This window comes from Spectribacter acetivorans (assembly GCF_031846305.1).
Lineage (GTDB): Bacteria > Pseudomonadota > Gammaproteobacteria > Nevskiales > Salinisphaeraceae > Spectribacter > Spectribacter acetivorans.
On record NZ_JAVRHY010000001.1, the window covers coordinates 114,275 to 170,590 of the forward strand.

Below are 56,316 nucleotides of genomic sequence, written 5' to 3' on the forward strand. Positions count from 1 at the left end.
CATGCTTGAAGGCTGGATCTCCGTGGGTTCCGCGCGTCTGGCCGTGGCCTTCGGGGTGCTGTTCATCGCCGTGCTCATTATCGGGGCGGTATTCAATCACCTGATGGCCGGGCTGGTCGACCGAACCGGGTTTGCCGGCACCGATCGCGGCCTGGGCGGTCTGTTCGGGGTGCTGCGCGGGGCTGCGTTGCTGGTGTTGCTGGTGCTCATTGCCGGGCTCACGCCGGTGCCCCGGGACGACTGGTGGGATCAGTCGCTGTTCGTCGGGCATCTGGAGCGGGGCGCCGTCTGGCTTCGGGACTGGCTGCCGGAAGAACTGGCCTCGGAAATCCGCTTCGATCCGACGGTGCCTACCGACGAGTCGGTCCCAACCAACGACACGGGAGACAACGCCTAACCATGTGTGGAATTGCCGGAATGGTCGCCCAGGGGCCGGTCAATCAGGACATCTACGATGCACTGACCGTCCTGCAGCACCGCGGGCAGGATGCCGCCGGCATCATTACCACCCAGGACGGCCGTCTGCATCTGCGCAAGGACAATGGGCTGGTGCGGGATGTCTTCCGTACCGAGCACATGGTGCGCCTGCAGGGTAATGCCGGGGTCGGCCATGTGCGCTATCCCACGGCGGGGGTGGAATCCTCGGCCGAGGCCCAGCCGTTCTACGTGAACACCCCCTACGGCATCTGCCTGTCGCACAATGGCAACCTCACCAATGCCGGCGAGCTGAGCGAGGCCCTGTTCCGCGCCGACCGTCGCCATCTGAATACCGATTCCGACAGCGAGATCCTGCTCAACGCGTTCGCCCACGAACTGATGCTTCGCGGCGGGCTGACGCTCAACGAGAACGATGTATTCGAGTCGGTGGCGGCCCTGCACCGTCGCTGCCGCGGCGCCTACGCGGCAGTGGCCATGATCACCGGCTACGGGCTGGTGGCCTTCCGTGACCCGAACGGCATCCGGCCGGTGGTCTACGGCAAGCGTACCGGGCTGACGGGCACCGATTACATGGTGGCCTCGGAAAGCGTGGCGCTGGATGCGCTAGGGTTCGAACTGATCGGCGATATCCAGCCGGGCGAGGCGGTGGTGATTACCCTCGACGGCCAGCTCCACGTGCGCCAGTGCGCCGAAAAGCCGGTGGTGTCGCCCTGCATCTTCGAATATGTCTACCTGGCCCGGCCGGATTCGGTGATCGACAACGTGTACGTGTACAAGTCGCGGTTGCGCATGGGCACCTATCTGGCCGACAAGATAAGGCGGGAATGGGCGGACCACGATATCGATGTGGTGATCCCGATCCCCTCGACCTCCCGTACCGCCGCGGTGGAACTGGCGGCCCAGCTGGACGTGAAGTACCGCGAGGGCTTCATCAAGAATCGCTACATCGGGCGTACCTTCATCATGCCGGGGCAGCAGCAGCGCAAGAAATCCGTGCGCCAGAAGCTCAACCCCATCGACCTGGAGTTCGCCGGCAAGAACGTGCTGCTGGTGGACGACTCCATCGTACGCGGCACCACCTCGCAGCAGATCATCCAGATGGCCCGCGAAGCGGGCGCCAACAAGGTTTACTTCGCCTCCGCCGCGCCCCCGGTGCGCTATCCCAACGTCTACGGCATCGATATGCCCTCGGCCAGTGAACTGGTGGCGCATGGCTACGACGAGGACGAAATCTGCCGCATCATCGGCGCCGACCGTCTGATCTACCAGGACATGGACGACCTGCGCCGGGCGGTGCAGAAGGGCAATCCGCATATCCAGCGGTTCGAGGATTCGGTATTCACCGGCGATTACGTCACCGCCGATATCAACGATGACTACCTGTCGCAACTGGAGCTGTTCCGCTCCGATTCGGCCAAGGAGCAGCGCCGCAGCGCCCCGGGCGCGGTGATCGAACTGCATAACGCGCGCTGAACCCGATCCGCATCAACTTGACCCGGCTGCCGGGGCAGGGCTAGTCTTTACTAGCGAAGTGCGCCGATTTGTGACCAGCTTGCGGGCGCGTAATAAATACTGCTAAATCGGGCATGACCCGCTTCGCACGCGGGTTTTTTTGTGCCCGCAGACAATGTCTTATCGTGTTGTAACGGGTGATCGAAATGAATGAGAACGACCAACCCACCTGGGGCACCGCCACCCGCGGCGTGCGGGCCGGCCATAGTCGCACGCCCGAAGGTGAGCACAGCGAACCCATCTTCGCCACGTCCAGTTTCGTGTTCGATTCGGCCGACCAGGCTGCCGCACGGTTCGCCGGCGACGAGCCGGGCAACATCTACTCGCGCTTCACCAATCCCACCGTCCGCGCCTTCGGTGAACGGCTGGCGGCGATGGAAGGTGGCGAGTGCTGCGTGGCCACGTCGTCAGGCATGTCCGCGATCCTGTCCACCTGCCTCGGACTGCTGGAGCAAGGCGATCACATCGTGGCCGCCAACACCCTGTTCGGCTCCACCATCAGCCTGTTCAACAACTACCTGGGCAAGCTGGGCATCCGCACCAGTTACGTGGCTACCACGGATGTCGACGCCTGGCGCGAGGCGGTCACGCCCGACACGCGGATGCTGTTCGTGGAGACCCCGTCGAATCCGCTCACCGAGGTGGTGGATATCGCCGCGCTGGCCCAGATCGCCCGTGAGCACGACTGCTGGCTGGTGGTAGACAACTGCTTCTGCACCCCGGCGCTGCAGAAACCGTTCGATTTCGGCGCCGATATCGTCATTCATTCCGCCACCAAGTTCCTGGACGGCCAGGGCCGGGCGCTGGGCGGCGCGGTGATCGGGGACGCCGAGACCGTGGGCGAGAAGGTGTTCGGCTTCCTGCGCACGGCCGGGCCGGCGATGAGCCCGTTCAATGCCTGGATTTTCCACAAGGCGCTGGAAACCCTGGAAGTGCGCATGCGTGCCCACAGCGAGAACGCCCAGACGCTGGCGACCTGGCTGGAGGCGCAACCGGGCGTCACACGGGTGCATTACCCCGGGCTGGCGTCGCATCCCCAGCACGAGCTGGCGAGCCGTCAGCAGACCGGCTTCGGGGGCATTCTGGCATTCGAGGTGGCCGGCGGCCGTGCCGGGGCCTGGCGGGTGATCAACGGCACCCGCATGCTGTCGATCACGGCCAATCTGGGCGATACCCGGACCACCATCGTGCACCCGGCCAGTACTACCCATTCGCGGATTTCCGCCGAGGAACGCGCTCGCGCCGGCATCGGCGATGGGCTGGTGCGGATTTCGGCCGGTCTGGAAAACGTCGAGGACATCATCGCCGATCTCGAACCGGGGCTGGCCGCTCTTGACGCGTGACGACATCCATTCGGCCCTGATGGCCGTCGACCCGGCGGACAAGTGTCGCCGGGTCGATGAACTGGCGGCCGAGGATGCCGGCATGCTGGCCGACGAAACCGGCGAATCGCCGGCCATTCCGGTCCCCGGGCAGCCGTCCCGCCCGCTGCTGGTGCACCCGGCGAAACTGCCGCGGCGGGGTCTGGGCACGGTCGAGGGCCGGGCCGCGCTGGTCCACGCCATCGCCCACATCGAGTTCAATGCCATCAACCTGGGACTGGACGCCGCCTGGCGTTTCACCGGCATGCCGCCGGATTTCTACCGCGACTGGCTGCGGGTCGCCGCCGACGAGACGCGGCACTTCCGCCTGCTGAACGAACGGTTGGGCGAGCTTGGCTTCGCCTACGGCGATTTCGACGCCCACAACGGATTGTGGGAAGCCGCGGTAAAAACAGCTCACGACGTACTGGTGCGCATGGCGCTGGTCCCGCGCGTGCTGGAGGCCCGCGGGCTGGATGTCACACCCGGGATGATCAAGCGCCTCACCGGCGCCGGCGACCGGGAAACGGTGGCCATCCTGGAAATCATCCTGGAAGAGGAGGTGCCGCACGTGGCTATCGGCACCCGCTGGTTCCGGCACTACTGCGAGCAGCGTGGCGAGGATCCGGATGCGCTGTTTCCGCACCTGCTCGAGACCTACATGAACGGCGGGCCGCCCGGCCCGTATAACTTTCCGGATCGTCGCCGTGCGGGTTTTGCGGAGCCGGAGCTGGATTATCTGCGTGCCCGCGACGGCGGGTAAGACCTGGTGAAGAGCACGGCGGCGTTATTCCCAGGGCTTGCCGTTATCCCCGGCCAGGTCTCTGGCGCCATGGATGACCGTTAGTATCCGAACCACTTCACCTGGCTCTAACCGGTAAATTATCCGGTAGTCTCGAAACAACAGTTCGCGGACTTCGCCGGTAGCGTCTGTGGCTTCCGGAACCTCTCGGCCCAGTCGCGGAAAATCGGCAAGCTGCGCCCCGGCATCGAAGATACGGCTGATGAACTGGTAGGCATAGACGGTGGAATCCCGACCGATATGGTCGCTCAGCCGGGTCAGGTCATCCAGCGCTGGTTCCGTCCATTCAAGGCGCATTCTTCAGTAGACGGCGTTTGGCTTCCTCATGCGAGACCACGCGCCCATCCCGGACTGCCTGCAGCCCCGCCTCGATCTTCTGCTTCACGTACAGCTCGTACATGATGTCATCCCAGGTGGCCTGATCCGGCAGATGCTCGATGATCTGGCGGGCGGCTTCTTTCGCGGTGGTGGCCATGGCGATGGGCTCCTGGCGAGCGGTCCACCGCGTGATAGCTCGGCAGATCGCTGTCGATTACGTCTGTTTCCGCAGTCTAGGTGATGTGCGGTGCCCGTGACAGGGGCGCCGGTCGGTGCGCTGGCGTTCAGTCCAGGGCGTGGCGTTGCCAGCCGGTCCGATCCAGTACCAGCACCTCCCCCCGATTCTTCCGCCAGTCGGCCAGCACCAGCCGATGAGCGTTTTCGCCATCGACCGTAAGCTCATGATCGGCGGGGCGGTGGGTGTGGCCGTGGATCAGCAGCCGGGTTTCCCGTTCGGCCATGAAGGCCCGCACCGTGTGCCGGTTGACGTCCATGATTTCCGGATCGCTGCGGCGGCCGCGCAGACGGCTGCGCCAGCGGGCATAGCGAGCAATCCACTGTCGCTGCCACAGAGGCAGCGCCAGCATCCGGTTCAGCCAGGCCGGGTCGGTGTAGCGGGCGCGGAAACGCTGGTGGGCGAGGTCGTCGGTGCACAGGCGGTCCCCGTGCGACAGCACCACTTGGCGACCGTCGAAATCCAGGGTGGCCGGATCCTCGAGCAGGGTGAGTCCGGCAGCCTCCGCGAAGGCGTCGCCCACCGCAAAGTCCCGATTGCCGCGCATGAAATAGACCGGCACGCCGTGATCGGCCAGCCGCCGGATGCCGGCCACGGTGTCGGAATGGGTGCGCAGTCCGCCGTCATCACCGACCCAGTATTCGAACAGGTCGCCGAGGATGTAGAGCGCCTCGGCCTCACGCGCCGGGCCGGCAAGGTAGCGCTGCATGACGCCGTTAAGGCCCGGTCGCCGCGGCTCCAGGTGCAGATCGGCAATGAAATGCAGCGCCACGCTGCCGGGGTCCGCGTCAGGGCTCGATAACGGCCGCCGATTCGATCAGCGCGGTTTCCTGCGGGGCGTCCTGTCGGAACGGGCCGGCGGCGCCGGTGGGCAGGGCGGCGATCTTGTCCACCACGTCCATGCCCGCGACCACACGCCCGAACACGGCGTAGCCGGCGTTGCCGGGGCCTTGATCGAGCGGCTTGTTGTCGTTGAGATTGACGAAGAACTGGGAGGTGGCCGAGTTCGGATCGCTGGTGCGCGCCATCGACAGGGTCCCGCGTTCGTTGTCCAGCCCGTTGTCGGCCTCGTTGCGGATCGGATCGCGAGTGGCCTTGCGATCGAACTCGGCGGTGAAGCCGCCGCCCTGGATCACGAAGCCCGGGATCACCCGATGAAAGATGGTGCCGTCGTAGAACCCGTCGCGTACATACGTCAGGAAATTGTCGACCGTTTTCGGGGCCTGGTCGGCGAACAGCTCGATGCGGATCTCGCCGAGGCTGGTATCCATTCGGACCATCGGGTTGGTCTCCTGGGCATGGGTGGACAGGGACGCGACGACGGCCAGCAGGCCGGCACCGAGCCGGGACAGGGTGCGCATCAGGCGACCTCCGCGGTGGATTGTTCGGGGACCTCGGCCAGCGCCGCCAGCAGCGTATCGATGCCGGCGCCGGGACGATGGGCCTGTTCGCTCAGCAGCCGCCGCCAGCGCCGCCCGCCCGGGCAGCCGTGAAACAGCCCCAGCAGATGGCGGGTGACATGCTTGAGTTCGGCGTCATCATGCATGGCGCGCTCGATGTAGGGCAACAACGCCCGGATCGCGTCGTGGCGGGTGACCGGTTCGTCACGTTCGCCGAACAGCTGCCGATCGACCCCGGCCAGCAGCCACGGGCGCTGATAGGCGGCCCGGCCGATCATGACGCCATCCACCTGCTTGAGCGCTATGGCTGCCTGGTCGAGTGTGTTGATGCCGCCATTGAGCACCACCCGCAGGGCCGGAAAATCCCGTTTGAGGCGGTAGACCCGCTCGTAATCCAGCGGCGGCACCTCGCGATTGGCCTTGGGCGACAGGCCGGACAGCCAGGCCTTGCGGGCGTGCACGATCAGCACCTCGCAGCCGGCGTCCGCCACCTGACCGGCAAACGCGTGCAGAAATGCGTAATCGTCCCGGTGATCGATGCCGATGCGGGTTTTCACCGTCACCGGCAACGGCGCCGCCGCCCGCATCGCTGACACGCAATCGGCCACGCGCGCCGGCTCGGCCATCAGGCAGGCGCCGAATGCCCCGTGCTGGACCCGGTCCGAGGGGCAGCCCACGTTGATGTTGATTTCGGCATAGCCGTAATCCGCGGCCACCCGGGCGGCCAGTGCCATGTCCGCCGGGTCGCAGCCGCCGACCTGCAGCGCCACCGGCTGCTCGGCGGCATCGAATGCCAGCAGCCGGTCACGATCCCCGTGCCGGATCGCCCCGGTGGTCACCATTTCGGTATACAGCCGCGCGTGCCGCGTCAGCTGCCGGTGAAACACCCGGCAATGGCGATCCGTCCACGCCATCATCGGCGCGACACAGAGGCGATGTTCGCGATTGTCGACGGGTGGGTGCGTCATGGTTGAGTTGGTCAACGAGCCCCGCGCTCGGCCGGGACGCGGCTACGGCAGCAGCCTCGGCTGAATGAAATCGGCCCGGGTGTCGGCGCCGGTGGCGCTGAACGAAAGCTCCTGCCGGTCAGCGACAGGCGCCCCCGGCGGCGTCGCGTCTAGGCTTCGCTTTCCTCGACTACCGGCGGCGCTTCCGGCGTGACCGACTTGAGCTGCGGTCCCGGCGTTTCCACCGTGGTTTCCAGCACGAAGAAGGTGCCGGCGGCCATCACGGCCACGCCCAGCACCATCAGAATGGCGTCGATACGCATTGTTGTTTGTCCTGCGTCTGGTTTGCCGCCGATGTTAAACCGGCGGGGCGCCCCTGTCATCCGGATGAATCGCGGGCGTCGGGCATAATGCGCGCATGTATCGACTGGCCCGCAGCGCGCTGTTCGCGCTGGACCCCGAAAAAGCCCATGCCCTGACGCTGACGAGTCTGGCGCGGACTGCCTCGCTCAACGCGCAGTTGTTCGGCCGGCGGGTGCCGGCGTCGCCGCGCCGGGTGATGGGGCTGGATTTTCCCAACCCGGTGGGGCTGGCGGCCGGCCTGGACAAAGATGGCCGCTGTGTCGACGGCCTGGGGGCGCTGGGTTTCGGTTTTCTGGAAATCGGCACGGTGACGCCGCACCCGCAGCCTGGCAACCCCCGGCCGCGAGTATTCCGGCTGCCCGAGGCCGGGGCACTGATCAACCGGCTGGGCTTCAACAACGACGGCGTCGAGGCGCTGCTCGAACGGCTGGCCGGGCGCCGTTATCGCGGCATTCTGGGCATCAATATCGGCAAGAACGCGACCACGCCGCTGGAACGGGCTGCCGATGATTACCTGTGGGCGCTGGAACGGGTTTACCCGCAGGCCGATTACGTGACGGTCAACATATCCTCGCCGAACACCGTGGGCCTGCGTGATCTGCAGGCGGGCGAAGCGCTCGAGGCGCTGCTGGCCGACCTGAAAGCCGCGCAACAGCGGCTGGCGGATCAGGACGGCCGCTACGTGCCGCTGGCGGTCAAGGTGGCGCCGGACCTGGACGCGGCCGCGCTGCAGACGATGGCCGACAGTTTCCGCCGCGCCGGGGTGGATGCGGTGATTGCCACCAACACCACCCTCAGTCGACCGGGTGTCGCTGGGCATCCCCTGGCGGCGGAGCAGGGCGGGCTGAGTGGCGCGTCGATGGCCGCGATGGCCAACGAGGTGATCGCGGCGCTGGCCGGCGCGCTGGCTGGGGAAATCCCGATTATCGGCGTGGGGGGTATTGATAGCGGCGAGGCGGCGCGCGCCAAGCTCGCGGCAGGCGCGAGCCTGGTGCAGATGTACACCGGCCTGATCTACCGCGGCCCGGGTCTGGTGGCGGAATGCGCCCGGGCGCTGCGGGAACCGGTCAGCCCAGCGAACGCAACAACGCGCTGAACTGCTGGCCGATGAAATCCAGGCTGTCGACCAGGCGATGGCCGTCGTCGAGCAGATGCAGGGGGCATCCACGGGATTCGGCGAACCGGATGGCATTGGCTGGCGGCACGATGTCGTCCTGCCAGCCATGCACCACCACCGTCGCCGATGGGCAATCATCGGGCTCGCCCGGATAGCCGGGCAGATACAGCGCCGGCGCCAGCAGAAACAGCCCGTGGGGTTGCAGCCGCTGGCAGGCCATGGCGCTGACGTAGCCGCCCATGCTCGAGCCGCACAACACCAGCCGCTCGGCGTCGCGTGGCCGGGCCAGCAGCTGTTCCAGCCGGTCGGCGGGATCGTCCAGGCCACTGTAATCCGGGCTTTCCACCGCCCAGCCCTCGGCCACCGCCAGATCCGCGAGATACCGGATCTTGGTGCCCCAGGGGCCGCTTTCCTTGCCGTGCGCGAAGACCACCTGTCTGCCGGACATGAGAGGGTTTGCCCTGTCGAAAACGTCGGTGCCCATGCTACGCCGGTGGTCAGCACCGGGGCGAGTAGGGGATACTCGTGCCATGACTCGTGGCGCAACAGGAACCTGACCGCCGTGGCCGGCAGCGGCGAACGTCGTGGCCGTCGGCGCAAGCCGCTGCGCGTGGAGGTCAGTCTGGTGGTCCGAACCGGTCCGGAACCCGAGGACCGGTTGACCATACTCGACGATGCGCCGGTGCCGATGGTGGGCAGCGTGTTCGAGTACCGCAATCGCATCGTGCGCTTCTTCGCGGCCACCCTGGTGCAGGTGGCGATGCGCAGTCCGGCTTTCTATCGCGAGATCGCCCCCGGTCTGCTGACGTATCTGGACGCGCTGCGAGGACGCGGCGGGTCGCGTTGAGAGCGGTTCAGTTCGTCAACTGGGTGATACTGCTGGGCAGCGCCAGCGTGGCCATCGTGTCCGGTGTGGTGGCGCTGATGCTGGCGGTGCATGCCGACCTGGGAGCCCGGATCGGCGCTGAAATCGGCCCGGTCCTGCAACGTACAGGGCTGGTGGCCCTGCCGGCCGTGATCGCGCCGCTGGCCATCGATGGCATCCGTCGCCGCCGACCCTGGCGCTGGCCGCTCGAGGTGATACTGCTGGTCGTCAGTGTCGTGGTCACGCTGCTGGCGGCGCCGGCATGACCGATCCATCGGCCCGCATGCGCTCCCAGCCCCGCTGGTTCTGGCCGGCGCTGCTTCCGGTGGTGGCCGGGCTGTTCTGGCTGGCCGTGGGCTGGCGCGCGGGTCTGATTGCCGGGCTGGTGATGAGCCCGTCCGGCGCCCTGATGCTTGCCCCCGGGCTGGCGCTGCTGCTGTTCCCCGGCGACCGCCAGATTTCCCATTACCTGGCATTCGGGGCGCTGACCGGCATGCTGTTATCCGCCGGGTTATGGCCGTTTCTGGGCGTTTTCCCCGTGCTGGGACTGGCACTGCTGGCGTTGCTGTGCTTCTTCGTGGCCGGCTATACGGCAGTGTTCCAGGCCGCCGCCGGTGCCGATGTGCCGGTGCCCCGGCTGGACTGGCGTCTGGCCGGCAAGGCCGCCTGGGACGAGGCGATCCTGGCCTATTTCGTGGGGACCGCCCGGGTGCCCACCGGCCAACAGGTGGCGGGGGACGCGCTGGAACTGGCGCGTCTGCGGGACCTGGGTGAACAGCGTGGCTGGCTGGCCGAACCGGACCGGCTGCATCCGGCGCCGCCTGCGCCGGCGAAGCCGGCCCTGGGCCATCGTTACGCGGCCGGGCAGGGCTTCCTGCTGCTGCGTTTCGACAGCGGCTACCGCCCCGATCCGGCCCTGCCGGGGGCCGAACGCTGGCAGGCGCAGGCGGCCAATCAGCGCATGGCGGTGCGGGTGTTCCGGCATCCGGGTCCGCCGCGACCCTGGCTGCTGTGCATCCACGGCTACCGCATGGGGCGCCCGGCAATCGATTTCAGCCTGTTCCAGGTCGAGCGGTTGCACCGGGACCTGGGTTACAACCTCCTGATGCCCATTCTGCCCCTGCACGGCGAACGCAAGGTTCACGCGCGCAGCGGAAGCGGCTTTCTGGACGGGCACATGGCGGACATATTTCACGCGGAATCTCAGGCACTCTGGGATCTGCGGCGGACGCTGGCCTGGCTGCGCCGAAACGAACCGGAGGCGGATGTCGGCGTCCTCGGCTACAGCCTGGGCGGGTACAACGCGGCCCTGTTGTCGGCGCTGGATCGGGACCTGCGATGCGTGATTGCCGGCATCCCGCTGGCCGACATGGCCGATGTGGTGTGGCGCCACCTGCCGATCCTGCATCTGCGCTATATCGAGGCCGCCGGCGTGACCCCGGCGCTGGCACGGGCCGCACTTGCCCCGGTATCGCCACTGATGCTGCCCTGCCGGGTGGGGGCGGATCGCCGCTTCGTGTTCGCCGCCACCGGCGATCAACTGGTGCCCCCGGGTCAGGCCACGCGGCTGGCCGATCACTGGGGCGGGGCGCCGATTCACTGGTATCACGGCTCGCATCTGAGTGCCCGGCGCGAAGCCTCGGTCCAGACATTCATTGAACAGTGCCTGGACCAGAGCGGGCTCGCGCCGCCGACGCCCGACGCTGGCGGTTGTTTGCGGCCGGCGCAGACGTGAGAATAGCGCGGCGGTGCAACTGGCCCGCGGCATGGCGAATGGAGACAGCGTGACGAAAGCGGTGATTACCGGAACGGGGCTGTACACCCCGCCGGATGCGATTTCCAACGATGAGCTGGTGGCGTCGTTCAACCAGTACGTGTCGGAGTACAACGACGCCCATGCCGCGGAGATCGCCGCCGGCGACCGGGAACCCCTGGTGCCCTCGAGCAGCGAGTTCATCGTCAAGGCCTCGGGAATCGAAAGCCGCTATTCGGTGGACAAGGCCGGGGTGCTGGACCCGTCCTGCATGCGCCCGCGCATCCGCACCCGCAGCAATGACGAGCCCTCGCTGATGTGCGAGATGTCGATCAGCGCGGCACGGGAATGCCTCGACCGCGCCGGTCGCGAGCCCGGCGAGGTGGATGCCGTACTTGTGGCCTGTTCCAACCTGCCGCGGGCATACCCGGCACTGGCGGTGGAAGTGCAGGAATATCTGGGGGCGGGGCGGTTCGGCTTCGACATGAACGTGGCCTGTGCCTCGGCGGCCTTTGGCATTCAGACCGCGGTGAACATGATCGAGGGCGGCAGCGCCGACTCAGTGCTGATGGTCAATCCCGAAATCTGTACCGCCCACCTGAATTTCCGCGACCGCGACAGCCATTTCATCTTCGGCGATGTGTGCACCGCGGTGCTGGTCGAATCCGAGGAACGGGCCGCGGGCCGCGGTTTCAACGTGCTGGGCACGCGCCTGATCACCAAGTTTTCCAACAATATCCGTAACAATTTCGGATTCCTTAACCCTTCCGAGAATCAGCCGCGGCCCGATTACGACCGGCTGTTCGTGCAGAACGGGCGCCGCGTGTTCAAGGACGTGGGCCCGATGGTGGCGGAGCTGATTGCCGGCCACGTCGGTGACCTGGGACTCGATACGGAAAGCCTGCGGCGACTGTGGCTGCATCAGGCCAACATCAACATGAACACGCTGATCGCCAAGCGGGTGCTGGGTCACGAGCCCAGCGCCGAGGAAATGCCCTCGGTGCTGCACGAATTCGGCAACACCAGTTCGGCCAGCCCGGTGATCGTGTTCCATCGCCATCACGAGGACCTGGCCAGCGGCGATCTCGCCGTGATGTGCGGTTTCGGTGCCGGCTATTCCGCCGGCAGCGTCGTGCTGAGGCGGGCATGACGGGTCCCGCGCCGCAACCCAAGTTCCGCCGCGATTATCAGCCGCCCACCTATCGCATCGACCATGTCGATCTGCACGTCGACATCGGCGAGGGCGTCACCCGGATCGGGTCCCGTCTGAGCATCGCGCGCGACCCGGCCGCGTCCGCCGATGCGCCGCTGCGCCTGGATGGCCGGGCAATGCAGCTACAGGCGATCAGGATCGATGGTGAACCGGTGCCGGAGTCCGGCTATTCGGTGGATGCCGAGGGCCTGACGCTATCCGCGCCGCCGGCGCGCTTCGAACTGGCGATCGAGGTCGATATCGATCCGGACGCCAATACCGCGCTCGAGGGCTTCTACCGCTCCGGCCGGATCCTGTGCACCCAGTGTGAAGCGGAAGGCTTCTCCCGCATCACCTATTTTCCGGACCGGCCGGATGTGATGGCGACGTACCGGACGCGGATCGAGGCCGATGCAGCCCGCTATCCGGTGCTGCTGTCAAACGGCGATCGCGTGGACCACGGCGATCTGCCGGACGGCCGCCATTTCGCGGTGTACGAGGATCCGTTCGCCAAGCCCTGCTACCTGTTCGCGATGGTGGCCGGCGACCTGGCCGAGGTGGCCGATACCTACCGCACCGGCAGCGGGCGCGAGGTGGCGCTTCGCTTCTATACCGATCACGGCAGCGAGAACGAGCTCGACCACGCCGTGCACTCGCTCAAGCAGGCGATGGCCTGGGACGAAAAGGCCTACGGGCTGGAATACGACCTGGACACCTACATGGTCGTGGCGGTGGGCAGCTTCAACATGGGGGCTATGGAGAACAAGGGGCTGAACATCTTCAACACGTCCTGCGTGCTGGCCAGCCCGGATACCGCCACCGACGGCGACTACGTTCGCGTGCGCGACGTGGTGGCCCACGAATATTTCCACAACTGGACCGGCAATCGCGTGACCTGCCGCGACTGGTTCCAGCTGTCGCTCAAGGAAAGCCTGACGGTGTTTCGCGAGCAGCAGTTCGCGGCCGATCACGGCTCACCCGGGGTGACCCGGATCGAGCAGGTGCGGATGCTGCGCGACATCCAGTTCCCCGAGGATGCCGGCCCCAACGCCCATCCGGTGCGGCCCGAGTCGTACATCGAGATGAACAACTTCTACACCATCACGATCTACGAGAAGGGCGCCGAGATCATCCGCATGCTGCACGTCATCCTCGGGCACGAGGGCTTCACCCGCGGCGTACAGCACTACCTGAGCGAACACGATGGCGGGGCCGTGACCATCGAGGATTTCGTGACCGCGCTGGAAACGGCCAAGGGGGCCGACCTCGCTCGGTTTCGGCTGTGGTACAGCCAGGCCGGCACGCCGGTGGTGACGGTGCACGATGAATACGCGGACGGCCGTTACCGCCTGACCCTGTCCCAGCACACCCCGGATACACCCGGGCAGACGGACAAGGCGCCGCTGCATATCCCCTTCGGCCTCGGGCTGCTCGAGACTGATGGCCGGGCCGTCGATCTCGGCGAGCGATCGCTGCTCACCCTGGATCAGCCCGAACAGAGCTGGACCTTCGAGGGTCTGTCCGCCCGCCCGGTGCCCTCGCTGCTGCGCGGCTTCTCGGCCCCGGTGCGGGTGGAATACGACCACCGAACCGAGGATCTGGCCCACCTGCTGGCCCATGACAGCGATCCGGTCGCCCGCTGGGGGGCGGGGCAGGAGCTCGCCCTGGCGGCTATGCGCGCGGCGGTAGCCGCGCATCAGGCGGGCGAGGCACTGCCGGCTCCGGCGGCGCTGATCGAGGCGGTCGAGCATCTACTGTCCGATCCGCCGGCCGACCACGAACTGCTGACGGAAATGCTCACGCTGCCCACCGAGCGGCGGCTGGCCGACCAGTATTCACAGTTCGACGTGGACGCGGTCGTCGCCGCCCATGGTCACGTCAAGCGGCAGCTGGCCGTTTCCCTGGCAACCCGTTTCGAGGCCCTGCTGACCGAATCACCGCTCGATGGCTATCGCTTCGAGCCGGCCGAAGTCGGCCGGCGGCGGCTCAACGCCGTGGCGCTGGATTACCTGGCGGCCGGGGACGCGTCCGGTATCGATGCCCGTTGCCTCGCGCTCTATCACGACGCCGATAACATGACCGACCGCATGGCCGCCCTGCAGGCCCTGCGCGACCGGCCGGGCTCCGCCCGGGACGAGGCGATGGCCGCGTTTGCCGAACGGGGGCGGGATCACGCCCTGGTGCTGGATAAGTGGTTCGCCCTGCAGGCTACCAGCCGGCTGCCGGATGCGGTGACGCGCGTGGCCGAACTCGACGCCGATTCCCGCTTCGATGCCACCAACCCCAACCGGGTGCGGGCCCTGATCGGCAGTTTCGCACGCGGCAATCTCCCGGGTTTCCATCAGGTGGATGGCGCCGGCTACGCCTGGCTGGCGGGCCACGTTCGTCAGCTTAACGAGCTCAATCCGCAGATTGCGGCGCGTCTGGTCGGTCCGCTGGCCGAATGGGGCCGGGTGGCCGGCCCGCGGGGCGCGGCAATGCGCGAGCAGCTTTCCATGCTGTCCCGGGCGTCCCTGTCGCCCGATGTTTACGAAATGGTGACGCGGGCGCTTGACCAGCCGGACTAGGCCGGATACGCCGGTGATAGCGTTGCCGGCGTTGTCACAGCGGTGTCATGTAAGCTTAATAGGCTTGCGATCAGGTCAAGAAAGCGCATGACGAAGCTAACCATGCAGCACAAGCATATTCTGGTCGTCGAAGACGAAGCGCCCATCCGGGACATGATCCGTTTCGGACTGGAACGGGCGGAGTTCCACGTCCACGAGGCCGAGGACGCGCAGTCCGCCCGGCTGGCGATCGCGGACCAGCGGCCCGATCTGATCCTCATGGACTGGATGCTGCCCGGCGTGTCCGGCGCGGAGTTCGTGCGCGAACTGCGCCGCGAGTCACTGAGTAGCGCCATTCCGGTGATCATGGTCACCGCCAGGGTCGAGGAGGATGACCGGGTTCGCGGCCTCAACATCGGTTGCGACGATTATGTCGTCAAACCGTTTTCCTCCTCCGAACTGGTGGCCCGGGTGCGGGCGGTGCTGCGCCGCACGCTGCCCGGCGGCGAGGCCGAAACCCTGGAAGTGGACGGGCTGCGGCTCGATGGGGCCAGTCAGCGGGTCTCCGCCGGCGACGATCCGGTGCGTCTGGGTCCCACCGAATACCGGCTCCTGCGCTTTTTCATGAGCAATCCGGAACGGGTATATTCCCGGGAACAGATGCTGGACCGCGTGTGGGGGCAGAATGTGTTCGTCGAAGAGCGCACCGTGGACGTGCACATTCGCCGGCTGCGCAAGGCGCTGGCACCGTTCGGCTTTGATCGCTTCATCCAGACCGTGCGCGGTAGTGGCTACCGCTTTTCCAGCCGGGCGGGATGACCCGTATCTGACGTGAATATGCGGTCGGCCGCGGTGGTATCCGCCTGGCGCCGGGAGGTGCTGGTGCTGGCGGTCTGGCTGGCGGCCTGGACGCTGATCGGGGCCGCCTTCGGTTACGCCCTGTGGGCGGCCTTCAGCGGATTGGCGGTGTATCTGCTGATGCACCTGGCCTATACCAATCGGCTGCATCGCTGGCTGGTCAACGACGATCGTGAGCCGCCCGAAGGGCTGGGGGTCTGGCAGGACATCTTCGTCGAGTTCAACCGGCTCAAGCAGCGCAACCGCAAGCGCAAGAAGCGGCTCAAGAGCATCGTCAACGAATTCCAGGCCTCCACCGCGGCGCTGCCGGACGGGGCCGTGGTGCTGGACGGGCAGGGGCGCATCGTCTGGTTCAACCAGGCGGCGGCGGCGCTGGTCGGACTGCGCGCCCCCCAGGACCTGGGTCAGCGCATCGCGAATCTGGTGCGCCACCCGCGGTTTTCCACGCTGATCAACGCCCCCGACGCGCAACCCGGCGAAGTCGAGGTGCCGTCGCCGATCAGCGAGCACGGCATCCTGATGCTGCGCATCATCCCGTATGGCAACGGTCAGCGGCTGCTGATTGCCCGCGACGTGAGCGAGCAAAAGCGCATGGAGGCCACGCGCCGCGACTTCGTGGCCAACGCCTCGCACGAGCTGCGCACCCCGCTAACCGTGTTGCGCGGTTACCTGGAAATGATGGAAGAGGAAACCGGCAAGGCCGGGGCGCTGGAACAGTGGCAGGCGCCGGTGCGGGAAATGGGTCAGCAGGCCCTTCGCATGAGCCGCATCATCGAGAGCCTGCTGCGGCTGGCCCGGGTGGAGGCGGAGGGCTTGCAGCAACGCCAGGAAGTGGTGGACATGGCTGCGCTGATCGAGCGGCTGGTGGCCGATGCCCGCCGTCGCGACACCGCCGGTCTCCGCTTCGAAACCGAACTCCAGGCCGGTCTGTCATTGTTCGGACGGCCGGGCGAGCTGGAGAGCGTGGCCGGCAACCTGATCGCCAATGCGGTGCAGTACACCCCGGCGGGCGGCGAGATTGCCGTGCGCTGGTGGCTGGAAGCGGACACGGTCAATCTGTCGGTCAGCGACACCGGCATCGGTATCGATCAACGGCACCTGCCGCGTCTGACCGAGCGTTTCTATCGGGTGGATGCGGCCCGCTCCACCGCCACCGGCGGCACCGGGCTTGGCCTTGCCATCGTCAAGCATTGCCTGGAGCACCACGAGGCGGAACTGTCGGTGGACAGCGAACCGGGTGTCGGTTCCACCTTCATCTGCCGCTTTCCGCGTCAGCGCGCGCACGTCGCCAACGCCGCCTGAGCGGTTCCCGTATTGCATTCCGGCGGCGGGTCGAAACCGGGCCGCCCGCATTGTCGTGCGTGTCTGTCATAAAACGGTCATATATCTGTCACAAACTCGCGCCTCCATTTCGGGCGGCCCGCGCTATCCGGCGACCGGCGTCCCCCCGACGAGACGAGGTCAGGCGAATGAATACGGGAATCACGTGGCGATCCATCCGGCTGATGGTGGCTGCATCCCTGATGACTGCCGGGGCTGCCATGGCTGCCGGTGGCGATGACGGGGCGCTGGATCTCTACATGGATACCGAGACCAAGCAGATTTTCGCCGAACCGGGACCGGGCCGGGTCGGGCTGGGGCGATTCCGACCGGTGGACGAGCACGCCGCGAACGACGCCGAGGGCGAGGGCGGCGAGGCAACAGTCGCCGCCGAGCCCGGCGATAGCGCCCTGGAACTCACCGACGAAAGCGGCGAGTTCTCGATGGCACCCGGCGGCCGCCTGCACGCCCAGTACAGCTACCAGGATGATGATCTGACCCGCAACGGCCCGCCGGTGGATGCCGCCAGCGGCACGGACATCCGCCGCGCCCGGTTCAACATGTCGGGCAACCTGGGCGAGGATTTCGAGTACCTCACCGAGTTCGATTTCGCCGGCAACGACATCGCCATTACCGACGTGTTTCTGGTCTACACCGGATTCGATCCGCTGGAAATCACGCTGGGCCACCAGAAGCACGCCATCAGCATGGAGCTGCAGGAAAGTTCCAACGACATCATGTTCACCGAGCGCTCGCTGCTCAACGCGCTGACTGACACGCTGTTCGACCGGGCCATCGGCATCAACGCCAAGGGGTCGGGCCGCGACTGGTCGGCCCAGATCGGCCTGTATGGGGACTCCGCTGCCCCGAACGATCGCGACCAGGAATCCGACGAGGGCCACGGACTGGGATCGCGCCTGACGTATGCGCCGATCAACGACGTCGGCCGGGTGCTGCATCTGGGGGCCTATGGCGGCGTGCGCGAGCCCGCCGACAGCGGCCGCATCAACAACGAGTCCCCGGCCTTCAATGCCGATATCACGAATTTCTCCAACGTGGCGCTGACCGATACCGGCCCGATCGACGCCATCGACCGCGCCACTATCGCCGGCCTGGAACTGGCCGCCGTGGCTGGTCCCTGGTCATTGCAGGGCGAGTATGCGGAAGTCGGTGTCTCCCGCGACAACGGCCTGCCCAGCCTCGATTTCTCCGGCTATTACCTGCAGATGGGCTGGGTGCTGACCGGGGAATCGCGCCGCTACAAGGGCAGCGATGGGGAATTCAAGCGCTTGCAGCCGCGGCATGCCTTCAGTCCCGACGACGGCCACTGGGGTGCCTGGGAACTGGCGCTGCGCTTCGACGAGCACGATCTTAGCGACCGTGATGTCATCGGCGGTGAACAGAGTCGCGCGAGTCTGGCGCTGAACTGGTACATGAATGACTATGTACGCCTGATGCTCGACTACAACCGGATTCTCGATGTCGAGGATTCGCCACTGCGGGATATCGAAGGCGGGCAGCCCGACGACCTGAATGTATTCACCTTCCGCACCCAGTTCGCCTTCTGACGCAGGGGCAACTGGTAAACTCGCTCGTCAGATCGCGTATTCAGAGGATTATCGGCGTGGACAAGGTCAGCCTCGACAAACACACCTCGAAGCAGTTCGACGAGGACCTGGAGGACGTGCGCGAGCACGTGCTCAATATGGGTGGTCTGGTCGAACAGCAGGTGACCAATGCCGTGCGCGCCCTGGTGGAAGGCGACGGCGAGCTGGGCGAAGCGGTGGCCCGCGGCGATTTCGAGGTCAACCGCCTGGAAGTCGAGATCGACGAGGAGTGCACCCGCATTCTCGCCCGCCGCCAGCCGCAGGCCGGTGATCTGCGCCTGGTCACCGCCATCATCAAGACCATTACCGACCTCGAACGCATCGGCGACGAGGCGGAGAAGATCGGACGGCTGGCGGCCCAGCTGTCCAGCCAGGTGACACCGCGCGGCGCGTTCCAGCAGATCGAGCTGCTGGGCCGGCACGTGCGCTCCATGGTCAACGATGCCCTGAACGCCTTTGCCCGCATCGACGCGGATGTGGCGTTGTCTGTCTCCAAGGAAGATCAGCAGGTCGATCGCGAGTACGAATCGATCATGCGCGAGTGCATCACTTTCATGATGGAAGACCCGCGCACCATCCGGCAGATGCTCGACGTGCTGTGGGCGGTACGGGCACTGGAACGTATCGGCGATCACGCCACCAACATCGGCGAATACGTGATCTATTTCGTGCACGGGCAGGACGTGCGCCACACCACACTGGAGGCCATGGAACGGGAAGTTCTCGCGGCCAAGGAGCGGCGGCGCCCGCTGTGAGGCGGGCGGTCACCACCATGTCACGGGACTGTCATCATCCATCGTTACCTTGCCGGAAACATCAGCCGGCAGGCGTCTTGGCGCGGATGCACCCGGGATTTCTCTTGTCATCCAACGGTCACGAGCCCGCTGGCCACTGACGGTCAGGCGGCCACGGATTGTCTTGAATCAATCGAATCGAAGTCAGGAGTCAACACGCATGTCGGCGAATCTTCATACCCGTTTCCTGAGCGCCGCGATGGCGGCCTCGCTGGTAGCCCTTGCTGGCTGCGGCGACGGCGGCAGCGGTGGCATGGACACGGTCAAGGTGGACGGGTCCTCCACCGTGTTTCCGGTGATCGAGGCGGTCGCCGAGGAATTCCAGAAGGATAATCGTGGTACCTATCGTGTGACTGTCGGCGTGTCCGGGACCGGCGGCGGTTTCAAGAAATTCTGTCGCGGCGAGACCGACCTGTCGGACGCGTCGCGCCCGATCAGTGAATCCGAGCGCGAGGACTGCGCGGCCAATGGCATCGAGTTCATCGAACTGCCGGTGGCCCTGGATGCGTTGACCGTGGTGGTACATCCGGATAACGACTGGGTAGCCTGCATCAAGCCGTCCGAGCTCAAGACCATGTGGGAGCCGGCTGCCCAGGACGAGGTCACCAACTGGCAGCAGATTCGAGACGACTTCCCCGACCGCAAGCTGACGCTTTACGGCCCGGGCACGGATTCGGGCACGTACGATTACTTCACCGAGGCGGTGATGCACGACAGCGGCGCTTCGCGCGGCGACTTCACCGCCAGCGAGGACGACAACGTCGTGGTGCAGGGCGTGGCCAACGACGTCAACGCCCTGGGCTACTTCGGGCTGGCCTACTACGAGGAAAACCGTGAGCGTCTCAAGGCGCTTACGGTCGAGAACAGCGATGGCGAGTGCATCGGCCCGTCGCTGGAGAACGCCAAGAGCGGCGTCTACAACCCGTTGTCGCGCCCGCTGTTCGTCTATGCCCGGGTATCGTCGCTTGATGAAAGCGAAGCCGTACGCCAGTTCGTCGAGTTCATGCTCGACGCCGAGCGCGCACCCACGCTGGTCAAGGAAGTGGGTTACGTGCCGCTGCCGGCCGAGGCTTACGAGCTGGCCCGCGAGAACGTCACCGAACGCCGCACCGGCACCGCGTTTGCGGACGGGGCGCAGGTGGGCGTGTCGATCGAGGACCTGCTCAAGGCCGAAAAGCGCTAGTCGCTCATTAGCGGACGGGTCCGCAAACGAGGGGATGGAAACCACGTGGCAGTAACCGGAGAACGGATATCGCTGCAGCCCAGCGAGGCATTCCTGCGCCGCCGCCGGCTGGTGGATCGGGGGGTGCGCTGGCTGCTGTTTGCCGCGGCGAGCCTGTCGGTGTTCGTCACCGTGGCAATCGTCTACATCCTGGTGTCCGAATCGGTGGTGTTCTTCGCCAACGTCTCGATCGTGGAGTTCCTGACATCGACGTCCTGGACGCCGCTGTTCACCAACGCGAATTACGGCATCTGGCCGCTGCTGACCGCCACCATGGTAGTGGCGGGCATCGCGCTGCTGGTTGCGATTCCGGCGGGAACCCTGCTGGCGGTCTACCTGAGTGAATATGCCGACAGCCGCGTGCGCGAGATCATCAAGCCGTTCCTGGAGCTGCTTGAGGGCGTGCCCACCGTGGTTTACGGCTACTTCGCGCTGCTGTTCGTCACGCCGCTGTTGCAGACCTTCATTCCCGGCCTGTCCGGCTTCAACATGCTGGCGCCGGGGCTGGTGATGGGCGTCATGATCCTGCCCTACGTGACGTCGGTTTCCGAGGATGCGATGCGGGCGGTTCCGAACCAGCTGCGCGAGGGCGCTTACGGGCTCGGCTTCACCCGCTGGCAGACGGCCCGCAAGGTAGTGATTCCGGGCGCGTTCTCGGGCATTACCGCCGCTTATATCCTGGGCATGTCGCGGGCGGTGGGGGAAACCATGGTGGTGGCCATTGCCGCCGGCCAGAACCCCAAGTTCACGCTCGATCCCACCGAAGGTGCGGCGACCATCACCGCCTACATCGTGCAGGTCAGCCTGGGCGATCTGCCGCACGGCTCGATCGGGTACCAGACCATCTTCGCCGCCGGCCTGACGCTGTTCGTGATCACGCTCAGCTTCAACGTGCTGGGCTTCTATCTGCGCCGGCGCTTCCGCGAGGTCTACTGATTATGGTCGACGCCGTACGTGATATCGACTACGAAGGCCTGATCCGGCGCAACCGTCGCTGGGACCTGATCTGCGCCGGCGCGGGTCTGGTGGTGTTGATGGTGGCGGTGCTCACCCTGCTGGCCCTGATTCTGGATCTGGCGGTGACCGGGGCGCGCGTTATCGACTGGGACTTTCTCACCAGCTATCCCTCCCGCAACGCCGGCGAGGCGGGCATCCTTTCCGCCTGGGTGGGAACCACCGCGGTGATGATCGTCACCGCCTTCCTGTCCATTCCGCTGGGCGTGATGGCTGGCCTGTATCTCGAGGAATATGCCCCGCGCAACTGGTTGACCGACCTGATCGAGATCAACGTCACCAACCTGGCAGGCGTGCCGTCGATCATCTACGGCCTGCTGGCACTGGGTCTGTTCGTTTACGGCCTGAATCTGGGGCAGACCATTCTGGTGGCAGGCATGGTGCTGGCATTGCTGATTCTGCCGGTGATCATCGTGTCCACCCGCGAGGCCATTCGCAGCATTCCGCAGGAAACCCGCGAAGCCTCCTATGGGCTGGGTGCCGACCAGTGGCAGACGGTGCGCCTGTGCGTGCTGCCCGCGGCCCGGCCCGGCATTCTCACCGGCGCCATCGTGGGGCTGTCACGCGCCATCGGCGAGACCGCACCGGTGATCACCATCGGCGCGCTGACCTTTATCGCGTTCCTGCCGCCGTCGCCTGTGCAGAGCGGATTCCCGTTCCTGAGTTTCGAATGGCTGAATACCCCTTTCACCGTCATGCCCATCCAGATGTTCAACTGGGTGTCGCGGCCGCAGGCCGAGTTCCACGTCACCGCCGCCGGCACCGGTGTGGTGCTGCTGGCGATGACGCTGCTGATGAATGCCGTGGCCGTCTACATCCGTTACCGCGTTCGCCGTCAGCGGTGACGCGAACGCGTCGGCGTGTCTGCAATACTTTCGCGATGGAGTCGAGATGAGCGCACCGAGCACACAAGAGGCAACCGCCATGGATAATCCGGACCAGCAGGCGACCGCCGAGGCCGAAGCACCCGCAGCGGGCGACGCGACTTCGTCACAGCGCTGCCGCGCGGAGGTGCGGGATCTGAGCTTCTGGTACGGCGAATTCCAGGCGCTGTCGGGGATTTCCCTGCCGGTGCTGGACCGGCAGATCACTGCGCTGATCGGCGCGTCCGGCTGCGGCAAGTCGACCTTCCTGCGCTGTTTCAACCGGATGCATGACCTGTATCCGGGCAATCATTACCAGGGCGAGATCAATCTCCAGCCGGAGAACGTCAACATCATCAGCACCGGTGTCAGCGCCATGTGGGTGCGGCTGCACGTGGGCATGGTGTTCCAGAAGCCCAATCCGTTTCCGAAGTCGATCTACGACAACGTCGCCAGCGGGCTGCAGATTCGCGGCATCCGCAAGCGCGCGGTGGTGGACGACGCGGTGGAGCGCTCGCTCAAGCAGGCGGCGCTCTGGGACGAGGTCAAGGATCGGCTCACTACCCCGGCGCTTGACCTGTCGGGCGGCCAGCAGCAGCGGCTGTGCATCGCACGTGCGCTGGCAACCGAGCCGGAACTGCTGCTGCTGGACGAGCCCACATCGGCACTGGACCCGATTGCCACCGCCAAGATCGAGGATCTGATCACCGATCTGCGCAGCGAAATCACGGTGCTGATCGTGACCCACAATATGCAGCAGGCGGCCCGCATTTCGGACTACACGGCCTTCATGCATCTGGGTGAACTGGTGGAGTACGACGAAACCGACACCATCTTCACGTCGCCCAGCTCCGAGCGCACCAGCGACTACATTACCGGCCGCTTCGGCTGAGTCGGGGGCTGTCTTGGCCCAGAACCACACTTTCAAGGGCTTCGACGAGGCCCTGGACAGCCTGCGGGCCGATATTCGCGGCATGGGCGAGAAGGCGCTGGTGGCCGTCGATGCCGCGGTGGCGGCCCTTGCCGCGCACGACCGGGCGGGCGCCGAGGCGGTGATCGCCGGGGATCGCGACATCGACCTGATGCAGTTCGGCGTGGACGATGCGCTGCTGCACGCCCTGACCGAACACGCGGCGGTAGCCGGAGACCTGCGGGAAATCCTGGTGGCTGGCCGGATGGCTGCCGACCTCGAACGCATCGGGGACCATGCCGGCAGTATTGCCAAGCGGGTGCTGTTGCTGCGGGGGCCGCTGGAACCCGCATCCCTGTTCCAGATCAGGCGCCTGTACGATCGGGCGCGCGAACTGCTCACCGGCGTGATGGCGGCCTACGTCCGCCGTGACAGCGAGGCGGCGCGGGAACTCTGGGCCAGCGATGCGGCGCTGGATGGTCTGTATCGACAGCTGTTCGAGTCGCTCATGGACGACCGCCACGCCGGCGGCCACGATGCGACCGTGGCCACGCACCTGATGTTCGTGGCCAAGAGCGTGGAACGCATCGGCGATCACGCCACCAACATCGCCGAGGAAATCGTCTTTCTGACCACGGGCGAGCGGGTGACCGACCCGCGTCCCAAGCAGGACCTGGTCGGACACCGGCGCTGAACGACTTCCGCGCGGGGCGGGGTCGCCCATCTGGTAAACTCGCGTTTTCGCCGCCTCGCCCACCCGCGTCAGACGATTCCTCATTGGCCCGATCCCGTCGTAAATCCCCGGCACGAGGGCGTCGCCGCTGGCTGATCCCGGTAGCGGTGCTGCTGTGCGCGGTCATGGCCGTGGCCGCGCTCTATACCGTCTATCTCGATGTGCAGGTCCGGGGCCGCTTCGAAGGCGCCCGCTGGACGTTGCCCGCCAAGGTGTATGCCGACCCGGTCGAGCTGTACATCGGCCAGGAAGCCACACCGGCTTCCGTGGTCTCTGACCTTGCGCGACAGGGTTACCGGCGGGATCAGGATATCGACGCCGCCGGCACCTTCCGCGCGGGTGGATCCAGTGTCGACCTACATACCCGCGCCTTCGACTTCTGGGACGGGCACCAGCCCGACCGCCGATTGCGGCTGGCCTTCCGCGGTGGCCGCATCCAGTCGCTGACCGCGCTGGACGACGGCGACGATCCGGCGCTGATGCGGCTCGATCCGATGCTCATCGGCAGCATCTATCCATCCGGCAAGGGCGAGGACCGCATCCTGGTCAAGCTGGGGGAGGTGCCCCCCATGCTGCCGGCGGGTCTGATCATGGTGGAAGACCGCAACTTCATGGACCACTTCGGCGTGTCGCCCAAGGCGATCCTGCGGGCCGCGGTGGCCAACCTGCGGGCCGGCGGGGTGGTGCAGGGCGGGTCCACCATCACCCAGCAGCTGGTCAAGAATTTTTATCTGACCAACCAGCAGACCCTGGTGCGCAAGGCCAAGGAAGCCATGATGGCGATCCTGCTGGACGCCCACTACGACAAGGAAGCCATTCTCGAGGCCTACCTCAACGAGGTGTATCTCGGGCAGGAGGGTGGCCGCGCGATCCACGGTTTCGGCCTGGCCAGCTACTTCTACTTCGCCAAGCCGGTGGAGGAGTTGCAGGCCCACGAAATCGCGCTGCTGGTGGCGATGGTCAAGGGGCCCAGCTACTACGACCCTCGGCGCCATCCCGACCGGGCCGAATCCCGCCGCAATCTGGTGCTGGACATCTTCGAGGAGTCGGGTTTTCTCGATAGCGAAGCGGCGGTGGCCGCCCGGGGGCGGCCGCTGGGCGTCACGGATGCCGGCAGCCGCGGCACCAGTCAATATCCGGCCTTCATCGACCTGGTGCGCCGCCAGCTGAAGGGCCAGTACAAGGACGAGGACCTCACCGAGGAAGGTCTGCGCATCTTCACCACGCTGGATCCGGACGTCCAGACTGCGGCCCACGAACAGGTGGCGAACGGCCTGGAAGCGCTGGAACGCAGTCAGGGTGTTGACGGTGGCGAACTCCAGGCCGCCGCGGTGGTGACCTCGGTCGAGGGCGGTCGCATTCTGGCGCTGGTGGGTGGGCGTCAGGCCCGTGGTGCCGGCTTCAACCGGGCCCTGGACGCACAGCGCCCGATTGGTTCGCTGGCCAAGCCGGCGGTCTACCTGACCGCCCTCGACCAGCCGCGCCAGTATCATCTGCTTACGCCGCTGGACGACCGGCCCCTGCGGGTGGAACTGGCCAACGGCGATGTCTGGGAACCGGCCAACTACGACAATCAGTCCCACGGCGCCGCGGTGCCGTTGTACGAGGCGCTGACCAAGAGCTATAACGTGGCCACCGCCCGTCTGGCGGTTGATCTGGGCCTGCCGTCAGTGGTGGAAACGCTGAAGGCGCTGGGCTATCCCGGTGACCCGATCCCGGTGCCGGCGCTGGCGCTGGGGGCGGTGGAAATGTCGCCGCTGGAAGTAGCCCAGATCTACAACACGCTGGCAGCGGGCGGCTATTACACGCCGCTGCTGGCGATCCGGGCGGTCACCACGCGCCAGGGAGAACCGCTCAATCGCTACCCCCTGCAGTTGCGCCGTGCGTTCGACGAACAGTCGGTGTACCTGCTCAACTGGATTCTGCAGCGAGTGCCGCGTGAAGGCACCGCCCGCTCGGCCTATCTGACCCTGCCGGATCGGTTGCAGGTGGCCGGAAAGACCGGCACCACCAACGAACTGCGCGACAGCTGGTTCGCCGGCTACGGCGGTGACCGGGTCGGGGTGGTCTGGGTTGGCCGCGACGACAACCAGCCCACCCGTTTCAGCGGTGCCACCGGCGCCCTGCAGCTCTGGTCTCGCATGATGCGCGATATCGAACCGACCAGTTTTCAACCGGCCCGTCCGGAGGGCATTCAGACTCTGCCGGTCCGGCTGTCCGCGCCGGACGACCGCCGTCCGGTCGGCCGCGACTGCGATCAGGCGGTCCAGGTGCCGTTCATGGCCGGTTTCGTGCCGGAAGGCCTGGCGCCCTGCGATGCCCCGGCTGCGCCCGATGCCGAACCGGCCGACGATCGTGATTCCAACTGGTTCCTGGATCTGTTCCGATGAGGCGATTGCTCCTGCCGCTGGCGGTGTCGATGGGGATGCTCTGGCTCGCCGGCTGCGCCCCGCGAGCCGCCTATCCGCCGCCGCCACCCCCGGATTCGCAGGACACGGCGGAGCCGTCGCCGTCGGACGACCAGTCCGCGGAACCGTCGCAGACGTCCGACGCGCCCGCCGAGCCGGCGCCCACGCTGACGGAGGTCAGCGGCCCGGCCGTGGTGGCATTGCTGGATTCCAGTGAACAGCTTGCCCGCGCCGGCAATCCCGATCGCGCCGCCGCCGCCGCCGAGCGGGCGCTTGACGTCGAACCTCGCAATCCCTTCGTGTATCAGCGGCTGGCTGCCCTCTACCTGGATCAGGGCCAGCCCGAGCAGGCGGAAACCTTTGCCCGCAAGTCCAACAGCCTGGCCGGGCGCAATCCACCGCTGCGCGCGTCCAACTGGCGGTTGATCGCCGAGGCCCGACGGGCCCGGGGCGATACCGTCGGCGCTGATGCGGCGCTCAGCCGCGCGGATTACTACGCCGGCCAGTCGCTGTGACCACGGCCGACCTGTTCGCCGCCGACGGACCGTTGGCGGCGCAGCTGTCGGGTTATGCGCCTAGGGCGGTCCAGGTGGCCATGGCCGAGGCGGTGGCCGCAGCCATCCGGACCGACGATCGGCTGGTGGTGGAGGCGGGTACCGGCACCGGCAAGACGCTGGCGTACCTGTTGCCGGCGCTGGCGGCCGGGGGCAAGGTGATTGTCTCCACGGCCACCCGCCATCTGCAGGAGCAGATCTACGCCAACGACATCCCGGTGGTCACGGAAGCGCTCGGCATACGACCGCGGGTGCGCCTGCTCAAGGGCCGGGCCAATTATCTCTGCCGGCATCGGCTGGCGCTGACTGAAGCCGGCGGCGATCTGCGCAGCCCCGCATTGCGGACCCGGCTACGCGGGGTGCGCGACTGGTCGATGCGAACCCGCACCGGCGATCTGAGCGAGATCGGCGATGTCGACGACGGTTCGCCGCTGTGGCCGCGGGTGTCCTCGACGGTGGACAACTGCCTGGGCACCGAATGCCCCGAATTCGAGGACTGCTGGGTGGTGGCGGCGCGCCGCGCGGCCCAGTCGGCCGAGGTGGTCATCGTCAATCATCATCTGCTGTTCGCGGACCTGACGCTGCGTGAGCAGGGATTCGGGGAACTCCTGCCCGGCGCCGATACGGTGATTCTCGACGAGGCCCATCGCCTGCCCGATATCGCCGGGCAGTTCTTCGGCCACAGCCTGTCCAGCCGGCGGGTGCGGGACGTGATCCGGGACGGGCATGCCGAGGCGAAGGCTGTCGGCGGAGACATGCCGGCGCTGACCGCGGCTCTGGAAGAACTGGGCGCGGCCGAGGGTGAGGTCAATGACGGCTTCGCCCAGACCGACACCACGCTAGCCTGGCAGGCGTTTGCGGCACGGCGCGGGGCCGAGGCGGCGGCGGGCAGGCTGGTGGCGGCGCTGAATGGCCTGGCCGACGCGCTGGCGGACGTGGCGGAACGGGCCGATGCGCTGGCGGCGCTGGGTCATCGTGTCGCCGAGCTGGGCGAGCGGGGCGAGGCGCTGCTGCGGGAATCGGAAGCCGAGGTTCGCTGGGTGGAACGGCGGGGCAGCGGCTGGTTCTGGCATGCCACGCCGCTGGATGTGGCCGCGCCGTTCGAGCGGGCCCTGCAGGCACACACCGGGTCCTGGGTGTTCACCTCCGCCACCCTCAGCGTCAATGGGTCGCTGGATTATTTTGCCGGTCGGCTGGGCCTTGATGATGCCACCAAGCACGTGTTCGACAGCCCCTTCGACTACCGCAACAACAGCCTGCTTTATCTGCCCGCCTCGATGCCGTTGCCCAGCGACGGTAGCTTCGATGCCGCATTCGCCGGACAGGTTCTGGGACTGGTCGAGGCCAGTCAGGGCGGGGCATTCGTGCTTTGTACCAGTTTCCGGTCCCTGCATGCGGTGGCCGGCCGCCTGCGTCAGGAAGGTGTGGGACCGCTGCTGGTCCAGGGGGAGCAGGGCCGCGCGGCATTGCTGGCCGACTTCCGTGATCATGGCGACGCCGTGCTGGTGGGCACCGGCAGCTTCTGGGAAGGCGTGGATGTTCGCGGGCCGGCCCTGCGGCTGGTGATCATCGATCGGCTGCCATTCGCCTCGCCCTCGGACCCGGTGCTGGCGGCGCGGGTCGATGCCATGCGTCAACGTGGCGAAGCGCCGTTCCCCGATTACCAGGTACCGCAGGCGGTGATTGCGCTCAAGCAGGGCGTCGGCCGGCTGATCCGGGATCACGCCGACCGGGGGCTGCTGGCGATCTGCGATCCGCGTCTGACCAGCAAGGGCTATGGCCGGATATTCCTGTCCAGCCTGCCGGATCTGCCGATCACCCGGTCGCGCGACGAGGCCGAGGCCTTCCTGCGGGCGGCGGTGCCGGCGTGAGAATTCTGGCGCTGGATGCCGCCACCCAGGCCTGCTCGGCGGCGTTGATCGGGCCGGATCTGGCTCTGTCCCGGTTCGAAGTCGCCCCGCGCCGGCATGCCGACCTGCTATTGCCCATGGCCGAGGAACTGCTGGCCGAGGCCGGCTGGTCGCTCCACGACCTGGACGCCCTGGCGTTCGGCCGCGGGCCCGGCGCCTTTACCGGCTTGCGGATTGCGACCGGCCTGATCCAGGGCCTGGCGCTGGGGGCGGACCTGCCGGTGGTCGGTATTTCCGATCTCGCGGCCCTGGCCGCCGGGGCGCGGCGTACCACGGGCATCGAGCGCTGTCTGGTGGTCAACGACGCCCGCATGCAGGAGGTCTACTGGGCCGCCTACGATGTCAGCGACGCGGACGAACCGCGGTGTTTCGGCGAGGAACAGGTCGCGCCGCCGACCGCGGTAGCCGCCCCGACAGGCGACTGGCATCCGGCCGGCAACGGCTGGGCCGCCTATCCGGACGCGCTGGCGGCGGTGCAGGCCGCGGCGGCGGGTCCGGTAGCCGTAATCCACCCCCACGCGCTGGATATCGCCCGGCTCGCAGCCCCACGGGTAGCCCGCGGCGAGGCCGGATCGGCGGCGGATGCCGTCCCCGTCTATGTGCGTGATCAGGTGGCGCGAAAGCCGGCCTGACGACGATGGCGGCACCCGCTCAGCGCGTTCGGCAGTTGCCGGGGCAGGGCATTGCATGACGCTGTAGGGCGCGATTCATCGCGCCTGCCTGATTGATCCTTTTCGACATCGCGGCGTGGCGGCATGAATGCCGCCCTACGTCGGGTTCTTCTCCGCAAGCCGGTTTAATAACGTCGCTGATGCGGTTCGGTAGGGCGCGATTCATCGCGCCTGATTGATCCGCCTCGATATCGCGGAATGGCGGCATGAATGCCGCCCTGCGTCGGGTTCCTGTCCGCGAGTGGCCGCGGCGGCCGCGTGTCGACGATAAACAGTCAGGGCAGGGCGCCGGCCTCGCGCAACCGTGCCGCCACCGCCTCGGCCAGCTCGGCGTAACCGGCCGCGTTGGCATGGACGCGGTCGGACTTCAGCTCGGCATCCCGCAGAATCCGGTTGAGCTCGCCCGACAGTTGCGGTACCTCGTAACGTTCGGCCAGATCGGCATACAGCGCATGATCGCCGCCCAGCAGCGTCAGTTCCGGGACGGCGATGAGCAGCACCGGAATATCGCGCTTTCGCAGGGTGTCGAGCATGGCGGCGAGATCGGCCCGGGTTGCCGCCGGGTCCCGCTTGCGCAGGAAGTCGTTGCCGCCCAGACAGAGCAGTACGAGATCCGGCCGGTGCTGGTCCAGTGTCCCGGGCAGCCGTTGCCGGCCCTCGGCGGTGGTCTCGCCCGGCACCCCGGCATTGATCACGCGCCGGCCGATCAATGCCTGCAGGCGGGTCGGATAGGCCTTGTCACCAGTGGTGCCGGTGCCATGAGTCAGGCTGTCGCCGAAGGCCAGCACCGTGGCATCGCCAGCCAGCATCGGCAGCGACGGTGAGTCGCTGCAGCCGGCCAGTACCAGCGCCAGCAGCAGCGGTTGCAATAATGCGGTGGGGAAACGATAGTGGCGCAATGATCTACTCACTCGGTGACAAGACGCCGGTACTCCCGGCGGACGGGGATTACTACATTGCCGACAATGCCACGGTGATCGGCGATGTGGTACTTGAAAAGGGCGCCAGCGTCTGGTTTCAGGCGGTGATCCGCGGTGATTGTGATCGCATCGTGATCGGCGAGGAAAGCAACATCCAGGACGGGGCGGTGATTCACACCGATCCGGGCATCCAGGTCCACGTCGGACGCGGTGTCACGGTGGGCCACCAGGCCATGCTGCACGGCTGCGAGATCGGCGAGAACAGCCTGATCGGCATCCAGGCGCTGATCCTCAATGGGGCGAAGGTGGGGTGCAACTGCCTGATCGGCGCCCAGGCGCTGATTCCGGAAAACGCCGACATTCCCGACAACAGTCTGGTCCTGGGCTCGCCCGGCAAGGTCAAGCGGGAACTCGAGGATAGCCATATCGAGATGCTGCGCCACGGGGCCGAGCATTACGTGGAAAACGGTCGGCGTTTTCGCGAGCAGCTGCGGATCTACGACCCGGAAGCCGGCAGGTAGACGTCGAAGCGGGCGCGGCCACCCCGAACCTGGTGGTCGGGCGGTGCCAGCGCCGGACTGCGCGGATGGTGCTTCATCGCCACCCGCAGACCGGTGGCGCGGGCAGCTTCGAGCAGGGCACCGGCATCCGGGTCGTCCCCCACCACCCGACGGAGCATCTGCAGATCACGCTTGGGCAGGGCCGAGCGTTGCTCGCCGCCGAACATCGGGTCCAGATAGATGGCGTCGAATTCCGACGCCATCAGCTCTTTCAGCCGCGCCGGCGCCTCATCGACCGCAATGCCGCACCAGCCGCCGATCCAGGCCGCGCCGGCGGTGGCGGCGCGTTCCACGGCATCCGCCACCAGTGCGGCCACGATCGGTGAGCGTTCGATCGCGCTGACCCGGCAACCCAGCCGCAGCAGATGCGCGCTGTCCCGGCCCAGACCGCAGGTGGCGTCCAGGATGCGCGGGGTGGCGATACCCCGCAGGCCCAGTGCCCTGGCAATCAGGGCACGGCGCCCCTCCCGGGCGCGTCGATCCAGCCCGGCGTCCAGCCAGTCGGCGCGCAGGCCCTGCCAGGGCATGTCCGCCACGCGCAGTTCCAGGCCGGCGGCGGTCAGCGCCAGATAAATGCCGCTGGCCGGCGGCTCGGCCAGGGTTTCGGCCGGCATCCGGCCGGCCAGCCGTTCCGTCAGTACGGCCAGCCGGCTCGGGTCGACGCCGGGCTCGGCCCACAGGCCGATCACGCCGGGCCGGGCGGACGACGGATTACTGGAGTCGATTCGCGTCGAACAGCGAGGTGAGCTTCTGCGCGAGCATGATGTCGCCGTCCACCTGCAGTTTGCCGGTCATGAAGGCGGTCATGCCGTTGAGTTCACCGGTGAGCAGGGCCACCAGGTCGTCGTCATCCATGCGCAGGGTGACGTCGGCGTTGTCGGTCTCGCCTTCCTGTACCTGACAGCTGCCGTTGTCGATGACCATGTGCATGGGCGTGGAAATGGCGTACTGGACGGTGGCGCTCATGTCGCCGGCGGCGCTGGCATCGAACGCCTGCGGCATCATCTCGATCAGGGCCTTGGCATTACTCATCGTTCGTCTCCCCTTGGTTGGCGTGCAATACGTGGATGCGTGAAAGCGCCATATCATCCATGCCCGCAGGGTGGTTGACTACAGGTAACGACGATATTCGGAAAATTGTCTTTTACGATGGGCGCTTGGAACGCCCGGCTTCAGAGCGCATGCCGGGATTACCGGCGGGATTGCGCGGGGGCTCAGCCTTCCATGAAGTCGACGACCGCGTTGTAGCCGCTCTCGGTGAGCAGGACCGCATTGACGCTGCTGGCGTAGAGCCGGCCCGCGGTGCGCAGTCGTTCGATCTCGCGATGATCCTGCTCGGCACTGAGGTAGTAGAAGTCACGCCCCTCGTCGAAGCCGTCCTTGAGCTGCTTGAAGGCCAGAAACGCCGTGCCCTTGGTCGATCCGTTCGCCTCGTCGATTTCCTTGAGGCTCCAGGTTTTTTCGGCTTTGATCATGAACGGATGAGGGCGATGGCCGGGCGAGGCAGAGACCGGCAAGCTATCACCGGCTCCCGGGAGGGTCAATCGCCACCGCCGGCGGCGTGACGCGGTCGTCTTGAGTCTTTATAGTCAACTGATCAGATTGGTTTTTTAGCCAACGGGTGAAGACGAGCCAAGAGGACGCAATGAAAGTCACCGAACTGATCGAGCACTGGCGGGCCGGGGATGGCGAGCCCCGCGCGGCGCGGGAATACCGCTTGCGGCTGCCGGTTTACGATGCCGCCAAGGTTGCCGCGCTGACCGAGCTGTTTCCCGGGCTGACCGAGGAGCGCATTCTCACCGACCTGCTGTCGGCCGCGCTCGACGATCTCAGCGCCTCGTTCGCCTACGTCGAGGGTGACGATGTGGTGGCGCGGGACGAGGAGGGCGACCCCATCTACGCCGATGCCGGCCTCACGCCGCGCTTCCACGAAGCGGCGCGGCGGCATGCGGACGCGCTCAAGCGGGAAACGGAAGGCTCGTCATAACCGTCGCGACCCGTCATCCGCTGATCGAACGCCTCGCTGCCGCCCTTCGCTCGACCCATCTGGCCGCCCCGCGGGCCCTGGTCGACCTCGGGCTGCCGTCGGCGGCGGCGCATATTCTGGATGAATCCGTCATGGCCGGGCTGCGGCCGGCGGCGGTGCTGGTCCCGGTGGTGGAACGGGCCGAAGGCCCGCGCGTGATTTTGACCCAGCGCACCGATGAACTGCGGCATCACCCCGGCCAGATCAGCCTGCCGGGCGGCCGGGCCGAGGCGGGGGACGCCGATGCGGTGGCCACCGCCCTGCGGGAGACGCGAGAGGAAATCGATATCTGCGGGACGCAGGTGGACGTGATCGGTTTTCTGGATGACTACCCCACCACCACGGGCTTTCGGGTAACGCCGGTGGTCGGCTGTCTGCCCGAGGATTGTCGCTATCAGGCCGACGGCCGGGAGGTGGCCGAGATCTTCGAGGTGCCGCTTGCGCGGCTGCTGGATGTGGGCAGCTACGACCGGCGCTGGTTCGATCGCGACGGGCTGCGTCTGCCGTATTACGCGCTGACCCACGAGCACCGTTTCATCTGGGGCGTCACCGCGGGCATTCTGCATCACATGGCTCAGCGGCTGTCCGCGCCGGGCTGACGGCTGACCGACTATGCGCCGGGACAAGTTCATGCTTTCAACGGCTTAGGCAGCGAGGCCCGTCGCCCCGGTGGAATGTTTCGGGCTAGACTGTCGACACCGGCGCGACACACGCATCGCGCAGCCAACCGTGAACCGGGTCAACCCGGCGTGCGAAAGGGGGAGAGGATGCGAATCGGACTGGTCGTGGACTCGGGCTGTGATCTGCCGCGGTCGTTCATCGACGAACACAACATCCTGGTTCTGCCGATCTCGATCCGGATCGGCGATGAGCTGTTCGTGGATGAGCGGGACCCGGACCGAACCACGGAATTCTACCGCCGGCAGGCGCTGGACAAGAGCCAGGATGCCGAGACCGTGCCGTTCTCGATGGAACAGATCCGGGACCTGTTTCTGAACAAGGTGGTCACCAACTACGACTACGCCCTGGTGCAAACCATCGCCCAGAGCCGCAGCCCCATCTTCCAGAACGCCACCGACGCCTCGCATGCCATTCTTCGGGCCTACAAGCCGGTGCGCAAGGCCGCCGGGGTGGAAGGGCCGTTCGCCCTGCGGGTGATCGACAGCCAGTCCCTGTTCGCCGGCCAGGCCGCACTGGCGGTGGAGACCGTGCGGTTGATCGAATCGGGCGTCAAGGTCAACGAACTTCGCCAGCGGGTCGAGGAACTGGCCACCAAGGCGCATGGTTTCGGCACCTTTCCCGATCTCTACTACGTGCGCGAACGGGCCCGCAAGAAGGGCGACAACAGCATCAGCTGGCTGGGGGCCTTCATGGGGTCGGCGCTGGATATCAAGCCGATTCTCTGCGGCCGCCACGATCAGACCTTCCCGGTGGCCAAGGTCCGGCATTTCGATGCGGCGGTGGCGCGCATCTTCGATTACACCGTCAAGCGCATCGAGCGTGGCCTGCTCGCTCCCACCGTGTGCGTGAGTTATGCCGGGGACGCCGAGGCGATCAAGCAGATGCCGGGTTACGACCGTTTCGTGCAGGCCGCCCGCGCCCACGACGTGCAGGTGATGACCTCGATGATGGCCACCACCGGCGGCGTGAATCTCGGCCCGGGCGCCCTGGTGGTGGGGTTTCTCGCCGAGCCCGAGGAATTCGAATAGGGCTACAGGTCGTTGCCCTTGCCGGCGGCTTCCATCAGCGGCTTGATCAGGTCCATCGGCAGCGGGAACACGATGGTGGAATTGTGCTCCCCGGCGATGTCCACCAGGGTCTGCAGATAGCGTAGCTGAATCGCCTGCGGCTGTTCGGAGAGCGTGCGTGCGGCCTCCTGGAGGTTCTGCGCGGCCTGCATCTCGCCTTCCGCGTGAATCACCTTGGCTCGCCGCGAGCGTTCTGCCTCGGCCTGACGGGCGATTGCGCGGATCATGCTTTCGTCCAGGTCCACATGCTTGATCTCGACATTGGCCACCTTGATGCCCCAGGCATCGGAATGCTTGTCCAGAATGGCCTGGATATCCGCGTTCAGCTTGTCGCGCTCGGCCAGCATGTCATCCAGATCGTGCTGACCCAGCACCGAGCGCAGCGTGGTCTGGGCCAGCTGACTGACTGCGTCGTAGTAGTGCTCGACCTCGATGATGGCCTTGTCCGGATCGACCACCCGGAAATACACCACCGCATTGACCTGTACCGACACGTTGTCGCGCGAAATGACGTCCTGGGTGGGCACGTCCATCACCACTACCCGCAGATCCACCTTGATCATCTTCTGGATGAAGGGGATCAGCAGGATCAGGCCCGGCCCCTTGACCCCGGTGAACCGGCCCAGCGTGAACACCACCCCGCGCTCGTACTCGGGCAGGATCTTGATCGCGCTGAACAGGATGAACAGGATCAGCGCGATGAGAATGATGCCGAAATTGAAGAACATGGCGTTGACTCCTGAAGTTAGTTGGGACGTCTCTGGTCGGGGGCGACCGACACCACCAGGCCATCCACCCCGGTGACGGTCACGCGCTGGCCGGCCCGGATCGGCGTGGTGGTGGTGGCCTGCCAGCTTTCCCCGTGCAGCAGGACCCACCCGCGCTGGTCGAAATCCTCGCTGGCCTCGGCGCTGGCCCCGATCAGGCCTTCGCGGCCGGTGACCACGCGTTCCCGGCGGGAACGGGCGAACAGGTAGACGATCATGAACATCAGCAGGGCGGCCGCCGTGGCGGTGGCGCCGATGATGGCCAGGGGAATCTCGTAACCGGGCACACCGGTATCCATCAGCATGATCGAGCCGACCACGAAGCCGACGACACCACCCAGGCCCAGAATGCCGAAGCTCGGGGCGAAGGCCTCGGCTACCATCAGGGCAACACCCAGCGCCAGCAGTGCCAGGCCGGCGAAATTCACCGGCAGGATCTGGAAGGCGAACAGCGCTACCAGCAGGCAGATGCCACCCACCGTGCCCGGCACCAGCGCGCCGGGGTTGTAGCCCTCCAGGATCAGCCCGTAGATGCCGATCATCATCAGGATGTAGGCCACCGTGGGGTTGGTGATGATGCCCAGTAACCGGTCCCGCCAGTCCGGTTCGCGGTTGTCGATGGCGGCGTCGGCCGTGGCCAGGGTGACCGTGCCGGTGCTGGTGGTGACCTCGCGGCCATCGATGTCTGCCAGCAGTGCCTGGCGGCTGTCCGCCACCAGGTCGATCACGTTCTGTTCCAGCGCGGTGCTGGCGGTCAGGCTCACGCCCTCGCGTACCGCCTGCTCGGCCCAGTCCGCGTTGCGGCCGCGCTGTTCCGCCAGACCGCGGAGGTAGGCCACCGCGTCGTTGACGACCTTGCGGCGCTTGGCGGTATCCGAATCGGCAGCCGGGGCCTCGCCCTCCGCCGATTCGTCTTCCTTGCCGCTCTCGGGCGCCGGTTCGCCGCCCGGCATCGGCCCACCGCCGCCCATCTGCACGGGGGTGGCGGCCCCCAGATTGGTCGCGGGTGCCATGGCGGCGATGTGGCTGGCGTAAAGGATGTAAGTGCCGGCACTGGCCGCCCGCGCACCCCCGGGCGTGACGTAGCCGGTCACCGGCACCGGCGAGGCCAGGATGGCCTGGACAATCTCCCGCATGGCGGTGTCCAGCCCGCCGGGGGTGTCGATGGTCAGGAGCACCATCGGCGCATTGTCCGTTGCCGCCTGCGCCAGGCCGCTGGTGACGTAGTTGCTGGTGGCCGGGCCGATCGGCCCCTCGATGCGCAGCTCGATCACCTGGGCTGCGACCGTCGCCGGGGCCAGCCAGGCCAGGGCCAGCAGACCAGCGGCCAGTCGCGGCAGCACGGCCGCCGCGGCCCGTCTAGCGGCGTTTGCCACCCCGTTTCCTGCCGAGGGCATCGTAGAGCTCGGCGTACTGCTTGCTGACCTTGTGGCTGGGCGCGAAGTACACCAGCGGCACCGAGGCCTCGTGGGACTCCCGTACCTTGATCGAACTGGTGATGGCGGTGTCGAGCAGTGGATGGCCTTCCTCCTTGAGCTCCGCGATCAGGCGGGCCGGCAGCTTGGCCTGGGTCTGGAACTGGTTGACCACGATGCCGTCGACGCTCAGTTCCGGATTGTGATCATCCTTGATCTCGGCAATGGTGTCGAACAGGTTGTAGAGGGCCTGGCGGGCGAAATCGTCGCAGTCGAAGGGGATCAGGCAGTGGCTGGCCGCGATCAGGGCTGACTGCGAGTAGAAATTGAGCGCCGGCGGGGTGTCGAAGTAGATCGCGTCATAACCCTCTAGGGTTTCCAGCGCCTGCCGCAGCTTGTAGATCTTGTGCTTGGCCTCGAGCTTGACCCGCAGTTCTTCCAGGTCCGGATGGGCGGCCATGACCGACAGGTTGTCGAATGGTGTCGGCGTGATGAATGGTTGAAGATCATTGCTTTGCCGCCCCTTCTTCAACGTGTTTTCGAAGAAGTCCGCAGTGCCGGCCTCGGCCTGGGCCTCCCCGGACGAAAGCAGGTACTGGCTGGCGTTGCACTGGGCATCGAGATCGACCACGAGGGTCTTGCGGCCCCGGCTGGCGCTGATCGCGGCGAGGTTGCAGACGATGGTGGTCTTGCCCACGCCGCCTTTCTGATTGAACACCACCCGGCGCATGGCTGACGCTCCTGCGGATTGGTTGATTGACGGCTCGATGTTAGCCATTCCGCCGGGAAGCGTCGAGCGACGATGTCGCCGGCAGGCTCAATCGGGCAGGTCGAGGGCGTCACACAGGGTTGCCAGGGCGACATCGGCCGCGGCACGGCTTCGGGCCGTGACGGCGGTGCTCAGGGGCGTGTCGTCGGGATTGATCTCCACCACCGTGCGGCCGAGGGCCAGCGCCTGCTCGGGCAGGGCGGCCGCCGGATAGACCAGCCCCGACGTACCGGCAACGAGCACCACATCCGCCCGCTCCACGGCCGCCACGGCGGCATCAAGCGCCTCGCCCGGCAGGGTTTCGCCGAACCACACCACATCCGGCCGCACCGGCCCCCCGCACGCGGGGCAGACCGGCGGCTGCGGGTGTTCATCCGGGGCGGCAACCGTCTCCTGGTGACCGCAGCGCCGATGACAGCGCTGGCGCCAGATATTGCCGTGCAGTGCGGCGACCCGCGCGCCGGCCCGTTCATGCAGGCCGTCCACGTTCTGGGTAATGACGCGGCAGTCAGCGAGATGCCGCTGCAGCCGCGCGATGGCTCGGTGAGCGCCGTTGGGCTCGGCCCGCGCGATCAGTGACCGCCGCCATTGATACCACTGCCAGACGCGGCCCGGATCGGCGGCAAAGGCTTCCGGCGTGGCCAGTTCCTCCGGCCGGAACTGCGCCCACAGGCCGGTCTGGGCCTCACGGAAGGTGGGAATGCCGGAGGCCGCCGACACCCCGGCGCCGGTGAGCACCGCCACGGTGTCCGCGGCGGCGATCTCGGCGACCAGGGCCGGCGGCCAGTCGGCCGCGAATGCGGTCACCCGCCGTCGACGATTTCCGCGATCTGCAGCTGGGGCTGGATGTCGGTGTAGTTGGGGATATCCGCCAGGATCGTGTCGCCCTCGGCGTCAAAGGCGGACTGGAAATCCTGGATCGATTCGAAATACAGATGCGCGGCGGCCACGAACGGGGGCGGGCCGCCATCCCCGCCGGCCAGGCCCTTGTCATTCTCGGCTCGGACCATGCCGCGGACGCCGAGTCGGTCCCGCACCAGTGCCATGTGGTGGTTGCGATAGTAATCGTGGTCGAAGCGGGCGCCTTCCGTATGCGGATAGACAGCAGATACGCGAATCATGGGGTCTCCTCCTCGTTGTGTTCGCTCAGCCTAGGCGATGTGGGCGGTCCGGGCCAACCGGCCTCACGCTAACGCAACCGTGAGCGCGGCGGCTTCCACTGCACGCGGTAGAGGTCGTGACGCCGGTCCAGCAGGTTCTGCACCGTGCCGCTGGTGCGGGAATCGCGCAGGATATCCAGACGCAGGTCGGCGATCGCCACCATTTCCACGTTCGGGGTGGTATCGGCGGCCACCCCGTCGCGGGCGAACGGGAAATCGCAGGGCGTGATGATGGCGCTCTGGGCGTAGTGGATATCCATGGCGTGGATGCGGGGCAGATTGCCGACGTTGCCCGCGGTGGCCACGTAAATCTGGTTTTCCACCGCCCGGGCGTGCGAGCAGTAGCGCACCCGCAGATAGCCGCTGCGGTCCTCGGTGGAGAAGGGCACGAATAGCAGGTTGATGCCCTGGTTGGTCAGGTGCCGGGCGAGTTCCGGGAACTCGCTGTCGTAGCAGACCAGCACGCCGATGGGGCCGCAGTCGGTCTCGATGGCGTTGAGCGAGTCGCCGCCGCGGATGTTCCACCAGTAGCGTTCGCCCGGGGTTGGATGAATCTTGGGCTGGCGGTACTCGGAGCCGTCGCGCAGGTAGATGTAGCCCATGTTCTGCAGCTGGTCGCCCACCCAGCTGGGATGGGAGCCGGCGATGATGTTGATGTTATAGCGCACCGCCAGATCCTGCATGATCTCGCGGAACGGCACTTCGTAGTCAGCCAGTTGCTGGATCGCCTCGCGGTGTTCCAGCTCCTCGTTGTTGATGGACAGCAACTGGACCGTGAACAGTTCGGGAAACACCACGAAATCGCAGCGATTGTCGGCCACTTCCCGCACGAAATAGGTGGCGATCTGGCGGAACTCGTCCAGTGAACTGATCTGGCGCTGCAGGTACTGGACGGTGGCCACCCGCACCGTGACCGGCATCTGCAGATGCACGTGGCTGTCCCCCGGCACCGGCTGGCGATTCTCGTGCTCGGGATTGCGCCAGATCAGGTGGGCGGCATAGCCCATCGAGGGCTTGTCATCCGGCATGTAATCCGGAAGCACGCCAAGCACTTCGAAGCCGTTGTTGAGCTGGAACGTGAGTACGGCATCACGCCAGCGCCGGGCCGTGACATGATCCACGTATTCCTGCGCGCTGCCGGCCTTCTTGAAGCGCCGGCGCAGGCCCGGCAGGCGGCCGCCGAACACCACCCCCTTGAGCCCCAGCTTGCGGCACAGGGCAAAGCGTTCCCGGTACAGGCGCTGGGCGATGCGCATGCCGCGGAAGTCCGGGTCCACGCAGACTTCGTAGCCGTACAGGTAGTCGCCGTCACTGTCGTGGGTGGAACCGTAGCCGTTGCCGGTGATCTCGGCCCAGGTGTGCGGGGCCAGCACCTGCTCCTCGGGCAGGCACAGGGTGGCGCAGTAGCCCACCACCTTGCCCTCGTACTCGGCCACCAGCTGCCCTTCCGGGAAGTTGTTGATCTGACCGCGCAGCTCGTCACGGGTATAGGCGGCCATGCCGGGATAGGCCTTGGTGGTCACCGCCCGGATCGCCGACAGGTCGGCGATCGCGGCAGCGCGCACGATCATGCGGGACGACTGGGTCATGCTCGGATCAATCGGGTAGGCGAATGGCAGCGTGGTTTTACGCGCTCACCGCCCGGCGCGCAACAGGCCGCAGCCGGTTTCAGCCGGCTGCCTCGAACGCGGTACGCATGGCCTTGCGCTGGGTCTGGTCGGGCACGGCGCCGCGGCCCGCGGCGGCATTCTCGGCGGCGTGTTCGCGGTCGGAGGTGGCGGGGATCGCCACGGTCACCGCCGGATGGCCGAAGATGTACTTGAGGAACAGCTGGGCCCAGCTCTTGCAGCCCAGGTCCTTGCCCACATCCGGCAGGGGTGTATTGCGCACCCGGGCGAACAGTTTGCCGCGCTCGAACGGCTCGTTGATGACGACCGCCACGCCGTTGTCGGCGCAGGCATCCAGAAGGCGGGTCTCGGCGTTGCGCTCGGCGATGTTGTAGTTGAACTGCACGAAATCCAGCGGTTCCCGGGCCACCAGCTCGGCCAGCGCAGCGTGCTGGGCCACGGTGTAGTGCGTCACGCCCAGATAGCGGATGCGGCCTTCCTCCTTCCAGGCGCGGAGCGTGTCGAGGTGGGTCTCCAGATCGAGCAGGTTGTGCACCTGCATCAGGTCGATGGTGGCGGTCTGCAGGCGTTCCGCGGATTCGCGCATCTGGGTCTTGCCGGCCTCGGCGCCGCTCGTCCAGACCTTGGTGGCGGTGAACAGCGCATCCGGCGCGTCGATGGCGGCCGCCGCCCGGCCCAGCACGGTTTCCGCCCGGCCGTACATGGGGGAGGAATCCACCACCCGGCCGCCGTTGTCCACGAAGGCCCGCAGCACATCCTGGCGCTGGACCATGGCCGCCACGTCATTCGGGTCCACATCGAAGGTGCGGGCCGTTCCCATGCCGCTGATCGGTACCTGCTCGCCGGTGGCTGGGATGGTGCGAAGGATGGTGTCGTCCGGCAGCGGCGGCAGCCCGCCCTCGCGGCTGATGACGCCTGGCGGCCAGGCTGCCAGCGCGGCAGTTCCCAGCGCGCCCTGGAGCAGCCTGCGGCGTTGATGGAAACGGGTCGGGTTGGTCATGGCGGCTCTCCGTGAGCGAAGGATTCCGGGGCGGCATCATGATACCGCCGCGTGTGCGCGCGGCCGAGCCATGCGCTCAACAACAACCAGCCCGTGGCGATCGGCAGCACGGCGAAGGCCATGCCGGTCAACCCCAGGCCCAGGCTGGTCAGTCCGGTATAGGCCCAGCCGCTGAGCGCATCGCCGCCGCGGTAAACCAGGGTGTCGATGGCATTCTTGGCCTTGTACTTGTCGGTGCGCGGCAGCACGGTGAACAGGGCCTCGCGCGCCGGCCGGGCCACGGCATAATTGGCGCTGCGGCGCAGCACCTGGAACACCACGAGTACGGCGATCACCGGCACCAGCCCCAGCACCAGGAAGCCGAGCAGGCTGATGGCGGGCAGGCTGCCGAGAGCCACGCCCAACCCCAGCCGCCGGATCAGGTGATGCGTGACGAACAGCTGCAGCCCGACGGTCACCACGTTGGTGGCCAGATCGACCGCGGCGAATAGCTGGGTGCGCCGGGCATCGTCGTCGAACAGGCGGCTGACCAGCTCGGCCTGCTGGAAGTAGAGCACCGTCGACAGCGCCGTGTAGCAGAGGATGAACAGCGCCACGCCCTGCAGATAACGGGATTCGGTAATCCGGCGCAGCCCCTCCCAGACGCCGCCGCCCAGCCGGCTGCGGTCGGCCTCGATCTGGTCAGCCGCCCAGCGACGCAGGACCACGATGCAGCCAAGGGCCGCGGTCAGCAGGCCGGCGCTCAGTGGCAGCAGCCCGAGCACGCCCAGTTGTCCGGCCAGCAGCGCGGCCAGGCCCGGTCCCGAAATCGCCCCGGCACTACCGCCGGCAGCGATCAGTGCAAACAGGCGCTTGCCCTGGGCAGCGGAGAAGATGTCCGCCATGAAGCTCCAGAACACCGACACCACGAACAGGTTGAATACACTCAGCCAGATGAAGAACGCGCCGCCGGCGATGGCTTCGCCCCGGCCGCTGGCCAGCCAGCCCCAGAACAGCAGCAGATCGAGAATGAAGAAGCCGTATACCAGCGGCAGTAGTAGCCGGCGGGGATAGCGGGCGGCCAGCCAGGCGAACGCCGGTACCGCCAGCAGCATCGCCAGGAAGGTGCCGGTGAACAGCCAGGGAAGATCGCCGGTGCCGTCGCTGATGGCCAGGGCGTCGCGTACCGGCCGCAACAGGTAGTAGGCGGCCAGCACGCAGAAGAAATAGACGAACGACCACGCCGCGGCCGGCGCTTCCCCGGCCCGTATCGGCAGCAGCCGTCCCGCGATCACGGCCGGCGCCGGCTCAGGCCGCGGCGCGGGCCGGGCCGCGCAGGCGCTCACCCACCTGCAGCACGCTCACCAGCAGTGCCGGCAGAAAGGTGACGGTAATCACCATCGTGAACAACAGCCCGAACAGCACGATGGCCCCGACGCCGCGATACAGCTCGGTGCCGGCGCCGGGCAGGAATACCAGCGGGGCCAGCCCGAAAGTCGTGGTGATGGTGGTCATCAGAATGGGACGCAGACGGGTAGCGACCGCTTCGCGCACGGCGTCCACGATCGGCATGCCGCCCGCGCGGTTCAGCCGCGCCTGATCGACAATCAGGATGGGGTTGTTCACCACCGTGCCCATCAGGATCAGAAAGCCCAGCATGGTGATCATGTCGAAGGGCTGGCTCAGTGCCGGCAGCCCGAGCAGCGGCAGCCAGCCTCCGACCAGGTTCATCATGGCCAGCCCGGCAATGCCGCCGGCCACGCCCAGCGGGATCGTAACCAGGATCAGCAGCGGGTAGCCCCAGTGGGTGAAGATGGCGACCAGCAGGAGATAACTCATCAGCAGGGCGATGACATAGTTATCCGATAGCGCCGCCCGGGTGGCATCCAGCTGATCGCTGGCCCCGGAAATGTCGACATTCACCGACGCCGGGATCTCGCCTTCGTCGCGCATGGCCCGAATGATGTCGTCCTCGACGGCGTCGACGCCGGTTTCCAGTGCCACGCCCGGCGGCGGGATGATGTAGAGCGTGACGGTACGCTGGCCGTTCAGGCGCCGGATCACGTCGGTGTCCACAGTCTGTCGGAAGTCCGCCAGGCTGGTGATCGGCTGGCTGCCGGCCAGGGGCGTGTGAATGGTGCGGTCGGCCAGGGCGTCGATATCGGTGCTGCGGCCGCGGTTGTCGTAGAGGTAGATGTCCACCTTGTTGTCGGCCAGGATGTACTCGTCGACAAACGCGCCATCGGCCAGCGCCGCCACCGAGAAGCCCAGTGCCTCGGTGTCCAGGCCCACCTCGGCCAGCCGGGCATGGTCGGGCTCCACCCGCAGCAGGGGCTGGGCCAGTGTCAGGGTCTGCGGATCGGCCCGGACCTGGGGATTGTCGAACACGGTCTGTGCGCGGTCGTAGGCGCTGGTGGCGACCTGGTAGATTTCCGCCAGCGAGGGGCCGCCAATGTCCAGCGTCACGCTGCGGGTGCCACCGTCGTTACTGGTGATGATCGACCCGCGCGTGGAGAACGCCCGCATGCCGGGATAGCTGCGGAATATCTCGTTGTAGGCGTTCATCAGCTCGTCGATGTGATCCGGGTCGACCGGCTCGCTGATAATGCGCATGCCCTCCGCGTTGATGCGCATGTTGAGATAGCGCATCGGCGGAATGTCGGTATCACCGGCCTCGTACCGCGCCGGATCGCCGTTCAGATGCGGCACCAGCGTCTCACGTACTTCCTCGCCGATCGCCGACAGCTCGGACAGGTTGTAGCCGGGCGGGGCGATCATGCTGGAAAACGTCTTGGCCTCCTCGCCTTCGGGCAGATACGAGGCCGGCGGGGTGAGCAACCCGATCACCGCGGCCATCACTGCCACGGTTACGCCGATACAACCGAAGCGCCGGGCCCGGCTGCCCAGCAGCCACGCCACCCCGGACAGCGCCCGTTGCTGCCAGCGGGGATTCCGATCGGCGACGACGCCGCGCAGCGGTAGTCGGACGCTGGCGGTGGGGACCACCACGATGGCCACCAGCATCGATACGAAAATGGCCGAGGCGATGGCGATGGAGATATCGGAGTACAGCTGGCCGGCTTCTTCCTCGATGAACAGCACCGGCGCGAATACCAGGATCGTGGTCATGGTGGAGGCCAGCACCGCCGGCCAGACTTCGCGCACTCCGGCCAGCGCGGCCGCGAACCGGTCGCTGATGCGCTGGCGAGCGCGTTCGATGTTCTCCAGCACCACGATGCTGTTGTCCAGGGTCATGCCGATGGCGAATGCCACGCCGGCCAGCGAGATCACGTTGATGGTGCGTCCGGTCATCAGCAGGCCGAGGAAAGCCGCGATGGTGCAGATAGGAATGCCGATCACCCCTACCAGCGTGGCCGGTACCGACCGCAGGAACAGGAACATCACCATTGTGGCGAGCATCGCGCCGATCACCAGATTGCGCCAGACGCTGGCCACCGAGGCCTGCACATAACGCACGTCGTCGCTGATCAGCTGGATGTCCATGCCCGCCGGTTCCAGCACCTGCTCGTTGATGCCGGGGATGGCCCTGGTCATGGCCTTCTTGATCTCGATGACGTTGGAGCCGGTCTCGCGGCGCACCGACAGCGAGATATTGGGCTTGTCGTTGTAGAACGATTCCTCCCGGATCTCCGCGTGGTCCAGACGGATGTCCGCCACGTCGGCCAGGCGGATCACCGCGTCCCCGCGGCGGTCGAGCACCACCTCGCCCAGCGCTTCCACATCGGCGAAACGGCCGATGGTCCGCAGCAGATAGCGGCGCTTGCCGCTGTCGATGTCGCCGCCGGTGATGTCGCGGCTCCGCTCGCGTACCGCCGCTCGCACGTCGGTGAGCGTCAGATTCCGCGCGGCAAGGCGGGCCGGGTCGACATGAATCTGGATCTGGCGCGCCGCGCCGCCGCCGACCTCGACCCGCTCGACGCCGGGCACCCGCTCCATCAATGGACGAACCCGGTCGTCGATGAAGTCCTGCATCATGTCCATGTCGACCTGCATCGGGTTCCCCGGCAGCGGGGCAATGCGGTAGTACATGAACGAATTCTGCGAAAACGAGGTGGCAAACAGCCGTGGCTCGTCCACGTTCTCGGGGTATGCGGGCACCTGTGACAGGGCGTTGGAAACGCGTAGCAGGGCGTTGTTGGCGTCGACGCCGAACGGAAATTCAAGCTGAATTTCGGCGGCGCCGGTGCGGGCCACCGAGACCATGCGCTGCAGGCTGGGCACGTTGCGCAGGTATTCCTCCTGCTCGATCAGGATTTCCTTTTCCACGTCCTGCGGCGTGGCGCCCGGCCAGGCGGTTTCCACCGTGATCGTGCGTACCGCCAGGTCCGGAATCATCTGCACCGGCACGCGGAAAGCGGCCACGATGCCGAACAGGCAGATGATGAGCACGCCGATGGCCAGCAAAGTCGGGCGGCGAAGCAGTCCCTCAAGCATGGGCTGTCGCTCCGGGCCGCCGGCGACGGTGAAGGCAGCCGGCGATCACGAGTCGGACTCGATCCGCACGCGCTGACCGTCGCGCAGCCCCTCGTTGCCCTGGACCACCACCCGGTCCCCGGCCGACAGACCGCGCCGTACCTCGACCCGGCCGCGATCGCTGCGGCCCAGGGTGATCTGGCGCCGACGGGCCACCGGGCCGTCATCGCCATCGGCCACCACCCAGACATGGGTATCGCCGTTGGGGGAACGCAGCACCGCGTCCCGCGACATCGAGATCACGTCCTCACTGCTTTCGACGCGGAATTCCGCCTCGGCCGACATGCCCGGGGCCAGGCGGCCATCCTCGTTATCCAGTCGCACGCGTACGAGAAAGCTGCGGGCCGTGGCATCCAGGGCATCTACACGCGTGCTGACTTCCGCCGACCGTGGCTCGCCGGCGCCGTCATGGGCCTGCACGCGAACCGGCGTGCCGGGCGCCAGATGCCCGAAGTACTCCTGCGGTGCCTGCACGTCCAGCCGCAGCTGGTCGGTGGCGACCAGTTCGAATACCACGTCGCTGCTGGCGGCGTACTCGCCGATATCGGTCATGCGACTGGCCACCACGCCGTCGAACGGGGCCGGCAGGGTGTGGCGGGCCAGACGCTCGCGCTGGAGCGCGACCTCGGCCTCCAGCCGATCCACCGCCGCCGTGGCGGTGCGCACCTCGGCCGTGGCCGATTCCAGCTCGGTCCGTGGAATAGTGCCGCGCTCGGCCAGCGGCTGGCGTTCGTCGCGTACGCGGCGGGCTTCCGCGAGCCGGCTGCGGGCCTCGGCCAGAGATGCTTCCAGCGTCGCCACTTCCAGCTCGGCCAGGGTATCGTCCATTTCCAGCAGCGTATCGCCGCGGCTGACGCGATCGCCGGCATCCACCGCCACTGCGGTTATCAGGCCGGCCACACGCGGGGCCAGGGCAGCCCGGGCGGGTGACGTCAGACTGCCGGTCAGCGGCAGGAGCTGCACCCAGGGTTTCGAGGCCACCGATTCCACTTCGATGTCGGTGGGCTGGGCGGACACGGCGGCGCCGAATACGACAGCAAGACAGGCCGCCGGCAGGCGGCATCGATACAGCAGACGGATCATGCGCAGCATTATGCCCAAGTTGGGGATGTCAGTCGGGCCGCGAATCCTGCCGCCGCCCCCTCGGCAATGGTCGGACGCCGATACGCGCCAATGGTTCACCGGGATTCAGCGAAACGCGTCGGATTCGCCGGACGGCACCGGTTTGGTGCGAGCTGCACGATTTTTGACACCCACCGTGTAGGAAATTAACGTACGCGCGACATCAGCCGATAACCCGGTTGCGAGTTGGGTTACGGAGCTCTTTCGCTGTTGTCGAATAATTACCGATGCACGACTCCGGCTCCCTCTGCCATCCACTCAGGGTGGTAGCGGTTGCAACCGACCCATTCGTCATAAATCGATTTATACCGAGAATCTGGAGAGTGAAATGAGAAAGCAACTGATTGCAGCCGCCGGCCTTGCGCTGGCGAGCGGCGTTGCCAGTGCGCAGACCGAAGCCGTCACCGCCCCGCTGAGTGCCGGCGCCGGTCTTCTGGCCGATAGCGTGGAACTGGGTGCGAATGCCCTGGTGGGCGTGAACTCGGCTGACAACGGCGGCAACCTGAACAACGTCGCGGGCAGCGGCCTGCTCGGCGGCGCCGACCTGCTGAGTGACGTGCTCACCGGGGCCGCCGGCGAAGCCAACGATGGCGCCACCGAAGGCGGCGATCTGCTGGGAAACAGCGCCATGGCCGGGCTCGACGCGTTGGCCACCGGCATCAACGGCGGCAGTCAGGTACTGGGTGACGGCATCGGCGGCGGCGCGGACGCGCTGGCCCAGGCCATCCGCATGGGCGACCTCGAAGGTGGCAATGTGGGCAACGGCTTCAACCCGGCCAGCCTGGGGCTGGATGGATTGCTGGCCCCGCTGACCGGTCTGACCAGCGCCTCTCCGCTGTAAGTCTTCATGCCGTGCCGCCGGATTGGCGGCACCGTCTTGAAACGAGAGGGCCGCCCATCGGGCGGCCCTTTTTCGTATCGGCAAGACGCCTTTCGGCAGAAGCCTAGAAGGTGTTTACAAAGCGTAGCGAGCGCAGCCAGTTTGGACACGTTGGACACGGCGGCGCGCAGAAAGCGCAGCGTATTAACAATACGTAAGCATTGCGAGCACCGTACGGGTTCAAAATGGTAAGCGCAGTAGTTTTGTAGACACCTTCCTAGAATTCGCCCTTGATATTGAAGTAGACGTCGGACTCGGCGCCGTCGAGGACGTTGTCGGGTATGCCGCTCTCGGACAGGCCCTCGGCGGCATGGACGGTCAGCTGGATGTTGTCCAGCGGGGCGAATTCCAGTTTGATGCCGGCGTCCGTGGCCCGCTGTGTGCCGGCACGGCCGAAGGGCTTGTTGTCGCCCTCGAATTGGGCCATGCCGGTTTCCACGAACACGGAGAAGCGATACGGGCGGCTAAATACTTGCCAGCGCGGCAGTTGCACCTGGAACCGCCCGTAGGCCCCGGTATCGCCCACCAGGATACCCGGCAGATAGGCGCTGAGATTGTCCGGGCCGCCAAGCACCCACTGCTGCTGCTGGGGCACGCGGTCATCCAGCGAGAACTGCCCCTTCACCTGGATCGAGGCCAGCATCTGGTAGGGCAGGCGATAACTGGTCTTGAGGCTGGCGTCGAACAGGTTGAACTCGTTCGTGCGCTCGGCATCGGTCAGGGTGTTTTCGATCTCGCCGCCGAAGCCACGCTTGTAGCCGGCACCGACGTTAAGGCTGCCGCGCTGGTCGAACAGGGTCCAGGAATCGGAGTAGGTGGTGCCCAGCCGGGCGGAGCCGTAGCGCTCGTCCTGGATTCGCTGGCCGGCGAGCGACACCGAGTCCATGCTGCCGCCACCGCCGCCGGTCAGGCCGCCGAGCAGATCCCCGAGCAACCCGTCCAGCAGGCCGCCGAGGATCGGATCACCGCCGCCACCGCCGCTTGCCACCAGTTGTCCCTCGTCAATGGTGAGGGTGGAATCCACATAGGCCAGTTCCTGCTCCAGCAGCCAGCGGGCGTCCTCGTCCGCGTACAGGAACTGGTTGCCGGTGAGTTTGACCTCGACGATTTCGGCGCTTTCGCGATCATCCTGGAACACCAGCTGATTGCTGCCGTCCGCCGTTGCCGGCTGGTCAAACAGGCCGCTGACTTCGTATTCGGTGTACGAGCCGGACAGGCCGTAGAGGCCCCAGGAGTTCACGGTGGAGTAGCTCAGGTCGCCACGGCCGTACTTCTCCCCGCCGCGCGAACTTCCTAAGTCGGTGAAGCCGTGGGCGTATCCCAGGCCGATCTGATCGCCGTTGTCGAGCGAGTACTTGGCGCTGGCCAGGCCGAAGTAGCGTCCCAGGAAACGATTGCCCGGGTTGCCGAACGCGGCGGTCAGATCGAAGGGGTCGTGATCAGGATCCTCTCGCCCGTCAATTACCAGCGTGAAGGCGGCGGGGTCCGCCGGATCCACGGAATACGAGGACGTCATGGTATAGCCGGCCCGCTCGGACTTGAGTTCGGCCAGCACCCGCATGGGTTCCATGTCCTGCTTGGTGAGCCCTCGCTCACCCTCGAACGACTCGAAGAACGGGGCGATCGCCGGCGGTGCGTCCACCTCGGCCAGATAGCCCTCATTGACATGCACGTAGATGGTGTCGCTCTGGCCCTCCCGAGCGTACTGCACGTTCACCAGAATATGACCATCGGCCGGGTACAGCGCGTTGAGCAGCAGCACCACCTGTGACGGCGTGCGGCCGGCCGAGGTCACCTGCCGGATGCGTTCCTCCGACAGATAGGTGTTGCCGGTCACCAGCAGCGTGTACTGGCCGACCTCCAGTTCGATCACCTTGTCCGCCGCGGCACTCCGCTGTTCGAGCACGGCGACTTCAGCCTGCTGGGGTGGCAGCGGCGGGGGCAGGTCAAGCGGCATACGTACTTCCTTGTCATTGTCCCTGTTGGGCGCGGCGCAAGCCCAATGCGCCGCTAATTAAGTGAATGCTGACGGCTCCGGGGGCGCAAGGCAAGACTGAGTGGCATTCAGTCACGCTTCTTGATCGCGTCGAACGCTTCCAGTGCCGCTCGGCGTGATTCCTTCAGATCCACCAGCGGCGCCGGATAATCGGTACCCAGGGCCACACCGGCATCCCGACAGACGGCTGCCGAGGCTGCCCAGGGTGCGTGGATATGTTTGGCCGGCAGCCGGGCCAGTTCCGGCACCCACTGGCGGATGTAGTCGCCCTGGGGGTCGAACCGCTCGCCCTGGCGGGTGGGATTGAAAATGCGGAAGAAGGGGGCCGCGTCCGCCCCGCAGCCGGCGGTCCACTGCCAGCCCAGCGTATTGCTGGCCAGGTCGGCGTCCACCAGCGTGTCCCAGAACCATTCGGCGCCGGCCTGCCAGGGCTGGCGCAGGTTCTTGGTCAGGAACGACGCCACCACCATGCGCACCCGGTTGTGCATCCAGCCGGTTTCCCACAGCTCGCGCATGCCGGCATCCACCATCGGAATACCGGTCTGCCCCTGTTGCCAGGCTTTCAGGGCCTGCTTGTCGTCGTCCCAGGGGAAGGTCTCGAAGCGCCGATCGAGCGGTTGGGTGGGCGTGCCCGGAAAGTGAAACAGCAGATGGTGGGCGAATTCCCGCCAGCCGATTTCGCTCAGGAACGTGTCCGCGCCCACCCGGGCGCCGCTGTCCAGCCATTCGTGCACGCCCTGCCAGACCTGCCGCGGTCCGATCTCGCCGAAATGCAGGTGCGGCGACAGGCGGGAGGTGCCCGGCCGGGCGGGCCAGTCGCGGTCCTGCTTGTAGCTGTCCAGGCAGGCATCGAGGAAATCCTGCAACGCGGTCTGGGCGCCCGCTTCACCCGGGGTCCAGGCGGCCCGGATGCCGGCATCCCAGCGGATTGTCGGACGCAGCGCCAGATCCTCGATGGTCAGGGACGCCGGCACTTGCCCGGGCCCGACAAGCCGATCCGGCACCGCCACCGGCGGCTGCATTCGCTGTGCCGACAGGGCGCGCCAGAATGGTGTGTAGACCCGATAGGGGTCACCCGCCTTGGTGGCTACCTCCCAGGGTTCGGCCAGCAGGGCGGCGTTGTGGCTGCTCACCGCCAGGCCGTCGTCCCGCAGCGCCTGCTTGATCTGCCGATCGCGTTCGATCACCGCCGGTTCGTAGAGCCGGCTCCAGGTCACCGCGCTGGCGCCGGTTTCGCCAATCAGGTTGCGCAGGGCGTCGAGACTCGGGCCCCGCCGGATGACCAGCGGCAGGCCGGCCTCGGCCAGTTCGGCCTGCAGCGCGCGCAGGCTGTCTTCCAGCCACACGCGCTGCGCGCCGCCGGGTGCCCAGGGGGCTTCTTCCTCGGGCGCGTGGATATAGACCGGCAGCACCGGCCCGCGGGCGGCCGCCTCGGCCAGGGCGGGATTGTCGGCCAGACGCAGGTCGCGGCGCAGCCAGACCAGGGTGAGATCGTTCATGGTTTGCATGGTGTGGCGATGGTGAGCTCAGACGCGTTCGCCGGCGGCGATGCGCGTTTTCAGATCGGCGGCCTGACGCCGGATGCCGGCCATGGTTTCCGGGTTCTCGCGTTTGCGGTCGAGGTTCCGGATCTGGAAAACCATGCGCCGGTTGCCGCGGAATTGCTGGTCATGGCGGTCGAGAAAGTCCCAGTACAGGGTGGTGATCGGACAGGCATTGTCGCCATCGGCGCGGCGATGGTCGAACCGGCACTCGCGGCAGTAGTTGCTCATGCGGTTCACGTAGTTGCCCGAGGCGCAGTAGGGCTTGGTGCCGACGATGCCGCCGTCGCCGAACTGACTCATACCCAGGGTATTGGGCAGGCTCACCCAGTCAATGGCATCCAGGTACATGGCCATGTGCCAGTCGTGGAAGGCCCTCGGGTGAACGCCGGCCAGCTGGGCGAACAGGCCCAGGATCATCAGGCGCTGGATGTGGTGCGCGTACCCGTTGTCATGCACGTTGCTCATGGCGTCGCCGATGCAGGCCATGTCGGTCTCGCCGTCCCAGTAGCTGGTCGGCACCGGCAGCTTCGCGTCCAGCGCGTTCAGCTCGATGTAGTCCGGCATCTGCTGCCAGTAGATACCGCGCACGAACTCCCGCCAGCCGAGAATCTGCCGCACGAAGCCCTCCACGCTGTTGAGCGGCGCCTCGCCGGCCTCCCAGGCCGCCACGGCGGCGTCGATCACCTCGCGCGGATCGATCAGATGCAGGTTCAGCGCCGCCGACAGGCGCGAATGATGGACCAGATCGGCACCGGTCCAGAGTGCATCCTGCCACGGCCCGAAGCCGGCCAGGCGATGGCGGATGAAATCCTTCAGGGACTGGTGGGCCTGGTCGGCGGTCACTGGTTGGTCGAAGCCCTCGAGCCGGCCGGGGTGGTCGCCAAAGCGGGCGTCGACCAGGTCGATGACCTCCCGCGTCAGCGCATCCGGCGTGAATGGCAGCGGCGTGGGTAGCCTGCCGGGTCCTTGTCGGCCGAAGCTTTCGCGGTTGTCCGCGTCGTAGTTCCAGGCCCCGCCCGCGGGGGCGCTGTCATCCATGAGAATGCCGTGGGTGCGGCGCATGTGGCGGTAGAAATCCTCCAGCACCAGCCGCTTGCGATCGGCCGCCCAGTCCCTGAATTCCTCGATGCCGCAGTAGAAGTGCCGGTCGGCGCGAATTTCCAGCGGCAGGCCGAGCGCGTCGGCCGTGTTCTGCAGCATCTGCCACACCCGCCAGTCGCCGGGTTCGAGAACGATCAGGCGTTCGGGCGCGAGTCGCCGCACGTCGGCTGCCAGGATGCTGGCGAAATCCGGCCCGCTGTCGTGGCGGCCGTCCGGCTGCAGGGCGTGGTATGCCACTTCCATGTCGGCCGCTCGCAGCTCGTCCCGGAAGTGGCGCATGGCGCTGAAGAACAGCACCAGCCGCTGCTTGTGGCACCAGACATGGGTGGCCTCGGTGACGTTCTCGGCCATCCACACGCCGTCGCGATCGGACTCGAAACCGTCGAAGGCAGCACTGTGACGATCCAGCTGATCACCCAGCACGAGAACGAGATGGCGCGGACTGGCGATGAGACTCTCCCGGAACGGTTGCGATGCCGCCGGCCATCGCCGACGATAACGCCATGGCGGGGCATGATAACGACTTGGCGGCAATCACGGCGGTGGCCGGACGGCTGGCACGGGCCGAGCGGCTGCTGGTGATTACGGGCGCCGGCATGTCGGCGGATTCGGGTCTGCCGACGTATCGCGGCGTCGGCGGCCTCTACAACGACGGCGGCACCGACGACGGCATCCCGATCGAGATGGCGCTGTCCGGCGGTATGTATGCGCAGCGCCCGGCCCTGACCTGGAAATACATCAGCCAGATCGAGCAGGCCTGCCGCGGCGCCCGGCCCAATGCCGGTCATCAGGTGCTTGCCCGGCTGGAGAAAGGCGGCCGGCAGGTGACCATCGTCACCCAGAATGTGGACGGGTTCCACGGCCAGGCCGGCAGCGGCGACGTGATCGAAATGCACGGCAACCTGCATCAACTGCGGTGCCCGGCCTGCAATCACCGCGAGCAGGTGCCCGACTTCGCTGACCTTGCCATACCGCCGGTCTGTCCGGCCTGCGATGGCATGCTGCGTCCGCGGGTGGTGCTGTTCGACGAAATGCTGCCGGATATCGCCGTGGCCCGCTACGAACAGGCCCTGGCGCAAGGCCCCGATATGGTTATGAGCATCGGCACCACCGCGGTGTTTCCCTACATCGCCGAGCCGATCCGGCAGGCGGTGCGCGAGGGCATTCCCACCGTCGATATCAATCCGGTGGCCAGCCCGCTGTCGCGCGCCGTCGATCACCATCTGGCAATGCCCGCCGCCGCGGCACTTACCGCCATCGAGCTGGCGCTGGCGACGTCCGGCCTCGGCGAGACCGCCACTTGAACGATACCGACCCGTCCGCCGGACGCACCAGCGCCGAGCGGGTCGGCGGGCGTTTCGCCAACCCGCCGAACCAGCACCAGCCCGGCTGCGGCCCGGGCGGGCTGGCGCGATTCCTGTGGGGCCGCGTGACCGATCGCCGGGTGCCGGCGCCACCGCCGGGGCATTGCCTCGATCCAGCGGCGGTCGCGGCGGGCCGGCAGGCCTGTGCCGGCCGCGATCACCTGACCTGGCTGGGCCATGCGGCTTTTTTACTGGAACTGGGCGGTCGGACGCTGATGACCGATCCCTTCCTGTCGGACGTGGCAGCCCCGCGTCCGCTGACGGCGCCGCGCCGTTTCGTGCCGCCGGCGCTGACCGTGCCGGAACTGCCTGCCATCGATCTGCTGCTGATTTCCCACGCGCACTACGATCATCTCGACGCGCCCACCATCCGCGCGTTGCGGCAGCGATCGGATCCCGAGGTCGTGGTCCCGCTCGGGCTGGACCACTTCTTCCGGCGCCGAGGCTACTCGCAAGTACGGGCGCTGGACTGGTGGCAGACCGTGACCTGCCAGGGCCTGCGGATCACCGCGGTGCCGGCGGTACATTTCTCGCGGCGCGGGCCGTTTGATCGCAACACCGCCCTGTGGTGCGGCTATGTAGTGGAAACTCCGGCCGGCCGGCGGCTGTATTTCGTCGGCGATACCGCCTATGCGCCGGTTTTCCGGGAAATCGGTGCCGCGTTCGGCCCGATCGACACCGTATTGGTACCGATTGGCGCCTATGAACCGCGAGGCGTGATGCGCCAGGTGCATGTGAACCCGGAAGAGGCAGCAGCCCTGTGCCGCGACGTGGGTGCCCGGTCGGCGGTTGCCATGCACTGGGGCACCATCGTGCTTACCGACGAGCCCCCGTTCGAGCCGCCGACACGCTGGCGGGCGGCGATGGCCGACCAGGGCTTCGCCGACTACGCCGCGCGGGTGCCGGCGATCGGGGAGACGTTGTTGCTTTGAGTCGGCGTTAGGCATTACCCACTGGCAAGGGATGCCTGAGCTGAATCCGTCGTCTCCTTTACCGCTGGCGGGAGAGGGCTTTCTGACACGACGCGTCAGCGGCAAGCGCCGCCGCGCCCCTCATGCTGACCTTCTCCCCGCGGGGGAGAAGGGAATCAAAACGAAAACTGGCGGTTGACCCAGTCCTGCGCATAGTCGACCAGCGCCGGGAAGAAGACATCAAACTGCTGTGCCAGCAGCCCCGTGTGCGCTGCAAGTACCGGCATCGCTTCGGGCAGGGGGCTGGGCCGGCGCAGGCGGGCGTCAACTCGGGACAGCGCCCGCGCCACGCCTGCCGGCTCGGTGTATCCGGTCAGTACCTGGGGCAGATTTACCAGACGGTCGCCGGCAAACGGGGCCCAGTCCGGCCACTCCGCGCGGGTGGCGGCGATTATCCGCTCGGCAAATGCGGGCAACGGTTCGTCATGCCACTCGGCCCAGCGATTGGCCAGCAAATGGTCGAAATGAACATCGACCAGAATGCCGCCGTAGCGCCGGAAGCGGGGCGGAAAGGCGGCAAGCAAGGCCAGCACCGCCGGGTGGCGGTCGGTGAAACTGTCCACCCGACGATGCAGCACGATACCGCTCTGCACGCTCCGCCGGCTGTCGGGCGCCAGCCGGCCGCGCACGTGATCACCCAGGATCGCGCCGGCCGGGGATGTGGCGGTGCGATCGGCGAGATAGAGATGCGCCAGGTAGTTCAAGGCGGCGCGGACCGGCCGACGTCAGTCCGGTAGATCATCCACGCCGTCGACCACCACGCCGAACAGATCGGCCACCGCGGCGAGGCTGGCCTCGTGCAGGGCACGGGCGTCGATCACCGAGCCGCCGCGGGGCAGGTCGCGGGTGGCGGTGGCCGAGGCCACCACGGTGGGCGCGTAACCCTGGTTGAACGCACCGCGCGCGGTGGAGTTGACGCACATGTGGGTCATGAAGCCGGCCAGCACCAGGTTGCTGGCGCCGATGTTCTGTAGCTGGCCGTGCAGGCTGGTGTTCACGAAGGCGTTCGGGTGGGTCTTGGTAATGACGGCTTCGCCGTCGCGCGGGGCCACCTTGTCGGCGATGGCGCCGATGTCGGTGGTCAGGTCGTAGGGCGAGCCGGGCCCGGCGTCATGCTGGATGTGAAAGATCGGAATGCCGGCGTCGCGCGCACGCACGA

The 56,316-nt window shown here is 66.8% G+C and carries 56 protein-coding genes and 1 riboswitch (2 of these 57 only partly in view); of the genes, 30 read left to right on the top strand and 26 right to left on the bottom strand.

The window, feature by feature from the left end; all coding sequences use genetic code 11:
- The 4 genes from RM531_RS00545 to RM531_RS00560 form a co-directional block, all read left to right on the top strand.
- Positions 1–397 carry the 3' portion of a CvpA family protein gene (locus RM531_RS00545; protein ID WP_311656482.1) on the top strand. Its footprint begins 149 nt before the window's first position, so only the last 397 of its 546 coding nucleotides appear in the window; the start codon falls outside the window, past its left edge; it ends in the stop codon at positions 395–397.
- A 2-nt stretch (positions 398–399) separates the two neighbouring features.
- Complete coding sequence (gene purF, locus RM531_RS00550; RefSeq protein WP_311656484.1) at positions 400–1,911, top strand: amidophosphoribosyltransferase; 1,512 nt, start codon at positions 400–402, stop codon at positions 1,909–1,911.
- 50 nt (positions 1,912–1,961) lie between these two features.
- Positions 1,962–2,038: riboswitch (SAM riboswitch) on the top strand.
- A gap of 58 nt (positions 2,039–2,096) precedes the next feature.
- Complete coding sequence (locus tag RM531_RS00555) at positions 2,097–3,293, top strand: O-succinylhomoserine sulfhydrylase (RefSeq protein WP_311656486.1); 1,197 nt, start codon at positions 2,097–2,099, stop codon at positions 3,291–3,293.
- 16 nt (positions 3,294–3,309) lie between these two features.
- Positions 3,310–4,074 (top strand): ferritin-like domain-containing protein, encoded by a 765-nt coding sequence (locus RM531_RS00560; protein ID WP_432280493.1) that lies wholly within the window; start codon positions 3,310–3,312, stop codon positions 4,072–4,074.
- A 24-nt stretch (positions 4,075–4,098) separates the two neighbouring features.
- Here the strand turns inward: RM531_RS00560 and RM531_RS00565 are convergent, their stop codons facing one another.
- The 6 genes from RM531_RS00565 to RM531_RS00590 form a co-directional block, all read right to left on the bottom strand.
- Positions 4,099–4,410 carry a type II toxin-antitoxin system RelE/ParE family toxin gene (locus RM531_RS00565; RefSeq protein WP_311656489.1) on the bottom strand — a complete coding sequence of 104 codons (312 nt, stop codon included), beginning with the start codon at positions 4,408–4,410 and terminating at the stop codon, positions 4,099–4,101.
- Positions 4,400–4,588: a hypothetical protein gene (locus RM531_RS00570; RefSeq protein WP_311656491.1), complete on the bottom strand. Its 189-nt coding sequence runs from the start codon at positions 4,586–4,588 to the stop codon at positions 4,400–4,402. The genes RM531_RS00565 and RM531_RS00570 overlap by 11 nt, the downstream gene beginning before the upstream one ends.
- Positions 4,589–4,715: 127 nt before the next feature.
- A complete protein-coding gene (locus tag RM531_RS00575) occupies positions 4,716–5,438 on the bottom strand; it encodes a UDP-2,3-diacylglucosamine diphosphatase (protein WP_311656493.1) in 723 nt (240 codons plus the stop codon).
- A 16-nt stretch (positions 5,439–5,454) separates the two neighbouring features.
- Positions 5,455–6,027, bottom strand: coding sequence for a peptidylprolyl isomerase (locus RM531_RS00580; protein ID WP_349255365.1), 573 nt, complete (start codon positions 6,025–6,027; stop codon positions 5,455–5,457).
- Positions 6,027–7,034, bottom strand: a complete 1,008-nt coding sequence (gene dusA, locus RM531_RS00585) for a tRNA dihydrouridine(20/20a) synthase DusA (protein ID WP_311656494.1) — start codon at positions 7,032–7,034, stop codon at positions 6,027–6,029. The genes RM531_RS00580 and dusA overlap by 1 nt, the downstream gene beginning before the upstream one ends.
- Positions 7,035–7,183: 149 nt before the next feature.
- Positions 7,184–7,336, bottom strand: a complete 153-nt coding sequence (locus RM531_RS00590) for a hypothetical protein (protein WP_311656495.1) — start codon at positions 7,334–7,336, stop codon at positions 7,184–7,186.
- 95 nt (positions 7,337–7,431) lie between these two features.
- On the opposite strand from RM531_RS00590, the gene RM531_RS00595 reads away from it, so the two are divergent.
- On the top strand, positions 7,432–8,472 hold the full coding sequence (locus RM531_RS00595; RefSeq protein ID WP_311656496.1) for a quinone-dependent dihydroorotate dehydrogenase: 1,041 nt from the start codon (positions 7,432–7,434) through the stop codon (positions 8,470–8,472).
- On the opposite strand, the gene RM531_RS00600 is transcribed toward RM531_RS00595, so the two are convergent.
- Positions 8,444–8,941, bottom strand: coding sequence for a YqiA/YcfP family alpha/beta fold hydrolase (locus RM531_RS00600; protein ID WP_311656498.1), 498 nt, complete (start codon positions 8,939–8,941; stop codon positions 8,444–8,446). The genes RM531_RS00595 and RM531_RS00600 overlap by 29 nt on opposite strands.
- A 114-nt stretch (positions 8,942–9,055) precedes the next feature.
- On the opposite strand from RM531_RS00600, the gene RM531_RS00605 reads away from it, so the two are divergent.
- The 18 genes from RM531_RS00605 (at position 9,056) to tsaB (ending at position 29,674) form a co-directional block, all read left to right on the top strand.
- A complete protein-coding gene (locus RM531_RS00605) occupies positions 9,056–9,340 on the top strand; it encodes a hypothetical protein (RefSeq protein WP_311656499.1) in 285 nt (94 codons plus the stop codon).
- Positions 9,337–9,624 (top strand): hypothetical protein, encoded by a 288-nt coding sequence (locus RM531_RS00610; protein WP_311656500.1) that lies wholly within the window; start codon positions 9,337–9,339, stop codon positions 9,622–9,624. Before RM531_RS00605 ends, RM531_RS00610 begins: the two co-directional genes overlap by 4 nt.
- Positions 9,621–11,093 carry an alpha/beta hydrolase family protein gene (locus RM531_RS00615; RefSeq protein WP_311656502.1) on the top strand — a complete coding sequence of 491 codons (1,473 nt, stop codon included), beginning with the start codon at positions 9,621–9,623 and terminating at the stop codon, positions 11,091–11,093. Before RM531_RS00610 ends, RM531_RS00615 begins: the two co-directional genes overlap by 4 nt.
- 49 nt (positions 11,094–11,142) lie before the next feature.
- Positions 11,143–12,261: a beta-ketoacyl-ACP synthase III gene (locus RM531_RS00620; protein WP_311656504.1), complete on the top strand. Its 1,119-nt coding sequence runs from the start codon at positions 11,143–11,145 to the stop codon at positions 12,259–12,261.
- Positions 12,258–14,870 carry an aminopeptidase N gene (gene pepN / locus RM531_RS00625; protein ID WP_311656506.1) on the top strand — a complete coding sequence of 871 codons (2,613 nt, stop codon included), beginning with the start codon at positions 12,258–12,260 and terminating at the stop codon, positions 14,868–14,870. The genes RM531_RS00620 and pepN overlap by 4 nt, the downstream gene beginning before the upstream one ends.
- Before the next feature lie 102 nt (positions 14,871–14,972).
- On the top strand, positions 14,973–15,668 hold the full coding sequence (phoB, locus tag RM531_RS00630; protein WP_311656507.1) for a phosphate regulon transcriptional regulator PhoB: 696 nt from the start codon (positions 14,973–14,975) through the stop codon (positions 15,666–15,668).
- 18 nt (positions 15,669–15,686) lie between these two features.
- Positions 15,687–17,009, top strand: a complete 1,323-nt coding sequence (gene phoR / locus RM531_RS00635) for a phosphate regulon sensor histidine kinase PhoR (RefSeq protein WP_311656883.1) — start codon at positions 15,687–15,689, stop codon at positions 17,007–17,009.
- 167 nt (positions 17,010–17,176) lie between these two features.
- Entirely contained in the window at positions 17,177–18,595 is a 1,419-nt protein-coding gene (locus RM531_RS00640; protein ID WP_311656509.1) for an OprO/OprP family phosphate-selective porin, read from the top strand.
- 56 nt (positions 18,596–18,651) lie between these two features.
- Complete coding sequence (phoU, locus tag RM531_RS00645; RefSeq protein WP_311656510.1) at positions 18,652–19,389, top strand: phosphate signaling complex protein PhoU; 738 nt, start codon at positions 18,652–18,654, stop codon at positions 19,387–19,389.
- Positions 19,390–19,588: 199 nt separating this feature from the next.
- Positions 19,589–20,611, top strand: a complete 1,023-nt coding sequence (locus tag RM531_RS00650) for a PstS family phosphate ABC transporter substrate-binding protein (protein WP_311656511.1) — start codon at positions 19,589–19,591, stop codon at positions 20,609–20,611.
- A gap of 45 nt (positions 20,612–20,656) precedes the next feature.
- Positions 20,657–21,586 (top strand): phosphate ABC transporter permease subunit PstC, encoded by a 930-nt coding sequence (pstC, locus tag RM531_RS00655; RefSeq protein ID WP_311656513.1) that lies wholly within the window; start codon positions 20,657–20,659, stop codon positions 21,584–21,586.
- A gap of 2 nt (positions 21,587–21,588) precedes the next feature.
- Positions 21,589–22,509 (top strand): phosphate ABC transporter permease PstA, encoded by a 921-nt coding sequence (gene pstA, locus RM531_RS00660; RefSeq protein WP_311656514.1) that lies wholly within the window; start codon positions 21,589–21,591, stop codon positions 22,507–22,509.
- 79 nt (positions 22,510–22,588) lie between these two features.
- A complete protein-coding gene (pstB, locus tag RM531_RS00665) occupies positions 22,589–23,419 on the top strand; it encodes a phosphate ABC transporter ATP-binding protein PstB (protein ID WP_432280494.1) in 831 nt (276 codons plus the stop codon).
- 13 nt (positions 23,420–23,432) lie between these two features.
- Positions 23,433–24,131, top strand: coding sequence for a phosphate signaling complex protein PhoU (gene phoU, locus RM531_RS00670; RefSeq protein WP_311656517.1), 699 nt, complete (start codon positions 23,433–23,435; stop codon positions 24,129–24,131).
- Between the two features lie 83 nt (positions 24,132–24,214).
- Positions 24,215–26,560 carry a penicillin-binding protein 1B gene (gene mrcB, locus RM531_RS00675; protein WP_311656519.1) on the top strand — a complete coding sequence of 782 codons (2,346 nt, stop codon included), beginning with the start codon at positions 24,215–24,217 and terminating at the stop codon, positions 26,558–26,560.
- Positions 26,557–27,093, top strand: coding sequence for a tetratricopeptide repeat protein (locus tag RM531_RS00680; protein ID WP_311656521.1), 537 nt, complete (start codon positions 26,557–26,559; stop codon positions 27,091–27,093). Before mrcB ends, RM531_RS00680 begins: the two co-directional genes overlap by 4 nt.
- Positions 27,090–29,003 carry a DNA repair helicase YoaA gene (gene yoaA, locus RM531_RS00685; protein WP_311656522.1) on the top strand — a complete coding sequence of 638 codons (1,914 nt, stop codon included), beginning with the start codon at positions 27,090–27,092 and terminating at the stop codon, positions 29,001–29,003. Before RM531_RS00680 ends, yoaA begins: the two co-directional genes overlap by 4 nt.
- Positions 29,000–29,674 (top strand): tRNA (adenosine(37)-N6)-threonylcarbamoyltransferase complex dimerization subunit type 1 TsaB, encoded by a 675-nt coding sequence (gene tsaB / locus RM531_RS00690; protein ID WP_311656524.1) that lies wholly within the window; start codon positions 29,000–29,002, stop codon positions 29,672–29,674. Before yoaA ends, tsaB begins: the two co-directional genes overlap by 4 nt.
- Positions 29,675–29,988: 314 nt before the next feature.
- On the opposite strand, the gene RM531_RS00695 is transcribed toward tsaB, so the two are convergent.
- Complete coding sequence (locus tag RM531_RS00695; protein ID WP_311656526.1) at positions 29,989–30,624, bottom strand: arylesterase; 636 nt, start codon at positions 30,622–30,624, stop codon at positions 29,989–29,991.
- Here RM531_RS00695 and RM531_RS00700 point away from each other — a divergent pair.
- Positions 30,612–31,154: a gamma carbonic anhydrase family protein gene (locus tag RM531_RS00700; protein WP_311656528.1), complete on the top strand. Its 543-nt coding sequence runs from the start codon at positions 30,612–30,614 to the stop codon at positions 31,152–31,154. The two genes, RM531_RS00695 and RM531_RS00700, sit on opposite strands and share 13 nt — an antisense overlap.
- Here the strand turns inward: RM531_RS00700 and RM531_RS00705 are convergent.
- From RM531_RS00705 to RM531_RS00715, 3 genes are all read right to left on the bottom strand, one after another.
- Complete coding sequence (locus RM531_RS00705) at positions 31,130–31,882, bottom strand: class I SAM-dependent methyltransferase (RefSeq protein WP_311656530.1); 753 nt, start codon at positions 31,880–31,882, stop codon at positions 31,130–31,132. The two genes, RM531_RS00700 and RM531_RS00705, sit on opposite strands and share 25 nt — an antisense overlap.
- A 22-nt stretch (positions 31,883–31,904) precedes the next feature.
- Positions 31,905–32,225, bottom strand: a complete 321-nt coding sequence (locus tag RM531_RS00710; RefSeq protein ID WP_311656531.1) for an SCP2 sterol-binding domain-containing protein — start codon at positions 32,223–32,225, stop codon at positions 31,905–31,907.
- 182 nt (positions 32,226–32,407) lie between these two features.
- Positions 32,408–32,668 (bottom strand): ORF6N domain-containing protein, encoded by a 261-nt coding sequence (locus RM531_RS00715; RefSeq protein WP_311656532.1) that lies wholly within the window; start codon positions 32,666–32,668, stop codon positions 32,408–32,410.
- Between the two features lie 170 nt (positions 32,669–32,838).
- On the opposite strand from RM531_RS00715, the gene RM531_RS00720 reads away from it, so the two are divergent.
- The 3 genes from RM531_RS00720 (at position 32,839) to RM531_RS00730 (ending at position 34,928) form a co-directional block, all read left to right on the top strand.
- The gene (locus RM531_RS00720) at positions 32,839–33,180 is read left to right on the top strand and encodes a type 1 pili tip component (protein WP_311656534.1); all 342 of its coding nucleotides are present in this window, start codon (positions 32,839–32,841) and stop codon (positions 33,178–33,180) included.
- Positions 33,181–33,311: 131 nt separating this feature from the next.
- Entirely contained in the window at positions 33,312–33,818 is a 507-nt protein-coding gene (locus RM531_RS00725; RefSeq protein ID WP_311656536.1) for a CoA pyrophosphatase, read from the top strand.
- A 168-nt stretch (positions 33,819–33,986) separates the two neighbouring features.
- Positions 33,987–34,928: a DegV family protein gene (locus RM531_RS00730; protein WP_311656538.1), complete on the top strand. Its 942-nt coding sequence runs from the start codon at positions 33,987–33,989 to the stop codon at positions 34,926–34,928.
- Between the two features lie 2 nt (positions 34,929–34,930).
- Here the strand turns inward: RM531_RS00730 and RM531_RS00735 are convergent, their stop codons facing one another.
- The 10 genes from RM531_RS00735 to RM531_RS00780 form a co-directional block, all read right to left on the bottom strand.
- Positions 34,931–35,695, bottom strand: a complete 765-nt coding sequence (locus RM531_RS00735) for a slipin family protein (protein ID WP_311656540.1) — start codon at positions 35,693–35,695, stop codon at positions 34,931–34,933.
- 17 nt (positions 35,696–35,712) lie between these two features.
- Positions 35,713–37,131 (bottom strand): NfeD family protein, encoded by a 1,419-nt coding sequence (locus tag RM531_RS00740; protein ID WP_432280490.1) that lies wholly within the window; start codon positions 37,129–37,131, stop codon positions 35,713–35,715.
- Complete coding sequence (locus RM531_RS00745; RefSeq protein ID WP_311656542.1) at positions 37,094–37,879, bottom strand: ParA family protein; 786 nt, start codon at positions 37,877–37,879, stop codon at positions 37,094–37,096. The genes RM531_RS00740 and RM531_RS00745 overlap by 38 nt, the downstream gene beginning before the upstream one ends.
- Positions 37,880–37,966: 87 nt before the next feature.
- Positions 37,967–38,725 carry an SIR2 family NAD-dependent protein deacylase gene (locus RM531_RS00750; protein WP_311656543.1) on the bottom strand — a complete coding sequence of 253 codons (759 nt, stop codon included), beginning with the start codon at positions 38,723–38,725 and terminating at the stop codon, positions 37,967–37,969.
- Entirely contained in the window at positions 38,722–39,039 is a 318-nt protein-coding gene (locus RM531_RS00755; RefSeq protein ID WP_311656545.1) for an EthD family reductase, read from the bottom strand. Before RM531_RS00755 ends, RM531_RS00750 begins: the two co-directional genes overlap by 4 nt.
- Positions 39,040–39,107: 68 nt before the next feature.
- The gene (locus RM531_RS00760) at positions 39,108–40,667 is read right to left on the bottom strand and encodes a GNAT family N-acetyltransferase (protein ID WP_311656547.1); all 1,560 of its coding nucleotides are present in this window, start codon (positions 40,665–40,667) and stop codon (positions 39,108–39,110) included.
- A 79-nt stretch (positions 40,668–40,746) separates the two neighbouring features.
- Positions 40,747–41,706 (bottom strand): aldo/keto reductase, encoded by a 960-nt coding sequence (locus RM531_RS00765; RefSeq protein ID WP_311656549.1) that lies wholly within the window; start codon positions 41,704–41,706, stop codon positions 40,747–40,749.
- Entirely contained in the window at positions 41,703–42,980 is a 1,278-nt protein-coding gene (locus tag RM531_RS00770) for an NTP/NDP exchange transporter (RefSeq protein ID WP_311656551.1), read from the bottom strand. The genes RM531_RS00765 and RM531_RS00770 overlap by 4 nt, the downstream gene beginning before the upstream one ends.
- A gap of 13 nt (positions 42,981–42,993) precedes the next feature.
- A complete protein-coding gene (locus tag RM531_RS00775) occupies positions 42,994–46,140 on the bottom strand; it encodes an efflux RND transporter permease subunit (RefSeq protein WP_311656552.1) in 3,147 nt (1,048 codons plus the stop codon).
- A gap of 45 nt (positions 46,141–46,185) precedes the next feature.
- Positions 46,186–47,262 (bottom strand): efflux RND transporter periplasmic adaptor subunit, encoded by a 1,077-nt coding sequence (locus tag RM531_RS00780; RefSeq protein WP_311656553.1) that lies wholly within the window; start codon positions 47,260–47,262, stop codon positions 46,186–46,188.
- Positions 47,263–47,629: 367 nt separating this feature from the next.
- Here RM531_RS00780 and RM531_RS00785 point away from each other — a divergent pair, with 367 nt between their 5' ends.
- Entirely contained in the window at positions 47,630–48,142 is a 513-nt protein-coding gene (locus RM531_RS00785; protein ID WP_311656554.1) for a hypothetical protein, read from the top strand.
- A 256-nt stretch (positions 48,143–48,398) separates the two neighbouring features.
- On the opposite strand, the gene RM531_RS00790 is transcribed toward RM531_RS00785, so the two are convergent.
- The 3 genes from RM531_RS00790 to RM531_RS00800 all read right to left on the bottom strand — a co-directional run bounded on the left by RM531_RS00790 (position 48,399) and on the right by RM531_RS00800 (position 53,245).
- Entirely contained in the window at positions 48,399–50,138 is a 1,740-nt protein-coding gene (locus RM531_RS00790; RefSeq protein ID WP_311656555.1) for a ShlB/FhaC/HecB family hemolysin secretion/activation protein, read from the bottom strand.
- Between the two features lie 107 nt (positions 50,139–50,245).
- Positions 50,246–51,676: a cryptochrome/photolyase family protein gene (locus RM531_RS00795; protein WP_311656556.1), complete on the bottom strand. Its 1,431-nt coding sequence runs from the start codon at positions 51,674–51,676 to the stop codon at positions 50,246–50,248.
- 27 nt (positions 51,677–51,703) lie between these two features.
- On the bottom strand, positions 51,704–53,245 hold the full coding sequence (locus RM531_RS00800; RefSeq protein ID WP_311656557.1) for a cryptochrome/photolyase family protein: 1,542 nt from the start codon (positions 53,243–53,245) through the stop codon (positions 51,704–51,706).
- 80 nt (positions 53,246–53,325) lie between these two features.
- Between RM531_RS00800 and RM531_RS00805 the strand changes: the two genes are divergently transcribed.
- Positions 53,326–54,126, top strand: a complete 801-nt coding sequence (locus RM531_RS00805; RefSeq protein ID WP_311656559.1) for an SIR2 family NAD-dependent protein deacylase — start codon at positions 53,326–53,328, stop codon at positions 54,124–54,126.
- Positions 54,123–55,118 carry an MBL fold metallo-hydrolase gene (locus tag RM531_RS00810; protein WP_311656560.1) on the top strand — a complete coding sequence of 332 codons (996 nt, stop codon included), beginning with the start codon at positions 54,123–54,125 and terminating at the stop codon, positions 55,116–55,118. Before RM531_RS00805 ends, RM531_RS00810 begins: the two co-directional genes overlap by 4 nt.
- A gap of 155 nt (positions 55,119–55,273) precedes the next feature.
- On the opposite strand, the gene RM531_RS00815 is transcribed toward RM531_RS00810, so the two are convergent.
- Together RM531_RS00815 and RM531_RS00820 are read right to left on the bottom strand one after the other, a co-directional pair.
- Positions 55,274–55,861 (bottom strand): acyl carrier protein phosphodiesterase, encoded by a 588-nt coding sequence (locus RM531_RS00815; protein WP_311656562.1) that lies wholly within the window; start codon positions 55,859–55,861, stop codon positions 55,274–55,276.
- Between the two features lie 21 nt (positions 55,862–55,882).
- A protein-coding gene (locus tag RM531_RS00820; protein ID WP_311656563.1) for a cysteine hydrolase family protein crosses the window boundary here: on the bottom strand, positions 55,883–56,316 show its 3' portion. The gene runs 160 nt beyond the window's last position; only the last 434 of its 594 coding nucleotides appear in the window; the start codon falls outside the window, past its right edge; its stop codon occupies positions 55,883–55,885.

What these genes read in the sequence shown, in the direction of transcription:
- purF (WP_311656484.1), top strand. Translation starts at nt 400, where the DNA reads ATGTGTGGAATTGCCGGAATGGTCGCCCAGGGGCCGGTCAATCAGGAC.
- RM531_RS00555 (WP_311656486.1), top strand. Translation starts at nt 2,097, where the DNA reads ATGAATGAGAACGACCAACCCACCTGGGGCACCGCCACCCGCGGCGTG.
- RM531_RS00565 (WP_311656489.1), bottom strand. Translation starts at nt 4,410, where the DNA reads ATGCGCCTTGAATGGACGGAACCAGCGCTGGATGACCTGACCCGGCTG.
- RM531_RS00570 (WP_311656491.1), bottom strand. Translation starts at nt 4,588, where the DNA reads ATGGCCACCACCGCGAAAGAAGCCGCCCGCCAGATCATCGAGCATCTG.
- RM531_RS00580 (WP_349255365.1), bottom strand. Translation starts at nt 6,027, where the DNA reads ATGCGCACCCTGTCCCGGCTCGGTGCCGGCCTGCTGGCCGTCGTCGCG.
- dusA (WP_311656494.1), bottom strand. Translation starts at nt 7,034, where the DNA reads ATGACGCACCCACCCGTCGACAATCGCGAACATCGCCTCTGTGTCGCG.
- RM531_RS00590 (WP_311656495.1), bottom strand. Translation starts at nt 7,336, where the DNA reads ATGCGTATCGACGCCATTCTGATGGTGCTGGGCGTGGCCGTGATGGCC.
- RM531_RS00595 (WP_311656496.1), top strand. Translation starts at nt 7,432, where the DNA reads ATGTATCGACTGGCCCGCAGCGCGCTGTTCGCGCTGGACCCCGAAAAA.
- RM531_RS00600 (WP_311656498.1), bottom strand. Translation starts at nt 8,941, where the DNA reads ATGTCCGGCAGACAGGTGGTCTTCGCGCACGGCAAGGAAAGCGGCCCC.
- RM531_RS00615 (WP_311656502.1), top strand. Translation starts at nt 9,621, where the DNA reads ATGACCGATCCATCGGCCCGCATGCGCTCCCAGCCCCGCTGGTTCTGG.
- pepN (WP_311656506.1), top strand. Translation starts at nt 12,258, where the DNA reads ATGACGGGTCCCGCGCCGCAACCCAAGTTCCGCCGCGATTATCAGCCG.
- phoB (WP_311656507.1), top strand. Translation starts at nt 14,973, where the DNA reads ATGCAGCACAAGCATATTCTGGTCGTCGAAGACGAAGCGCCCATCCGG.
- phoR (WP_311656883.1), top strand. Translation starts at nt 15,687, where the DNA reads ATGCGGTCGGCCGCGGTGGTATCCGCCTGGCGCCGGGAGGTGCTGGTG.
- RM531_RS00640 (WP_311656509.1), top strand. Translation starts at nt 17,177, where the DNA reads ATGAATACGGGAATCACGTGGCGATCCATCCGGCTGATGGTGGCTGCA.
- RM531_RS00650 (WP_311656511.1), top strand. Translation starts at nt 19,589, where the DNA reads ATGTCGGCGAATCTTCATACCCGTTTCCTGAGCGCCGCGATGGCGGCC.
- pstA (WP_311656514.1), top strand. Translation starts at nt 21,589, where the DNA reads ATGGTCGACGCCGTACGTGATATCGACTACGAAGGCCTGATCCGGCGC.
- pstB (WP_432280494.1), top strand. Translation starts at nt 22,589, where the DNA reads ATGGATAATCCGGACCAGCAGGCGACCGCCGAGGCCGAAGCACCCGCA.
- RM531_RS00680 (WP_311656521.1), top strand. Translation starts at nt 26,557, where the DNA reads ATGAGGCGATTGCTCCTGCCGCTGGCGGTGTCGATGGGGATGCTCTGG.
- RM531_RS00700 (WP_311656528.1), top strand. Translation starts at nt 30,612, where the DNA reads ATGATCTACTCACTCGGTGACAAGACGCCGGTACTCCCGGCGGACGGG.
- RM531_RS00710 (WP_311656531.1), bottom strand. Translation starts at nt 32,225, where the DNA reads ATGAGTAATGCCAAGGCCCTGATCGAGATGATGCCGCAGGCGTTCGAT.
- RM531_RS00715 (WP_311656532.1), bottom strand. Translation starts at nt 32,668, where the DNA reads ATGATCAAAGCCGAAAAAACCTGGAGCCTCAAGGAAATCGACGAGGCG.
- RM531_RS00720 (WP_311656534.1), top strand. Translation starts at nt 32,839, where the DNA reads ATGAAAGTCACCGAACTGATCGAGCACTGGCGGGCCGGGGATGGCGAG.
- RM531_RS00725 (WP_311656536.1), top strand. Translation starts at nt 33,312, where the DNA reads ATGGCCGGGCTGCGGCCGGCGGCGGTGCTGGTCCCGGTGGTGGAACGG.
- RM531_RS00730 (WP_311656538.1), top strand. Translation starts at nt 33,987, where the DNA reads ATGCGAATCGGACTGGTCGTGGACTCGGGCTGTGATCTGCCGCGGTCG.
- RM531_RS00735 (WP_311656540.1), bottom strand. Translation starts at nt 35,695, where the DNA reads ATGTTCTTCAATTTCGGCATCATTCTCATCGCGCTGATCCTGTTCATC.
- RM531_RS00740 (WP_432280490.1), bottom strand. Translation starts at nt 37,131, where the DNA reads ATGCCCTCGGCAGGAAACGGGGTGGCAAACGCCGCTAGACGGGCCGCG.
- RM531_RS00745 (WP_311656542.1), bottom strand. Translation starts at nt 37,879, where the DNA reads ATGCGCCGGGTGGTGTTCAATCAGAAAGGCGGCGTGGGCAAGACCACC.
- RM531_RS00755 (WP_311656545.1), bottom strand. Translation starts at nt 39,039, where the DNA reads ATGATTCGCGTATCTGCTGTCTATCCGCATACGGAAGGCGCCCGCTTC.
- RM531_RS00760 (WP_311656547.1), bottom strand. Translation starts at nt 40,667, where the DNA reads ATGACCCAGTCGTCCCGCATGATCGTGCGCGCTGCCGCGATCGCCGAC.
- RM531_RS00765 (WP_311656549.1), bottom strand. Translation starts at nt 41,706, where the DNA reads ATGACCAACCCGACCCGTTTCCATCAACGCCGCAGGCTGCTCCAGGGC.
- RM531_RS00775 (WP_311656552.1), bottom strand. Translation starts at nt 46,140, where the DNA reads ATGCTTGAGGGACTGCTTCGCCGCCCGACTTTGCTGGCCATCGGCGTG.
- RM531_RS00780 (WP_311656553.1), bottom strand. Translation starts at nt 47,262, where the DNA reads ATGATCCGTCTGCTGTATCGATGCCGCCTGCCGGCGGCCTGTCTTGCT.
- RM531_RS00785 (WP_311656554.1), top strand. Translation starts at nt 47,630, where the DNA reads ATGAGAAAGCAACTGATTGCAGCCGCCGGCCTTGCGCTGGCGAGCGGC.
- RM531_RS00790 (WP_311656555.1), bottom strand. Translation starts at nt 50,138, where the DNA reads ATGCCGCTTGACCTGCCCCCGCCGCTGCCACCCCAGCAGGCTGAAGTC.
- RM531_RS00795 (WP_311656556.1), bottom strand. Translation starts at nt 51,676, where the DNA reads ATGAACGATCTCACCCTGGTCTGGCTGCGCCGCGACCTGCGTCTGGCC.
- RM531_RS00805 (WP_311656559.1), top strand. Translation starts at nt 53,326, where the DNA reads ATGGCGGGGCATGATAACGACTTGGCGGCAATCACGGCGGTGGCCGGA.